We start from the raw sequence: 57,671 nt of genomic DNA, 5'->3' as shown, positions 1-57,671 counted from the left end.
TACTATTAAATACCCATGTAATGCTAACTTTATACATTAATTCAGTAAATAAAAACTATACTAAATCTTATCATGGGGTAATAATAAAACAACCTGTTGGATCTCTTAATAAAATATCTGCGATTATTAAAATTCCATTTGATGATATTGTTAGTGTGAACGAATACGAAAATGGTTCAGCAGGAAATATTACTTTTGATTATACATTTTTTGATGGGGATAATCAATATGGTAATATTTGGTCAGCAGCTATTGAAACTATGCCCGCTGATGGAGACTAAACCTTTTATAATGATTATTTAATTTATAAAATTTGGTGATCACATTAGTGTTCACCAAATAGACAATAAATATCCGACATAATTATAAAATAGTAGGTAAACATGTCTTTATCAATGAAGTTTTCTTTACCTAATAATACTGATTTAATAATAGGTCAGCATTTGTTGTTTACTGTAACCTTAATATCAGATGAAATAATAAAACCAAACTCTACCATTTTATTTACAAAAAACATTAATATTAATGTACCCTCAGATCCTGTTCCTGTAAAACCTTTATCTGATGGAAACAAAAAAATTGCAACAGCAACTGTTGAACTTGTTGTTTCTGATTCGATATCTGAATACTCTTCAATTTCCTTCAATGTTGAAGAATCTATCAGTGGATTCCAAACAAGATCTTTAAAATACACAGCGAGAACAATAGATCCTCAATCATTGAAATTAAGTGTTAACCCCAAGATTTTAGACATGCCCACATCATCAAATGATCCCCCTAAAGGCACTATATTTTCTAAAGTAGAAACTATCATACAAGATAAAAATGGAAAACCTTTATCAAGTGTACCTGTTTTTATAACATCAAGTATACAAAGTAGCTTGGAAGAAGTGCATATTTTCTATGCTGATGATAAAAAGGCTAGAATTAATACTCAACATATAGGTAATAATGAGGGAGTATTTATAATTTCAGATAAATATGGGAATTTAGTATTTTATATATATCCACAAGAATCATTATCACTAGTTATTAATTTATTTTCTTTAATTCCTAATAGCACCCAAGCAATATCAGCACAAAGCCCTATTTTTGTTATCTATGATAAATACACCAATCAGAACTCTCCTTTACAGAGACCAGAAATTATGAATTTCTGGACAGGAAATTTAAGTTCTAACGGTTCTCAAAATTTTTATGTTTCAATAATGAATTATGATAACGCTATACCTGATGATAACGTTTTATTTTTTGTCAACGGAAATTATATTGATTATTTCTTTACCATTGAAAATCCAAAGAAAGAATTAGGTTCTTATTTTATTAAATTACCCTATTATATATTTAATTACTATGAAAAATCTGAGTTATCTTACATTATTGTTAACAAAAAAGGAGATGCTTTAGTTTCAGAACCATTAATATTGACCTATATGGGAGGAGCCATATATCAACCAAGCCAAAATGTAGAAAGAGAGTATGATCCTTGTATAGTTTATACGAGTCTCGGTGTTAATCCAGATAACATTATACCAAATAATAACGATATTGATTATGATGCCATAAAATACTATGAAGGTAATAATAGCACTCAAAATACAGGATTGTTTGTTGAAATTTTAGGGGGAGATAAATCAAAAGGTAAAATTCCGTTAAATTCGCATGTAAAGTTGAATATATATATTTCTGGTGGGAATAAAGGATTTATTAAGTCATTTACAGGTAGAATGCCAGCAATTATTAACTCTAAGACACAATTAGCATCCTTAATGATTCATATTCCTTATGAAGAAATTGTTAACATACAGCCATATTATGATAATTCATCTGGGACCATTTATTTCGATTATGAATTTTCAATTAATGAAACTGTTTCCTATGGAAAAATATGGTTCGGTAGTATTGATACCTCTGAAAGTTAACATACAAATAAGTTATAACTATAAAACTAGGAATGTTTTTTATTTATATTTTACATACATTTGATTTTATTATCAGCTGATAACTATTTTTCATTATACATACAATGATACATTGTTTATGGTATAAGAAATTTATTTTCAATAAAAATAATGGTGTAATTGATTTACATCTATTTGAAATATTTCCAGTTATTTTTTCAAAAAGGAAGCTAAAATGAATAATTCTAATACAAATTCTGTTGATTCCAGGTCATTACAGTTAAAAATTGACACTCCTTTTTTATCAGTACCTCATTCATATGACAGTCAATCAGAAACAATATTTACTAAAGTAACAGCAATAGTAAAATCACTGGATGGTGCACCTTTAATTAATACCAATATATTTATTTCTGATGAGAACGCTTCCAACCTAAAAAAGGTAAAAATATTATCTTCAGATAAATCAAAAGTTGATATTAAGACAAAAAATGGTATTGATGGATTTTATATAACCACTGGACAAAAAGGAGAATTATTATTTTTCATTTATCCAACAAAATCAAAATCATTAATAATGAAATTGTTTTCACAATTACCTGAAAGCCTAAATAGAATTCCTGCCGATCATATTATATTTATTGTTAATGATACTATTTATAACATGAAAGAGGATTTTTCCGCACCAGAAATAATTAATTTATGGGGATCATATTTAAAATCAGATGGTAAGAGTGAATTCCCTGTTGAAATTGAAAAATCCTCTAATCTTACAGGTGAAAACTATATATTATTCTTTGTTAACACAATGTATACCAATCATTTCATCCAAATTACAAATGCGAGTGACATAGATACCACTTTTTATTTACCCTATTCTATTTTTGAAAAAGATATTGTTTCTAATTTTTTCTATGTTGTTGTCAAAAAACTCGGGGATATTTTAACATCTAAATCTAGCTCATACACATTAACTTACAAAGGAAGACCAAATAAACCCTGGACGGATGTTCATAGAATATACGAACCTTGTGTAATCTATGATAGTGTTGATGTTTCTTCTGATAATATCATACAACAAATGGATTATATCAATACTGATGAAATATCTAATTACAGAAAAAATCCAGATAATGCGGGATTATTCGTGCAAATAGTAGGAAGCAATAATCCAAATGATAACCAAAAAGTATCACTTGGCTCAACAATATATTTAAATTTATACATTAATTCCAGCTCTAAAATTGTCACCCATACTTTTTGTCACGATATGCCATATGTCCCTGATGATGATGATAACACCGCTACATTGATATTTAATATACCTCATCATTTTCTAATTAATTGTTTAGCATATTCGGATGGTGGAGGTGATATCTACTTCGATTATCAAATTGGTAAAGATGGGGACAATAATGTTACATATGGAAATATTTGGCATGGATTTATAAATACACCAGATATTGAATGAAAACACTACTTAAAAAATGAGGCAATATAATGAATAATGATATCGTTCCTTCTATTATTTCCGGTTCAAGTGTTATCATAGGGCAAAGATTAGTGCTCGATGTGACTTTAAAATCAGATGATCCAATTCCTCCTGGCACAGATATTTACCTGACAAAAAGAAAGTATATAAAATTATTAGAAAAATCATCTCATTATGACAACCCTAGGATGTTTACTCTTATTTTAGAGGTGGATTCAGATATAAGTAATAATGCATATGTCCAGTTTACGCTCGCTGTATCAAGTAGCATAACCTTTCCATCGAGAAATTTTATTTATAGTGCAAGAACTTTAAATACTGACACTTTAAAAGTTTATTATGACCAAAATTACTTAGAAGTACCTACCCAACCCAATAATCCACCAAATGGAAATGGAGGCAAATCACGAACTAGAGCTATGGCGATAATCAAAGATAAACAAGATGCCCCTATATCTCATCTATTTGCATTTATATCCGCAGCAGCACCAGAAAACTTAGAAAAAGTTAAGATATATGAATTTGATAATCTTACAAGAGTAACTATCAAAAAAAACCCTTTTGGAGAAGGTATTTTATTGTCTACAGATAATCAGGGGCGTTTGATTTTTTATATTTATGCAAAAGAAATGCAACCAGTAGATATTGATTTATACACGCAGGTATTTGATGTTGTTGATGAAATCCCTGCTGAAAGCACTTTGAACATTATTGATAATTCTCCTAAGAACCCAGATGATTACTTATCTGCACCTAAAATTGCTGGATTTGAGAATGGTGGAGAATTAACTACACATGCAGAATCCAGTTTCTTGGTCGATATTCAGCCTTATCCTGGTGCACAAAATGGTGACGTAATGATATTTTGCATTAATAATAAGAAGACACTATTTGATTCTATTGTTGGAGAAGTAGAGCTTGGTAAATACTCCATTTCATTACCTTATCACATGTTCGATGACACTGTAGGAACATCTTGTCAATTTAGCTACCTCGTTGTTCCCGTTAATGGAACAACATTGTATTCAAAACCATTGACACTAACATATACAGGAGAGTCATGGCCTAAACCAGTTTATTATGATAAATGTGTAGTTTACTCCAGCTTTGGATATAGTGATCAAAATAATATCATACAAGAAGCAGATCCTGATGATTGTAATAACATCACTCCACACAATATTATTAATTGTCATGCGATATCTAATTACAAAAATAATTCAGGTAGTGAAGCATTATTTGTTGCAATTAAAGTAACTAATGACATAACTGATAAAACAAAACCACAATTAGGCAGTGAAGTAACACTAAAACTACATATAAAATCAAATCCTAGAACTATAACGAAGTCTTTCCCTAAAAAACAACAAATACCCACTCAACCTGATCCTGGTGGTGATGGCAAAACGGCAACTCTTATTATAGGTATTTCTAAAGACGATGTTGCAGGCTGCCATCAATTTACAAATTGCGATGCAGGTCTGATTCAATTTAGTTATCAAACAGAAAACGGTCACTCGAAGGTATGGACAGGAGGAATAGATACAGCTCCTAACGGAGCAAATGACTGCCCAGATTATGATTAGATGTTTAACATTACAAGTAGTGCAAATATAGATGTGAGTAAATATTCAAACATACACATGTATCTATAATAGATTATTGAGAATTTTTATGTACAACAAAAGATTAAAACAACTTAGTTAAAACATTATCAATAAATTATAAATTTATTATAAGAGAGAAAATTATGCTTAATATAGATAATAAACTAACCCCACCAAGATTACCGCAAGCCAAGAAAGGTACTTTGGATCTGAAAAGTATTGGCGATGATATTATTGTTGAAATAGATAAATATCCAAATGCCTCTGTATATGATAAATTGACTGTTCTGTTCAATAATTATAAAAGTACTCCTTATCAATTAACTGAATCTGATTTGGGGTTATCTTATTTCACAATTAAGGTTCCCAAAAATAACGTTCAAGTTGGCGAAAATACTGTTAGTTATATCGAAGAAGATGTACATTTTAATGAACTAAAATCTCCCACAACTAGCATAAAAGTTATCAACGGTGCACCTCCTAAGCCAGCAGACAAAGAGCCCTTTATCGTTATGGGTGCTCGTTATGCTGATCTTGCTGTGGCTAATGGGCTTAAAGCACCCCAGCGCCTGACCGCTTGGGATAAAGAAGGTAATTCACTTTCAGTAACATGGGAATATGTTGGCGGCACATCACCTTTCTGCCTTCCTTTTCCAAATACTGCCCCATTTTTCTATGATACTGCTCCGTGGCTTCCCATTTCAGTTAAAGACAAACATGGTAACAAGCTCACAATAAACCCAATCAATGTGTTTGGTAATGGTGGTACGTTAGGTTTTCCAAAAGGAGCTTTTAACGATTCAATGGAGACTCAATATTCCTCTGCTTTTGCTGTATTACTCAATGACAACACCATGGTTGGTTGGGGAGGGAGCTTCGGTAATTCCTATACTCAATCTGGCATTAAGACCATTACCACAAATGGCCATTCTTATGCTGGACTTACTGTGCATTCAACATTATGGACTAACGGTAGTCCTGCCCCTACCGGTTCCTTTGATGATATAGGAGCCGGTGGAAATAGCTTTTTTGCTATCTCGAAAGATAATTCACAGATAGTGGCTTGGGGAGCCATTAATGGTACTTATCCTTCTCTTGGAAATGGGAAGAATATTTTTGTCGGAAATAGTTTTGCTTGTACTATATATAATTCCGGCACGCTACAAAGTTGGTGGGGTAAGTCAGGAGCAGGATGGAATCTCGAACCGCCTTATTCTTATATTCAATGCCCACGGAACATTACATCAATGCCAAGGGGTTTCACCGTTATAGACGAAGGCGGTAGTATTTCTAATTGGGGTGATCCGGACATGTTCAGCGATTTTAACCCCCCATATCAAGATTTTATACAAGCCGCAGGAAGTGGTTACCGTTCACCACCACCAAGTGACGTTGAGTTACCGTTGGGTCATATGGCAATTCACCATAATGGTACAGTGTATGGTTGGGGTGGTCTAATAACCGCCGGAAAGAATCCTGATGGCACTTACGACACTGACAAAATAAATCATGCAGTAGATATATCAAACACTAGAGAAAAATTCCTTGTATTAGAGTATAATAGCCCACATAGCTCAATATTTAACTATGGAACTGGCGCTATACTGAACAGCGAGTTTTCAGGCCTCACAGATGCAGTTCAAATAACATGCGCAGCTAATGCATGTGCGGCATTGAGAAAAAATGGTTCCGTAGTAACGTGGGAAAATACTGACTTTGGTAAACATTTTTCAATATCTCAACCTGACATGCATAATGTAAGAGCGATCTACGGGACAGGGACAGCATTTCTTGCTCTGACAGCAGATAACAAAGTTTATACCTGGGGTAGTTCTGACGGTGGTGGTGATAGCAGTAAAGTACAAGCTCTGTTCGATGGTAAGCTGACCTATTATATGGATTAAGATGATATCTGAGACCAGAATAATAATCAGTTCACTCTAAATCAGAAGGCGCAATCAATGTTGATGTTATGTGACAGATTGCGCCTTATTGCTTACATACATTGATTAAACTTACATATTGATTAAACACTCATTTGCATCATTATAGTGCAACTCTATTCGCACCATTCCCCAATATGGGGCAGGTATATTTAAAAACTATCCTCTTTCCCCATGATTTTTTAGTCGCTAAATATCAACATATTGTTATTAAATGATTTGTTAATGTTGGCACACTTTTCGCATTTCTCTTTGCAATACCGGTTTTATAAAAATTGATCGTCTAGAAATGCCCCCTTAAGATAAAACGACATCCTTCTTGCATCGTTCTATCAGGCTGACGTAACCCAGGAGAGTTCAGTATGTCCATTGAGCATGTTTTGTCCATGATTGAAGAACATCAGGTGAAGTTTATTGACTTACGTTTTACCGATACCAAAGGTAAAGAGCAACATATCACCATCCCAGCCCACCAGATTGATGAAGACTTCTTTGAAGATGGCAAAATGTTTGATGGATCCTCTATTGGTGGATGGAAAGGTATCAATGAGTCCGATATGGTGTTAATGCCTGATCCAAGCACTGCGATGCTTGATCCATTCTTTAATGATGCCACTCTGATTATACGTTGCGATATTTTAGAACCCGGCACCATGCAAGGCTATGGTCGTGATCCTCGCTCCATCGCCAAACGCGCAGAAGATTTCTTGCGTGCAAGTGACATCGCAGATACGGTGTTATTTGGGCCGGAACCTGAGTTTTTCCTATTTGATGATATTCGTTTCGGCAATTCTATCTCTGGCTCGTATTACCATATTGATGATCTTGAGGCAGCATGGAACAGTGGTACACGTTATGAAAATGGTAATAAAGGCCATCGTCCGGGCGTTAAAGGCGGTTATTTTCCTGTGCCTCCGGTGGACTCTTCTCAGGATCTACGTTCAGCCATTTGTTTGACAATGGAAAAAATGGGGCTGATCGTTGAAGCTCATCACCATGAAGTCGCCACTGCCGGGCAAAATGAAGTCGCTACCCGCTTCAATACAATGACCAAAAAGGCAGATGAAACCCAGATTTATAAATATGTGGTTCATAACGTTGCCCATAAATTCGGCAAGACCGCCACATTCATGCCAAAACCGCTGGTGGGCGATAACGGTTCAGGCATGCACTGCCATATGTCACTGTCTAAAAATGGCTCGAACCTATTCGCTGGTGATAAGTATGGTGGTCTGTCTGAACTGGCTCTGTACTATATCGGGGGCATCATCAAGCATGCTCGTGCACTGAATGCCTTTACCAACCCAACCACCAATTCATACAAACGGTTGGTGCCGGGTTTTGAAGCGCCGGTTATGTTGGCTTACTCTGCCCGCAATCGCTCCGCCTCTATCCGTATTCCGGTTGTAGCCAGTGCAAAAGCCCGCCGTATTGAAGTCCGTTTCCCTGATCCAGCAGCGAATCCTTATCTGGCTTTCTCTGCCCTGTTGATGGCGGGTTTGGATGGCATTATCAACAAGATCCATCCCGGTGATGCAATGGATAAGAATTTATATGACCTGCCGGCTGAGGAAGCACAGGAGATCCCAACCGTAGCTCCTTCTCTGGAAGAAGCAATGGCAGCCTTAGATGCAGATCGTGAGTTCCTGACTCGCGGTGGTGTTTTCACTGATGATGCGATTGATGCTTATATCAAATTACAGCAAGGTGATATTGAGCGTGTCAACATGACGCCACATCCTCTGGAATTTGAACTCTATTACAGTGTGTAATGCTGTTTATCACCAAATAGATCCCGAATTTATTTTTTGTTGCCGTGAAACTTTTTAGCCCATCTTTGGATGGGCTCTTTTCACGAATAGGTGCACTAATTCTATGCACCAATCTTATGCAAATAATCCCGCGATGATGGTGTATATTCCCAATAACCCAAAATGAGAAGAAGAACACGTATTTAGCAGAATAATTCATCAAGTTATAACTTAAATAGACTACTACGCACCAAAAAAGTGCAGGAATTGAATAGCAATGGCTGATTTTACCAACGCAGAACAGGTTCTCGATTCACTGATAAACAGCGTATTGGTGCTGGATAACAATTTAATTATCCGCTATGCCAATCATTCTGCGCTGCAACTTCTGGCGCAAAGTACCCATAAATTATTTGGTACTCCACTTCCGGTTTTATTTAGTTATATCTCGCTGGATACAGAGCTGATGCGCTCAAGTTTGATTGACGGCCATGGTTTTACTGATAACGAAGTCATTCTGGTCATCAATAATCACTCTCATGTGATGTCGCTCAGTGCCCAACCGATTTCCGAGCAGTCTATTCTGCTGGAACTGGCGCCTATGGACAGTCAACGCCGGTTAAGCCAGGAGCAGATACAACAAGCACAGCAGGCGGCTGCTCGGGAATTGGTTCGGGGGCTGGCACATGAAATCAAAAATCCCCTTGGTGGACTGCGCGGAGCGGCACAGCTACTTGCCAAAGCCCTGCCCGATCCATCCCTGCGGGAATATACCCAAGTCATCATTGAACAGGCGGACAGGCTACGCGCCCTTGTTGATCGATTACTGGGACCACAGCATCCGGGAACGCAAACCCGTCAGAGCATCCACCATGTGGTCGAGCGGGTCTATCAATTAGTCTCTCTGGAAATGCCCACAAATGTCACGCTGCTGAAAGATTATGATCCGAGCTTGCCTGAACTGTCCCATTACCCTGATCAAATCGAGCAGATCTTACTGAATATAACCCGAAACGCCTTACAGGCATTGGGGGGGAGAGGCGGTACTATCACTCTGCGAACGCGAACCGCGTTCCAGATTGCCTTACAGGGTGAACGCTACCGCTTAGCGGCCAGAATTGATATTGAGGATAATGGGCCGGGTATTCCTCCCAATATTCAGGATACGCTTTTTTATCCCATGGTCAGTGGGCATGAAGGTGGAACTGGACTCGGGCTATCCATAGCACGTAATCTTGTCGATCAACATGCTGGCAAGATCGAATTTACCAGTTGGCCCGGGCATACGGAGTTTTCCATTTACCTGCCTATTAAGAAATAACCGAGCAAGAAGTAGAGGATGACTATGCAACGAGGAAAAGTCTGGATCGTTGATGATGACAGTTCTATCCGCTGGGTACTTGAACGGGCGCTGAGTGGCGCAGGGATAGAGTGTACCAGTTTTGAAAATGCCGATGCCGTTCTGGTCGCGCTATCACAGGCTAATACAATACAGGGTAATACAATACAGGGTGATACAGTACAGAGTAGCCCAGAAGTTATTCTGTCAGATATCCGCATGCCCGGATTGGATGGGCTAAGCCTGCTCAACCAAATAAAACAGAGCCACCCACAGCTTCCGGTCATCATTATGACTGCTCATTCTGATCTCGATGCTGCTGTCAGTGCCTATCAACACGGCGCATTTGATTATCTGCCAAAGCCTTTCGATATTGATGAAACTGTGGCGCTGGTTGAGCGAGCATTGAATCACTATCGGGAACAACATCAATCAACCTCCAATCCGCAGTTGCCGGTATCCGTTTCAGATATGATCGGAGAAGCTCCCGCTATGCAGGAGTTATACCGGATTATCGGCCGACTCTCCCGCTCCTCTATCAGCGTGTTAATCAATGGCGAATCCGGCACGGGAAAAGAGTTGGTCGCCCATGCTCTTCACCGCCACAGTCCACGCGCTTCAACGCCATTTATTGCCCTGAATATGGCTGCAATCCCGAAAGATTTGATTGAATCCGAACTATTCGGTCACGAAAAAGGGGCTTTTACAGGGGCAAATCAAGTGCGTCACGGTCGCTTTGAACAAGCCAATGGCGGCTCGCTATTTTTGGATGAAATTGGTGATATGCCGCTGGATATCCAAACTCGCTTGCTGCGGGTTCTGGCTGAAGGGCAATTTTATCGGGTCGGGGGCTATGCACCAGTGAAAGTTGATGTCCGCATCATCGCCGCCACTCACCAGAATCTTGAGCAGCGCGTTGCGGAAGGTAAATTCAGGGAAGATCTCTACCATCGTCTGAATGTGATTCGTATTCAGTTACCGCCTTTGCGAGACAGAGTGGAAGATATCCCGCGTCTGGCATCCCATTTTCTGCAACAAACCGCCAAAGAGCTGGGTGTTGAAACCAAAGTACTGCATCCTGATACCGAACTTGCCTTGATGCGCTTACCGTGGTCAGGAAACGTTCGCCAATTGGAAAATGTCTGCCGTTGGCTGACCGTGATGGCAGCCAGCAAAGAAGTGCTGGTACAGGATTTGCCTGCTGATTTGCTTGAGAAGCAAGTAGCAGAGCAGAAAGACCATTCCCCTGTTTCTCATTCTGTACCGACAGAGCATTGGTCACAACAATTGGCTGTATGGGCCGAAAATGCCTTGAAAGAGGGAAAAACCGATCTCCTTTCTGACGCCCTGCCATTGCTGGAACGCACTCTGCTTAATTGCGCGCTGGAGCATACGAATGGGCATAAACAAGAGGCTGCCCGCTTACTGGGCTGGGGAAGGAATACAATAACGCGGAAATTGAAGGAATTGGGTTTGTAACGGTTATTCAGTGAATCATCATATTATCTATTACTGAATCTATTACTGAATAAATACTCAGAAAAATTAACAAGCTGGGTTAATACCGCGTCATCGTTTGCTACTAAGATCATGTTTTCATATACAGCTTGGGGTTCTTTGCTCCCCAAACCCCGAAGACGATTGGCTATTCCAAATCAGAAGAGATACACGACAAGGTGGTAGGGAGTTTCATCGAACGTAAATACTATTTTGTAGGGTGATCTAACTATTGGAGTCATGACCCATAACAGGGTAAGATCGCGAATATTATTTAACCCAATTAGGTTCATTTGATCTGTCGCCGAGATTATGATCTTATATACTTTTTTCATGAGTACCAGAATGAGTGTCGACGCCTTTGCCCTGTATTTCGGGGACTTATCCGATCCTCGCCAATCTGCCAGAAACACTTACACCTAATTAGCTCTCTCATTTCTCTTAAGCGAGCAGTATTACGTCTTAGTGTCGGATTTCGATGATTAAATTATCTTCAGCCAAGGAGGCCAGAAATTTATCGATAATTTGAGTGTTCGACTCATCCAGATTCGCATCCCATTCATCTAAGAAAATAATGCGATGTTTAATATTAGACAGTAATGCCATTTGATATAGTTGCTTTTGTCCGGTTGAGCCCGGAACGGTATCTTCACCTACCTGTATGTTAGGGCCAAAAAATAGCGCATCAGAGTACTTACTTTTCATATATTTTAGGAGTGAGGATTTACCCGCTCCGTTACTGCCAGAAATCAAGTACCTGCCATTAACCGGTGCTTTTTCTAAATCAAGCTCGATGAAAGTATGTACATCCAGTATCTGATCGTTAATTAGATCTATGACTGAAATTTTCTCATTGTCTATGCTTGCCAAATAGTCATAGCCTTTTAGGCTTGCTGAAAATAAATACAGCTTCTGGATTTTATTTTTCAGTAACATAATCTGACTTGTGCTCATGCTTGCTGCATGGATGTTTTGAAATAGTTGCAACGTTCTGGGTAAAACAGCCACCAAGGCACCAATAGCCACTGTGTTATTTAAAATTTGGTAATATGAAAATAAGACCAAGAGAGGGATAGAAATGAGTATTGGAGCACAAGAAATGATCTGTTCTAAAGTTTTATAAGACTCCGTCTTTTTAAAGTAAATATCAACTTTTTGTTTTGATGATACTAATGCAGAGGCCAATGATTTCTTATCACCATAAAACATATTATCCCATATTTTACTTATAGCATGTAATGCGGCTATCTTTTCATTTTGCATACTACTTGCAATAATGCCTATTTTACTTTTTGATAAATACAAAAACATCACAGATAAAAACATACAAAATACGATCACACTAGTTAATACAGTGCCAAGGATGGCAAACAGAGCAATAGTGGTAAAAAGGACATTAAAATATATAGCCAGTATTTCTATGAAGGCGAATCCAGCTTCATCAAGCGTGCTCAAGGCCTCACCACTTAGCCATAATTGCGTTGTTCTTTTATTTTCCTCGGTTGAGATTGAATGATTTTTTGAAATTTCAGTTAAAGTATTTGAATAATATCTCTCCCACAAATTGTTAGAAAGTTTAACCCGATAAAACAATGAAACTGAGCCGAAAAGGTAGGCAATAAAGATAGATAGAAAAAACATGGCTGTATAGTAAAATGCTTCCATGGGGAGCGTGGCGACTTTCTCACCAGCCAACCCGATGAAATAAGTGGACAGCCCTACTAAAACTTGCTGCAAACATATCAATACAAGACATATTAAGAAAAACTTATTTGAAAAAATCTTTTTCATTTTGATTCAACATTTAATCCAAGTGTTTTTAATACATGTATCATCATCTTTGGCTTAACTGTAACAGGTAAATTTTCAATCAGTGTGGTGAGTTTATCCTCAAAGTTTTCAATGCCCATTTCAGGGAAGATCATCGCTCTATCTTTCTGGTTATACGATGAGGCCAGACAGGATAAGAACAGGCGGTCATCAAATTTAGTGAAAAGGGGTTTGACTTTATTGATAATAAATTGCGATGACCTTCTCAGGGTGACTGAAGAAACAAGCTTTAATTTTAAGCTTTTTTCATCCTCATTTTTAGATGCGTCAATATAACCTTGAAGCAAGTCAATATTGTCAGGGTGATATAAGAATTCTGACATTTTCATCATAAGCCAAAATTGCTCGGTTGCAGAAGAATCCTTCAACTCCTGTAATAACTGATTTTTGCACTCTTTGGCGTCAATCATAGATAACAGATTGAAATATTTTATTTTTTTATTAAAAGCAATATTTGTTGCAGAATGATTAATCCGTATGTATGGAGGGAAGTAATTGAGCTGTGGGGATAGTTCGGTGATCGGATGCGTTCTTACTATCAGGCTGATCGTCGGCTTCTCTAAATGCCAAACAGCATGTTTCTCTGTTCTGCCAAATGGAATAATTCGGCAATCCCCTTTTTTACTGATGTAAGCTTCGGTTAACTTTATGTTTCCCATGCTCAGGTTGTGACTGACTTCATTCTCTTCATCAAAAGAATAAATGGTATTCAGGGCGCTACCTTCGAGTTGCAATAAGACGCCAGAGAAGCCGTGATCATGAATAGATGTATCTTTATCCCACCAGTTCAGAAGCTCAATGTAAAACTTACCATTATCAAAAAGCTTTATATGCAACTCTGAAAATTCGGAAGCTATCTGAATTTTTTTCAAAGAATTAAGATTGATCAGTGAATTGATTTCTTTGAAGGAAAAGAGAGAGATTAAATCTACCTTTTGCATTTCAGACTTGGCTACATCTGCAAACGAGTAGCAGCTATAGTCATCCATACGCCATCTCGCCTCTATTTTACCCGCAAGATTTTCGATTGCTTTTAACATGTTTTATCCTTTAGTTAAGGTTTTCACGTGCTGTCATAATAAATTCTTTTGTTCTGTTCGTGATGAGGTTGTTTAAGTTTTTCATACCGAGTATTTCTGCTATGGACTGATTGGTGTTTTCTTTAAGGATACTCGTTTTTGGATGTATGGTGACGTTTCCAGCATTTAAGAATTTCTGTCGCGCATTTAAAATTTCATGTGAAACTAATATACTATGTACAACTTTATCCAAAGGTCTCTTTTTGCCCAGCAGTGCGGAAGTGGAATAGTTTTCCGGTTTTATTATTTCTGCATAATGAAATTGTTCATGACAACGCTCATCTATAAATAACAGATGGTGTGTCAATTCATGAAGCAAAAATTCCGCTACGTCATGCGATGTTAACGCGCCATGACCGCTAATCCAAATACTGCCAATAGCCGTCGAAGATGAACCACCAAAGGATGATACGTTTGAACTGCTTGTAGACTTTCTGAAAAAAATAGTATGGATCACTAAATCAAAAATCAACTTAACGTCTTTATCGCTGTCTGCTAAATGGGTATAGCCATTTTTCACTAACGTCGACAACTCTTGGTATTTATCAGCGCTGTGTTTTTCACCAATCATTTTAACCTGATTCAGGTCGTCAAGTGCACTCGGCTGATAGGCTAATATTAACGCGTTTATCTTTTCTTCATTAGAGACAATTATTTCATTGAAAAAATTAATGGGATGGTAAGGCTGATGATTTTTCAAAAAATCCAAGTAAAATGGCTTTAGATCTTCTACTTTTTTAATATTCTCAGAGCCAGGGCGACTCCTTGAAAGAAGGTACACATTTTTTATTATTTCATCTTTTCCTAGAATACTGAGCATATCATTTTCCTAAAGAATAAATAGCACCCAATAAATGGGTGCAAGGAGTTTAAGCATCAAATGCGAGCATGTTCATTGGGCCGAGAAGAGAGACTTCTTCGCTTTCCATTTTAGAAACTTGAGTTTCAGTCGCGTTAATTTCAGTTTCTTTAACGGAATTGATCAATTCTTGAATATTCATGATTAATCTACCTTTATGTAATGGATTTATAATCCCCAATATATATTTATTGGGTGCTAACATCCTAGTATCCGGCATACACTTCGACAAGCATTTATTGACAAAAATGTTACATATATCTAACTTTCCAATAACAATTGAGATTGTTTTGTGGTTGCCAGCTAATAGAGATATCCTTATAATATCATGATAAATAAGTATTTAATTCTTATTGACTCTCAAGGTTTTCCTATTTTACTTTTTCACTTTTCCTCTGATTTCATTAACATATAATTAACATTTCTATTTTCCTAAGACCGTCAAAGTCACAGTCACTTCGACCCGCTTTAACATTACGGAGATCATTCGTCGGGAATAAAAAGTGTCAACGTTGGTTATGGTATATTTGGGAGCCTCGCCTAAAACGTATCATTGCGCATACTTTTGGTAGACGAAAAAAGAAAATACTAAAAAAATTATTGAAAAGACTGTCTAAATTCAAGGTAGCCTTTTGGTATACTGATAACTACCACGACTATAATTTACTGCCTTCAGCCAAACATCTGGTTGGGAAATATTTTACCCAATATATCGAATGTGAAAACTTAACCTTACATAATCGGATTAAACGTCTGAACCGTAAGACTCTTAGTTATTCAAGATCACCTGAGATGTATGACAAAGTCATCGGTATTTTTATTGAGCGTGAATATTATGTTTGAGTATGATCAACACATTAAATACATGACCGTTCAATCATACATCCATCGAAAAGTTTCCGGCGATACTTTATCGTGAATATCAAATGGACAACTAGCTTACTGACACTGTTGTCATTTTCGGAAGACGATTGCACGGAATGTCAAAAGTCGCCTACACTCGATTGATGGAGCTATGTTACCAATTATCCAGTGTAGTTCTGCCTCTTGGTGCACATGAGTACCGAACATAATTGTGTTTAGTGCATATGACTTCTGAAATTATTTTATCAGGAGTCATATGCACACTGGGGTTCGCTTGAGCCATCAGCATAAGATCGAAAGGATCTCACTATCATATTTAGCAAACTCTTCTTCTGTTGGCATGGGCAACTTTCCAACCAGAACACCGATAGGTCTCAATGTTTTTTAGGCTTGGCTAACACACCAACTGGCCTAATGAGATCGTCACCCCCACCCTGTAGGCGTACGCTGACAGGGTATTTTTATTTCAGGAGAGGCCATCATGCAAAACGTTACGCTCATCGGTATCGATCTCGGCAAGCATTCTTTTCATGTCCATTATCAGGACAAGTCTGGCAAGGCACTGCTGTGTAAAAAGTTTACGCTTACCAAACTAATGCAGTTTTTGGCAGAGTGTCCATCTTCGGTGGTTGTCATGGAAGTCTGTGTTGGCGCACATTTTATGGCGCGGAGGATTACTGATTTAGGTCACGAGACAAAACTGCTCCTCCTCAGTTCGTCCGTCCTTTTGTCAAGAGCAACAAGAATGACTTTGTGGATGCTGAAGCCATATGTGAAGCTGCATCACGTCCTTCTATGCGATTTGTACACCCCAGAACTGAGGCTCAACAGGCAATGCGGGCGCTGCATCGTGTCAGGGAATCGTTGGTCAGAGATAAAGTCAAAACGACCAATCAGATGCATGCTTTTCTACTGGAGTTTGGCATCAATATGCCGACCGGGTCTACGGTTATAAAACGGCTTTCAACAGTTCTGGCAGAGCATGAACTTCCTCCGAATCTGACGCAGTTGCTGATGCGCTTACATGCTCACTATCTCTACCTTATCGAACAGATCGCAGGGCTTGAGACGGCACTGGAACAGGAGCTGAGTCGTGATGAAACAGGACAACGACTTCAGACAATACCGGGTATCCAGAAAACCGTGTTCGAAAAGTAACGATGACAGGAAAGTTTATTTTTTATTCAATAAGTTACCTATCTGGTTTTGCAAAGACTGATTACTGATGACATAAACGGCCTGACGGCCTGATACAAACCTAATACAAAAAATGGCTCACTGAAGCCGATGGCCTTTTTAGGATTATCAGGCGCGGAACTCATTGAGGCGCGGGCATCTTTGCCCATAGTGACGCCGGATAGATTTAAGCAAGCCTACTAGACGTCAAAATGAGTGTTGCAAAAACGGGGGTGACCATAGATTTTTTCCATTAATTTCTGTTTTTGGTTTATGCTCACCACGCCAGCGCCGATAAATCCTTACCTGTATATTGTCTTCATCGGCATCTTTAATAACAATGGCTTACCATTCCCTGATTAAGCTCTCAATCCCTCAGAAAGTTCTGTAATACGGAGCTTCATTTCAGCACTCATATACTCTCCCATATTTAAGAATGTCCTCATATCACCCGCGAAAATTGCCGCTGCCGCATCTGATTACGCAGATAACGATCAAAGCACATACAAACATTACGGATCAGAAGACGCCCTTTTGGAGATACCAGAATCTGCGATTCAGCCAATTCCACCAACCCGTCTTCTGCCAAGGGGGCCAACAATTGCAGATCTTCGGCAAAATAGTCAGCGAAGTTCAACCTATAACGCTGCTCAATATCCGCAAAGTTCAGCCGGAAATTACAGATAAGCTCTCTGATCACATCGCGGCGAATGCAATCATCCTGCGTCAGCGCCAAACCACGCCACAAAGCATGTCCTTGTTCTTCCACCGCAGCATAGTAAGTTTTCAGGTCTTTCTGGTTCTGGACATAACTATCCCCCAACATACTAATGGCGGAAACGCCCATACCCAGTAAATCGCATTCCCCCTGCGTGGTATATCCCTGAAAATTGCGGTGCAAGATGCCTTTTCGTTGGGCAATCGCCAATTCATCATCAGGACGGGCAAAGTGATCCATACCAATAAACTGATAGCCATTACTTGTCAGGGCCGAAATCGTTTCCTGCAAAATATCCAGCTTCTGCGTCGCACTCGGTAAATCCTGCTCCTTGATTTTGCGCTGTGCCGCAAATAAATTCGGTAAATGAGCATAGTTGAATACGCTCAGGCGATCCGGTGATAACGCCAACACGCGCTGTAATGTAAAAGCAAAACTCTCAGGTGTCTGTTTCGGCAGGCCATAAATCAAATCAATGCTGGTGGATGTAAAACCGGTTTCACGGGCGCGATTAATCAGTTCGAAAATAAACTCTTCATCCTGCTCACGATTAACCAAACGTTGTACGTCTTTGTTGAAATCCTGCACGCCCATACTCAGGCGGTTAAAACCTTCATGGCGTAAGTGATCAATGACATCAAGCTCAATTTCACGCGGATCAATTTCAATGGAAAGCTCAGCATCAGGCAAAAAGTGGAAATGGTGTCGCAGCATCGACATCAATCGACTGATCTGTGTTTTGTCCAGATAAGTCGGCGTACCGCCACCCCAGTGCATCTGGCTGATTTTTCGCTGGGAAAATAATTTAGCACGGGCAGCAATCTCTTTTTCCAACACATTCAGATATTCATCCGCTTTGTGTTTTTGGCGAGTGACCAGCTTATTGCAGCCACAGAAATAACAAAGTTTATGGCAGAATGGGATATGGATATAGAGGGAAAGCGGGCGATCAGGATAACGGGCGGTAGCCTGTGCAAAAACAGTAGCATCGTACTGCTGGCTAAACTCCAATGCTGTTGGATACGAAGTATAACGAGGCCCTGAATAATTGTATTTTTGGATCAAAGGCAGATCCCAAACAATGGCTTGCTCTGACATGCTTATTCCTTCCGTTGTTTTCGCCCATCAGAACACAACATTTTCGTGGAATTGAAATGTCGTGCCATGATGATACTCCGCAACCGACGTTTGCGTCGTGATAGCCGCCGTAGTTTACCCAATAACCACAATAAATAACATACTAATATTGTGGTTATTAATATTATTGTTAACACTGTGGTTATCAGAATAAACCCGCCTTTTACGATCACTATTCATTGATGAAGGAATTACTTACCTTTCAACAATTGCATGATGTCTTCCTTTGGTTCTTCTTTGTCGTCCTCTTCCTCCAGATTGATGCCCAACTCTTCCATCAGGGTATCAATGCGGTCGAGCGTATTGTCGACATAATCGTTGTCTTCCTGAGACAGTTTTTCATCCTGCTCAAGACGTGCCAACAAGTCATCCAATCGCTCATCATTTTCCAGCATTTCCAGCTCTTCCCGCGGTGACAGACGAGGTTTCTGTTCCTCTACAGCCGGTTTAATCGCTGATTTCACCTTCGCTGCTTTTTCACCTACGATCAGAGGAACCGGAACCTTACTGCCGATGCGTGGATCTTTTTCCTGCTTGCCGACTGAACGATTTTTATTGCTTCCATCACCGTTACTACGGCTACCTGTTGGATTACCGTTACCCCGGCGTTTTTTCTGGCGTTTACGCTCGCGCCCTTCTGCATCCAGCTCTGCGCGACTTTTTCTTTTTTGCTTACCAGCGGAAGGCTTCACTGGTGATTTTTTCTTTAACGGGTTCATAGCTTGTGACTCACTCGCTTTTATCAAGATATTTTTGGCGGAATCTAACAGAAACTACCTTTAACATCCAATGTCATTCACTTATCGTTTAAAGTTCGACTACTATTCTAAGTAAATTTAACTCAAATAATATGATCATTAGCTACTATGCGTTTTTTTGATACCTCTTCTTATCGCATACCACTGTATCTTTGGATCACTGGTTATGCAGCCTTATGGATAATAGCGAGCTATTTTCTCGATCCCACCGTTCCTTATGATGCTGTAGAAGCCTTGAACTGGGGCATCAACGGGGAGTGGGGATCGCCCAAAAATCCATGGCTGGTGGGCGCAATAATGCTGCCCGCTATCTCTATAAGCAATATCTCCCTCAGTTTTTATTGGTATTTCACCCACTTTGTTGCTATTGCCATCGGTATGCTCGGAGTTTGGCAACTGGCTTTCCGGCTGACAGGTAAAGTTGTACTCGCATGGCTTGCCATGCTGACACTGAATCTGTCCGGTATCATCAATTTCGATATCATTCCTTATAACGACAATTACCTTTTGGTCATGCTCTGGCCATGGTCATTGCTGTTTTTCCTGCGAGCCATTGACGACCATCCCAAATGGTGGCTGGCGTTCGCTCTCACCACAGGGCTGGCAACGATGGGAAAATATTCTTCGCTTGCCATAATCGGCTCCGTCTTTTTGCTTTCTCTGTTTGTGTCCAAAGTACGCCGCAATTATCGAGAACCACTGTTTTATCTTGCCATTATAATCTGGTTCGCATTGGTGTTACCGAACGTCTGGTGGCTGGTGCATAACGACTTCGCCGCGTTTAAGTGGGTAGATTCCCAAATTCAGAAAGGGTTCAACCTACATACCACACGGGCTGTACTTTCCGTGTTCTACCCGTTGATTATCGTCAGTGGCATTATTTATCTGCTGGGTGGTCGGATCGGCTGGCCCAAACAGCAATCCAACGCGCTGGTCAATATCGTGATCCTGCTGCCTCTACTGATTATTTATGGCTGGTTCTCCTTCAATCAGGGCGGACGCATGACCGAGTGGATACAACCTTTCATGACCGTTTCGCCGGCATTGTTAGTGGGATCGATAACGGTATTTCCCAACAAATCCCTGCGAAGCACATTACTGGGATTGACCATATTTGGTGTTTTGGTGTTGATCGGTTACATCAGTGTGATGCTGGCAAACGTCCGCGATGCAGGGCAAAAATTTGTGGGTATAAAAACTTTTGCCAGCCAACTTGATCAACGCTGGAACGAACTGTATCCAACACCATTGCGTTATGTTGGTGGAGAATATCTGCATCAATGGCTGACATTTTATAGCCATTATCGCCCAGAAACGATACAACCTTGGGAATTAGAGAATGGTGCACCACCCAATATCTATAACCGTCATATCAAAGAGGGCGATATCGTGGAGTATGGTGCTTTGCTTGTGGGAGATCGAGGAAAAAGCTGTGCAGAGGAAAATTTCCAATCTACTTTTGCGCAGTGGCCATCATTGATGCTCGATCACAAAGAAGAGTTCTCCTTCAAAGCCCAGCCAAGCGCTGAGTTGGAAACTGTCTGCATTGGCTTTGTGCCCCCCAAGACGATTCAACAATAGTGTCATCTTCCAACAAAAAAGCCTGACATGCATATATTGTCAGGCTTTCTTTTTTACCGCCTTATCACCATTTCAATCGTGCTCAGTGGGCATCCACAAACACCATTTTCAATACAAACAATAGCGTCACGACAATAACGCACGGGCCAACTTCGCGCCATTTTCCAGTGCCCAATTTCATGGCGCAGTAGGCGATAAAACCCAGTGCGATGCCTTCGGTAATGGAGAAACTGAATGGCATCATCACTGCGGTGATAAATGCGGGGACGGATTCAGTCAAATCATTCCATTTCACCCGTGTCAGGCTGGAAGTCATCAAGACGCCCACATAAACCAAAGCGCCCGCTGTAGCGTAAGCAGGTACTATGCTTGCCAGTGGAGAGATAAACATCACCAGCAAGAACAAAATACCGACGACAACCGCCGTCAAGCCAGTACGACCACCAACAGAAACGCCCGAAGAACTTTCAATATAGGCGGTAACCGAAGAAGTCCCAATGTAAGAGCCAGCCACTGAACTAATGCTATCCACATACAAGGCTTGTTTCATGCGAGGGAATTTACCGTTGCTGTCAGCAATACCCGCTTTATCCGTCACGCCAATCAATGTGCCGGAAGAATCAAACAAGTTCACCAGCATAAATGAGAAAATAACACCGGCCAAAGTGACATCCAGTGCACCTTTCACATCAACATTACCCACCACACTCATCACACTAGGCGGTAGATCAAAAATGCCGTGATATTCCACATATCCCATCATGAAACCAATGCCGGTTGTTACTACGATAGAAATCAACACCGCTGCATGGAAATTACGGGCCGCTAAAATGGCTATGATGAAAAAGCCCAATGTTCCCAACAAGACGTTATGTGAAGCAAAGTTGCCGATTGAGACAATCGTATCGGGATTAGGCACAATAATGCCCGCATTTTTCAGCCCCATCATGGCGATGAAAAGGCCAATACCGCTGGTGATGCCCACACGCAGGCTCAATGGAATATTGGCGATCATCCAATAACGAATACGAAAGAGAGTCAGAATCAACAATCCCACCGCCCCCCAGAAAATTGCCCCCATCGCAACCTGCCATGAAATGCCCATCGCACCGACCACAACAAAGGCAAAAAACGCATTCAATCCCATTGCAGGTGCAACGGCAACAGGCAAATTCGCTATCAATCCCATCAGAATGCTGCCAGCGGCGGCAATTAAACAAGTCGTGACAAATACTGCTTTAATATCCATGCCAGCAACCGCCAGAATTTGCGGGTTAACAAAGACGATATACACCATTGTCAGAAAGGTCGTCAGCCCGGCAATTATTTCAGTACGAACCGTCGTGCCATGTTCCTCTAATTTAAACACGCGCTGAAGCAAGCTCTGACGATTATTCGGGCCAGAAGTTATTTTGCTCATATAATATTGTTTCCCCAAAAAAAGAAGTTTTCGACTTATCCTACAGGAACCCCATATAAATCGTTACCCTGAAATAGCAAAAAAAGAAAACGTTTGCGGTTCGAGTAATCAAAGAGTTAACTAAGGTTATGATTCTTGAGGACATTCATTAAGTGTCGATATTTTATTCGTTATACTTTCGATTATTCCGCGGGTATGCCAACTTATTCAACCAAGAATATCGAATAAGTTGGCATAAAAATTAATCTCATATCAAGAAATACGATTTTATTCACTATTTTTTCTAATCATCTTATGCCATGCTAAAAAACAATGTAGCTCCTTAAGATAATTGCAATAATATCGAGTGTTTAACATAAAGAATGTCAATAAGAAGCTCACTGCAATAAAACATAAAGAAACGTTGCTATAATCTAATATTCCAGCAACAAATTTCAGCCCCACCAATATGATAAAAAGTACTATAAAGAGATAATGAGCAATAATTAATATTTTAAAGCCAAAGTTCACTCCCCGATGCGTCAATAAAATAGAAAAAGAAGAAAACATTAATACCAAAGCTATTACAAAAAATAAAATAGGAAGATCATTCTTGTTATCAAGATGAGATAACAATATAAATGTAGTCATTACATAATCCGTTACCAGTAAAACAGTAGACAATAATGTTATCAGCAATGCCTTTTTTTGCACGCCGAAATTCAATAAATTCCGATATTTATTTAATCTCTTTTCTGTCAGCAAACTAACATCATTCTTGTCTACTCTTTGGTTAAGATCATAGCTTATTTTAAGCACATTGTTTAAATTTTTATTTAGCACACAAAATTGCCAAAATTTTTTAAAAAAATTTATTTTTATGATTTTTTCATGACCTTCAACAGTATCCTCTCTTGCTATTCCATCTATCTTCTTTCTCAAAATATGATTAGTTGTTCTAAACCATAAAATTTCCGTCATTGCTTGGGAAAAAACCTTACTATTAATAATAATCCGGTTAGAGAAGAAATTAAAAAACACGACTGTTAATAAATACCATTCTTGATGCATATAATAGACAAAATAATCAATCAAGAGAATAGTGATCGCAAAGATAATACTTAATGTATTCAGCACATTCAGAGTTTTTAAAGCGAAAAAGCTTCCTCTGTAGGCATACAACGTGAATAAAGAGGTTATAGAAATGATGAATATACCAGCGGAACGTTGGAATCCAGCAATATCAGAGGAAAAGTAAAAACCATAAAATACAATAACCAACATGATATAGGAAATAGATATCAATATAGGAAATAATATCAGCAATAGATTTTCTTCTGAAGATCGGTTAACGACCACTTGATCTTTTAACCTGACAATATCTGGCTCGTCCAACAGTGAATAATCATTTTTTTTGATCCTACTATTTATATTTTCATACTGAATCAAAATATTTTTGAATTGGTTGTTAGTTAATACATATCTTATATTCATGTTTGCTTTTCCAAAAAATAATTTTTTTATATTTCCTTTCATTTTTTTACTTAAATCATCAACAGGTTGGATGCGCGACCGGATTTTTCATTCATCCTATTTTCCCTCCGAATGCCTTGCTCTTTTTTTATCTCTTATTTTTTTACGCTTTTCCAATTTCAGCACTCTGGAATATTCTCTTAATTGTTTTTTATTAAAAACTTTTATTTTATTCAGTTCATTTTCAAAAAGAACACGATTAATTCTGAGGCACATCCTAGTCCATATAAAATCAGAGTAATACTGACTATTCAATATGAGTTTAATCAACAAGCAACATAACATTATAGAAAAAAAGTAGACACCATCAGAAATAAAAGTCTCTTGTAAAATACATATAAACAAACTAAAAATAAACACAATTGAATTTACACTCTTGTGAATCACAGGCCCATAATAATATCCTCTTAGAGTAAAGCCAATGTGAAAAATTGAAATAACACCACTAATTAACAATGACAATACGAAAGAAAATGATTTTATTTCGTTACTTGGGCTATTATTTATTAACAAATCAGGTATAGCTACCGCAGCACCTGAAAAGAAAGCCATATAGACTATCGTAATAAAAAATATAATAAGAGTTATCTTAAGCCTACCAGGGTAATCGAGGAATTTTTTATAACTACGTTCATCCACCGTGATGTTCTCGAGAGCTGGATCAGCCGTCTTTATTTTAGATTCCAGATCTATAGACTTATCCAATAATTTTTTGAATCCTTCATTTAAAACAAAACTTTTTATATTCATACAATAATTATCACAAACAATGTGCCCATAGAGTCAATACAGTTATTAAAAATGCTCAGATAAATAACTAGCGGGGTTTTCGTAAACAATAGAGTGAATCGTGCCAATAATATAGTTACCGGAAGTAAATAGATTTTCTGGACTCTTAATTGATCCTGTCATTCCACTACCTACAAATCCACTACTTGCGACAAGCGAATCTTTCAAATGATTCCGCAATGCCTTTTGTATCTCTTCATTAGGATAACGCTTAATATACCTTCCCTGATCTATCGCTTTTTTAATTACTTGATTGGATATTCCAGGATTATTATGTCGCATAATTTCTTCAGTTAACCGTTTTCTCTCATGTCTTGGCATGTTTTTTAGCCATTCTGATGCCCTACGAGGAGAAGTTGCTTTCATTATTTTATAAGTTTTATATGCATCCTTCAGAGCAGCGGCTCCAGAAGTAAGGGACATTACATCTAATATAGTTGTGGTTGTAACATACCAATCTTGCGAATCTAACCAAGCAACATGTTCTACTCCTTCCTTCCCTGCACCTGTAAGTTGATAAACTCGATATCCTCCATTTACACATTGAAGACCAGATGCTGTTAAACCACCATAGGCTAAAATAGCTACGGGTGTGCTCATTCCCCCTGTAAACGGTGCCGCTACTCCCGAACCAAATAATCCGACTGCCGATACCAGTGCTCCACCACAAGAAAGCGCTGTCGATCCAATCTCCAGCATCAAACTCGGTTCTGATACCGTTTTTTTCAATTCTACTTTCGGAGTAACTCCCGCCTCAAGATTGAAAATAATAATATGTGTTAACTCAGACGCCGCTTGGTTTCCACGTCTCTTTGATGGTCTAACTAAATAGCGTCTATAGAAACCATCGGAATAAATAATTCCAGCACCATAAAAATCACGGTGGCAATCCAATGCATCCGCAATCGCCTGAAAATCTATATTGGAAGCACCGTGATGTATGGAACCAAAAATTTTGGCATGCTGTAAGCTCGGTAACTTACTTTCATCAAACTCGTTTCTTAGTTGTGATGTCAGGCTTTCAAATTGCATATTATTTACCACCGGTTATTATTATTTTATGTATTGTTCTAAGGTAACTTATATAATCAATAAACCGTCTCTTCCCAAGCACAATACCCTGATGTACCTGCCACATGATGCTGACAAACAATATCTTTATATCTTACTGCAACAACCTCTTCTGGTTGCCGATCATTATGGTTCACAGAATGTGGATATTGAACATTAACATTTATTAACTTGGCATTTCTTAAATTGACAGAGTAATAACGTTCTTGCCCACCAACTTGCGAAGTTCGGTAAAAATCAAACATGAGATCAAGCTCTTCATTGTTTGAAATTGCCATCAATAGTAATGGTGATGATTTATCCAGAGGTTTGACAAACTTAACCGGTTGATGAGCAACGTTTTGCGAACGAGAAACTCCATGATTAAATTGTAATACAAAAACTTGATCTTCATGTCCAAACTGAAATTTATTACCAATAGAATCCAGCGTGGAACATCCTTGGGAGATCAACCCTTGAAGCTTCCCTTTTATTGTCACGTAAATAGAATTAGCCATATTATCTTAATCCTTCATCATTATTGTTTTACTTTACCTCTTGTTGTTATAGCATAAAAATAAATCAACAAATACCGATTAAATCCTAAAAAACAAACCAACCATATAGATAAAAACATTTTGCTTTAATAAGAAAAATATCAAACGAGTAAATTAAATAACTTTAAAATTATCAGACTAATATAAAAAAATCCCCACCTCACGGCAGGGAATGAATACAACAAAAAATATCTGCCAGGTGTCAGATATTAAATTTGAGAAAGTGTGTTAAATGTTTTTTTGCGCCAGAATCCGAAGATTGCAGTTTTTTTACGTCTCATGGAAAAGCGACGGGCAACAGAATTGGCCATCAACTCCAGTGATAAACACATCACAAAATAAACCAACGCGACAAATAAAAAGACTTCCATCGGATAGACCATACTGCGGTTATTCACTTGGGTCGCCAAAAATGACAATTCCGCTACACCAACGATATAAGCCAATGAGGTATCTTTAATTAATGCAATCCATTGGTTGATGAATGAGGGCACCATCATGCGCAGTGCCTGTGGTAAGACGATATGCCACAGTACTTCCCAACGGTTGAAACCCAGCGATAACCCGGCCCGCCATTGACCATCACCTATCGCCAGAATCCCCGCTTTGACGCCATGTGCCAAATAAGCCGAAGTAATTAATGCCAACGCGCAGACAACCGTAGTAATTTCCGGGATTTCCATCCCCAATACCACCGGTAGCAAGAAATATGTCCAGAAAATCAACATAATAACCGGAATGGCGCGGAAGAAACCCAGAACTGCCGCCAATAGGTTGACCCAAAAGCCACGCAGCATTGCCAGTGCAATTCCACCTAAAATGCCCAATACGATGGAGATCGCCCCCGCCATGATGCTGATTGCCAGCGTCAATGCCGCTCCTTCCAATGGCCCGTCAGGGAAGGTTCCCAATAGCAAATAGCGCCAGTTTTCTGCAATAACAGTAAAGTCCATATCAATACCCTCTCGCCAAGGTTCTCTGCTGGCGCCACTGTCCCCAGCCTTCCATCACAGCAATAATGGCGATGTAGAGTACAGTCGCTACACCAAATGCTTCAAAGGTTTGTAAGGTTTGGGTTTCCACCTGACGGGAAGCGTAGGACAGCTCTGCCACACCAATCGCCATGGTTAATGATGAATTCTTGACGATGTTCATGTATTGCCCCAACAAAGGTGGCATAGATATTTTCAGTGCCTGTGGCAATACAACATGGCACATGGCCTGCCAACCCGTTAAACCTAATGCATGAGCCGCATATTTCTGTCCGCGTCCGACACCTTGAATGCCTGCACGTAATTCTTCCGCAACAAATGGAGCTGAATAGAGGGTCAATCCGATAAATCCAGCCAAAAATTCAAAGGATGGCCATTCCAATGTCAGACCGAAAATCATTGTGTCGTGGGGCGTATTCAGCCAGATCATCGCCTCTTGTGGCAGAATTTGCCCAGATGCGAAGTACCAGAAAAACAGTTGTACCAACAGAGGTGTGTTACGAAATACAGTCGTATAAACTGTGACCAGCCAGCGCAGCGGCTTGATTTGGCTATCTCGTGCCGCAGTAATCAAGAAGCCCAGTAACGTGGAAGAGGCAATGGCGCACGCAGAAAACCACAGGGTGATCAGAAACCCCTGCCAAAGCCATTTTAGATATTCAGGAGCCAGTAAGTGCTCGGTAATAAATTGCTCAAACATATCATTCACCACATCAACACACCGCATAAAAAAGCGGCAAAGCCCCGAGATCACGGGGCTAATTTCAGTCTTTGTTTTTCAATCAATCTGTGTTTTTTAAAAAAACAGCACTAAGCAGAAACCGCTAAATTAAAGTTACTATTTTGCCTGACTCTCTAACGGTGCAAATTTAAAATCACCACGCGGCTGGGCAGATTTAGTTTCCGGGCCAAACCAACGGTTATAGATTTTCTCTGCTTCACCCTCTTTTTCCAATTTCAGTAAGGTCTGATTAACCGTATTAACCAGACGCCCTTCTCCTTTGGAAGCCGCTACCGCCTGATATTCGCGGGTAATACTGAACGGTGAAATTTCAAAATCTGCTTTCTGAGCTTCTGGGACGTTTGCCAGCAAGCCAACCAATTTCGCGTCATCCTGCGTGATCGCCTGAACATTACCATTTCTCAGGGCTGCAAATGCCAGCGGTGTATCGTCATAAGAGATAACTTTTGCTGTTGGATAGCGCTCACGCAGAGTAATTTCCTGCACAGTTCCTTTATCTGCACCAATACGCAGTTTGGCAATATCATCCGGATTAGTCAGAATACCTTTACGGGCAATGAATTTCTGACCAGTCGCAAAATAAGGAATGGAGAAATCAACTTGTTTTGCACGTTCGTCAGTGACAGTGAAGTTAGCGGCAATTAAGTCAATTTTCTTGGAAGAAAGCAGAGGAATTCGGTTTGCTGGATTCGTTGGTCGCAGTTCCAACTTTACGCCCAAATCATTGGCAATTGCATTGGCGATATCCACATCATAGCCTGCCAATTTTTTCGTCTGAGGATCAATAAAACCAAACGGTGGGTTACTGTCAAATACCGCAATGCGTACTGTGCCAGCTTTTTTAATGTCATCAAGTTTATCAGCCTTTGCCACACCTGAAACCAGTGCCAAGCTGGTCAGCAAAGCCGTCACCGCTACGCGAGATTTATTGCGAATCTTCATTGTACACCCCTGTTGGTTATTAATTTTTATATGACCAACAAAAGCTATCAATTTCGATATAGCACATGAAATAATATAAAATGCTATATTTATAATTATATAGAATATAAAAAAGAAAGCGCTGGAGAAAAAACACCAGCGTTTCAGGTAATTAAAAATTTATTCTTTTTGGGTAAGCAATTTTTCCAGCTTATCACCACCAACATGGCGGAAATCCTGTCCCTTGACGTAATAGAAAATAAATTCACAAATATTCTGGCAACGATCACCAATGCGCTCAATAGAGCGGGCACAAAAAAGAGCCGTCATAATATTCGGAATCGTTCTGGGATCTTCCATCATATAAGTCATTAGCTGACGAACAATGCTTTCATATTCCTGATCAACTTTTTTGTCTTCACGATAGATACGGATAGCCTCTTCCAGATCCATGCGGGCAAAAGCATCCAGCACATCATGCAACATTTGGATAGTATGGCGCCCCAGTGCTTCCAAACTGACCAGCAAGAATTGGTGTTGATGTGAAAACTTTTCAAGCGCGGTCTGACAAATCTTATTGGCAACATCACCAATGCGCTCCAGTTCAGCAATGGTTTTTGAAATAACCATGATCAGACGCAGGTCACTGGCTGTCGGCTGGCGCTTTGCGATGATGCGGACACAAGCCTCATCAATCGCCACTTCCATCATATTGACCTTTTGATCATCTTCAATCACTTGCTGTGCCAACACTTCATCTTGGTTGTGCATCGCCAGAATTGCTTTACTGAGCTGTTCTTCCACCAGCCCACCCATTGTCATCAATTCTGTACGAATATGCTCCAGTTCAGCGGTGAACTGACCAGAGATGTGTTTGCTGAGATTCAGATTGTCCATCTTATGCTATCCCCATATCAACCGTAGCGGCCAGTAATGTAATCTTCGGTCTGTTTCATCTTCGGTGTGGTGAACAATCTATCGGTATCGCTGAATTCAATCAATTCACCAAGGTACATAAATGCCGTGTAATCAGAACAACGGGCCGCCTGCTGCATGTTGTGAGTAACGATCACTACGGTATATTCCGATTTCAACTCGCTGATCAACTCCTCAATGCGCCCTGTAGAGATTGGATCAAGTGCTGAACAAGGTTCATCCAGCAACAAAACCTCCGGGCGAATGGCAATACCACGGGCTATGCACAGACGTTGTTGCTGACCACCGGAAAGGCTATATCCGCTCTGGTGCAATTTATCTTTGGTTTCATTCCATAGTGCCGCTTTTGTCAACGCCCATTGGACACGTTCGTCCATCTCTGCCCGGGGCAGTTTTTCAAACAGGCGCACCCCGAAAGCAATATTGTCGTAAATGGACATCGGGAATGGTGTCGGCTTCTGGAAGACCATCCCAACTTTAGCACGCAGCAAGGCAATATCTTGTTTGTCCGTCAGAATATTAGTGCCATCCAGAATAATTTCACCTTCAGCTTGCTGTTCACCGTACAATTCATACATTTTGTTGAAAGTACGCAGCAATGTGGACTTACCGCAACCCGATGGCCCGATGAATGCTGTTACCTTATTTTGTGCGATATCCAGCGTAATATTTTTCAGCGCGTGAAATTTGCCATAATAGAAATTAAGATCACGTACCTGAATTTTACTTCCTGCTATTTTGTCCACTGCTGCCTTATCTACTGTTATTTTGTTTACTGAAACTTTATTGACTGCAATGTCATCAGACTTGTTCATCAGTATTTATCTCTTTAATACCTTTCATGCTTTTATTCCATCGAATATTTCATCGAGTATCGAGGAATGGCATGTTAAAAATGCAGGTTTGAATAAATATTAGTGCTTTTTCTTCGCAAACAGCGCACGCGCCACAATGTTAATCAACAGTACACACAGAGTGATCAGCAATACGCCCGCCCATGCCAGCTGTTGCCAGTCAGCAAAGGGACTCATGGCAAACTTGAAAATAGTAACAGGTAAATTTGCAATCGGCTGGCTGAGATCGGTGCTCCAGAACTGGTTGGAAAGCGAAGTGAACAGCAGTGGAGCCGTTTCACCCGCAATACGGGCAATGGCCAGCAATACTCCGGTAATAATGCCTGATATCGACGCCTTCAACGTAATGGCTGAGATCATTTTCCATTTTGGTGTTCCCAATGCATAAGCAGCTTCGCGCAGGTTATCCGGCACCAGTTTCAGCATGTTCTCCGTCGTACGAATAACAATAGGGATCTGCAACAACGCCAGAGCAATTACTCCTGCCCAACCGGAAAAGTGTTGCACTTTCGCGACTACAACTGTGTAGACAAACAACCCGACAACAATCGAAGGTGCTGAAAGCAGGATGTCATTAATAAAGCGAATGGTTTCTGCCAGCCATGAGCGGCGACCATATTCCGCCAGATAAATCCCCGCCATAATCCCCAACGGCGTACCAAATACCGTCGCCCAGAAGATCAGCAAGCCACTACCAACAATGGCGTTTGCCAGCCCTCCGCCCTCTGTATTGGGTGGTGGCGTCATTTCAGTAAACAACGCCAAAGACATACCATCGATGCCTTTAGTCACGGTGGAGATTAAAATCCAACTCAGCCAGAATAAACCGAATGCCATCGTCGCCATGGATAACATCAGGGCCAACCGATTTTTCTGACGACGCCATGACTGCATACGGCGGCGACTTTTTATGTCCGCTTCGCTAACTGCACCAACTAAACCTGATGGTTGCTTATTGATGGTTGTCATCTCAGCGCCCCTCATTTTTTGCCAGACGCATAATCATCAATTTCGACAATGCCAACACAATAAAGGTGATTACAAACAAAATCAGCCCCAGTTCCATCAATGCGGCGGTATGCAGGCCAGATTCAGCCTCAGCAAATTCATTCGCCAATGCGGAGGTGATACTGTTCCCCGGCATGTACAGAGACAAACTATCCAATTGGTAGGTATTACCAATAATAAAGGTAACAGCCATTGTTTCTCCCAATGCCCGACCAAGCCCCAACATTACGCCACCAATTACACCATTCCTGGTATAAGGCAAGACGATATGCCAAATCACTTCCCATGTTGTACAACCGATGCCATAGGCAGACTCTTTCATCATCACGGGGGTTTGTTCAAACACATCACGCATTACAGAGGCGATATAGGGAATAATCATGATGGCAAGAATGACACCTGCTGCCAGAATGCCAATGCCAAAGGCTGGGCCAGAGAACAACTCGCCCACGATGGGAAGGCTCGAAAGCACATTACCGACGGGTTGCTGGAAATACGTGGCAAATAATGGAGCAAAAACAAACAGCCCCCACATGCCATAAACAATACTGGGGATCGCTGCCAATAGCTCAATAGCCACACCCAACGGACGTTTCAACCAATTAGGAGACAATTCCGTCAGAAACAGGGCGATGCCAAAACTCACCGGAACTGCAATAATCAAGGCAATTAATGATGTCATCAATGTGCCATAAATCGGCACCAATGCACCAAACACGTCCGCAGGCGCATCCCAATCTTTGTTCCACAAGAAAGCAAAACCAAATGTTTGTATACTCGGCCAAGAAGCAATGATCAGCGAAATGATAATGCCTCCCAGCAGGAACAACGTCAGCAACGCCGCCAATCTCACCAGAGCGCTGAAAATAATGTCGCCATTTTTACTCGGTGCTTTCAGTGCCGTTTTACGTTCGGCCATACGTTTAATTCTCATTTTGGGTTATTTCCCCCTTGATAAAGGGGGAGATTTTATAACTGCCAATTCACGGCGGTGATAGGAAAATTTAATATAGCGGTTTGCCACTGCTGTCTTTGATGTTGCTCTTCCATGCTGCACGTACCTGGCTGATCACTTCTTTCGGCAGAGCCGCATAATCCAGATCTTGCGCCTGTTTTTTGCCTTTGTCATAAGCCCAATCGAAGAATTTCAGAACTTCAGTACCATTCGCGGCATTTGCCTGTTGTTTATGGATGAGAATGAATGTAGTGGAAGTTATTGGCCATGCATTATCGCCTTTTTGGTTTGTCAGATCCTGAGCAAAGCTACTGCTCCAATCTGCACCTTTGGCCGCTGCACTGAAATTTTCTGCGGTAGGCGCGACTATTGCGCCATCCGTTGAAACTAATTTGGTATAAGCAAGGTTATTCTGCTTTGCATAGGCATATTCGACATAACCAATTGAGCCGGGCAGACGCTGAACAAACGCCGCAATCCCATCATTGCCTTTTCCGCCTAATCCGGTTGGCCATTTGACGGTCGTGCCTGCCCCGACTTTTTGTTTCCAATCGCTGTTAACTTTAGATAGATAACTCGTGAAAACGTAGGAAGTCCCTGATCCATCTGCTCGACGAACCACGGCAATGTTTTGATCCGGCAGTTTGATATTTGGGTTCAGTTTTACAATCGCGGGGTCATTCCATTTCTTGATATTCCCCAGATAGATGTCACCAAGGGTTTTACCATCCAGAACCAACTGACCAAATTTAATACCAGAAATGTTCACCACCAGCACAATACCACCGATTACCGTCGGGAACTGGAATAGCCCATCAGCCGCCAATTTTTCATCAGCAAGAGGGGCATCAGATGCGCCAAAATCAACAGTATTGGCAATAATCTGTTTTACACCACCAGAAGAACCGATGCCTTGATAATTGATTTTATTGCCCGTTTCTTTCTGATAAGAATCTGCCCACTTGGTATATATCGGTGCTGGAAATGTCGCGCCTGCCCCCGTCAAGCTGGTGGCAGCAAATGAAGACAGGGATGTCATGGCAAATACAGCGGCCATGATGCTCGCCACGGTGGTATGCATTGATTTCATATTCCCTCCTACTGGGATACGCATCATTAATTAAAAATAAATGCCAAGCATGGCTGACAATTTGATTTTAGGTTAAAAAATGAATCATGAAGGAAAGTAAATGAATTCAATGACAATACAATGTATAAATTATGACATTTTTATGACAGGACGTTTTGGCAGAACCTTATTCTGCATTTTCAATTTTTCCACTTTCAATGATTTGTTCAATGCTGCACTCAATGGAATATATACGCGAATGGATAGCCCCTCTTTTTCACTGCTCCCCACCTGAATACTCCCACCGTGGATGCAAATGATCCGGTGGATGATCGCAAGCCCCAATCCTGCTCCACCATTACTCACTCCACCACTACTCACGTCACCACTACTACAGATGCCGCTAGCCCGAACGCCTTGCTTAAAGGGCTGGAACAAAATCGTGGCTTCTTCTTTCGTTATTCCAGCGCCGTTATCCTCAACCTGAAACCAGCCAAATTTTTCTGTTGAGCCGCTACTGATTCGAATCCATCCATTGCCATAACGTCGGGCGTTAGTGAACATATTGACTAATACACGCTTGATGGAAAGGGGATGAGCTAAAATAAAAATCGGATCTTGAGATAAGCGATTCTCGATATCTCTATCTGTCATATTGTCTACATTTGACATACAACGTTGTTCTGCCCCGATCACGTCTTCAAGCAGCTCATTCAATTCACAGCATGTGAATGGCATATCCTGTCCCGTCCGCTGATAATCAATGAACTGATCAATCATGATATTGCACTCTTCAATATCCCGATGGATAGAATCTGTCAGAAAATCATCTTTTCCCTCCATCATTTCCATCGCCAGACGAATACGAGTAAGCGGAGTGCGCAAATCATGACTCACTCCAGCCATCAATACCGCCCGATCACTTTCCTGTGATTTCAGCGCTACCGACAATTGGTTAAGTGCTCTAATAACAGAACGGATGGCGGGTGTTCCCTTTTCAGGCAACGGTGACACTTTTCTTCCTTTTTCCATGTCAATGACTGCTTTCTGCATGGCTTTCAATGTGCATTTCGGGATAGCGAAATACCGCCGGAACACCGCGAATAGTGATAGTCCCACCACAAAGACACTGATAAAGAGATAAGGAAATATCGCGCTGAAAGAGAGTTTTTCGAACGTCACCAGCAATAAAGTGATCAGAGAGCTGAACAGCAGGCTGCCCAGCATCAGGTATAGAACATAGGAAAACCAAGGCCTTTTCATACCTTGCTTCCATCAGGGACAAAAACGTATCCCAATCCCCAAACCGTCTGGATATAACGCGGATGGGCAGGATCTTCTTCAATCAGGCGACGCAGGCGGGAAACCTGTACATCAATGGAGCGTTCCATTGCGCCATATTCTCGTCCCCGAGCCAAGCTCATCAACTTATCCCGTGATAATGGCTCCCGCGGATGAGAAACCAACACTTTCAGCACGGAAAACTCCCCACTGGTCAAAGGCAACAACTCATCTTGGTGAAACATTTCACGTGTTCCGAGATCAAGTTTAAATTTCCCGAAACTAATCACCGCATCATCTGATGCCGGCGCTCCCGGCAATTCATGCGTCTGTCGCCGCAAGACAGCACGCATGCGTGCCAACAATTCACGCGGGTTAAAAGGCTTGGCAAGATAATCATCAGCGCCAATTTCAAGACCAACAATCCGATCAACCTCTTCTCCTTTCGCGGACACCATGATGATCGGAATCGAGTTATGCTGACTTCTCAACCTTCGACAAATAGACAACCCATCTTCGCCCGGCAACATTAAATCCAGAACAATCAATTGAATGGACTCTCTGGTCAATAAACGATCCATCTGTTCTGCATTTGCTGCGCTACGCACTTGAAATCCCTGTTCGGACAAATAGCGTTCCAACAACGCCCGCAAGCGCATATCATCATCAACAACAAGGATCTTATAACTCTCTTGCATGTTTCAGCTCCCAGGATGCTCCATGCCCGTAACATCCATTACCTTCACAGAAAACCCATACTTCAATAGAGACTAGCCGCGTGTATTTTAAGGCCACTCACGGCATTGGCAACTATTGCTTATGTTTAGGTTTTCTATTCTTGTTCTCCCAATTATTGTTTTCTCTATTGCGTTCTTCCTATTTCCACTGAGCAATCACTGTAACTTATGTCAAAGGCTGGTAAGCAATTTCCAATATCCAGTAAGTCGCCATACCATTAGGTGTCATCACCGTAACTTCATCATCAATCTGCTTACCAAGCAGCGCTCTTGCCACCGGAGAATCAATGGAAATCCACTTCTTGGCAGGATCGAACTCATCCGGCCCTACCAAACGAAAAATGTGTTCTTCTTCTTTCTCGTTTTCAACTTTTACCCATGCCCCAAAAAAGACTTTCCCTTCTTGTCGCGGATCAGGATCGACAATTTGCAATACATCCAGCCGCTTGGACAAAAAACGCACACGACGGTCAATTTCTCTTAATCTTTTTTTACCATAAATATACTCTGCATTCTCTGAACGGTCCCCTAACAAAGCAGCATCTGAAACAGCCTGAGTGACTTTAGGACGTTCAATTTTCCAGAGATACTTCAGTTCCTGATCAAGCGAATGCCAACCTTCTCGGGTAATATAGTTACTCTTGGTCATAAAAAAACTCACTTGAGAAAAGATGATTAATGGCGAAGTACTATATCTCAATCCAGAAGACATTATCTCAATCCAGAAGACATTCGATCTTAATCCAAAAGATATTCGATCTTAATCCAGAAGATATTTGATGAATTCTGTCGCAATATGACCGAAATATTGCGCTAAACTGGAAATTATCGCGCTCAGCACGTATAAATGGAGCCAGTTTGAACCATGCCGATATTGTTTCAGGTGAAATTTGATTTTATCCGGCTCTGTCTGATGATGTCTCAGGATGTCTACAGACGCCAAGAAAGTTGAAGAAAAACAGACCATGAATGAATCTTTAAGTCGAATCATTGCCGGTGAGCTACAGGCTCAACCACAGCAAGTCCTAGCCGCCATTACTCTGCTCGATGAGGGAAATACGGTTCCCTTTATCGCCCGTTACCGTAAAGAGGCCACCGGTGGTCTAGATGACACGCAGCTCCGCCAGCTCGAAAACCGCCTCGGTTATCTGCGCGAACTGTCCAACCGCCGTCAGACTATTCTGAAATCGATTGAGGAGCAGGGAAAGTTAACCGTCGAGCTTGCAGAAGCGATTAACGCTACGCAGAGCAAAACCGAACTGGAAGACCTGTACTTACCTTATAAGCCTAAACGCCGTACCCGCGGACAAACAGCCATTGAAGCCGGATTGGAGCCTCTGGCCGATCTGCTGTGGCAAGATCCGCAACAAGAGCCAGAACTGGCGGCGGCTGCCTATATTGATACAGATAAAGGTGTTGCTGATACCAAAGCGGCATTGGACGGCGCACGTTATATCCTGATGGAGCGTTTCGCCGAAGATGCAACTTTGCTGGCGAAAGTGCGTGAATATCTATGGAAAAATGCCCATCTGGTCGCCAAAGTTGTCGAAGGCAAAGAGGAAGAAGGTGCCAAATTCAGCGATTATTTCGATCACCACGAAGCTATCGCGATTGTTCCCTCTCACCGTGCTCTTGCCATGTTCCGTGGACGCAATGAAGGTATCCTGCAACTGTCTTTGAATGCCGATCCTCAGTTTGAGGAAGCCCCAAAAGAGAGCTATTGCGAGCAAATTATTACCGATCACCTTAACCTGCGCCTGAACAATGCACCTGCTGACAACTGGCGCAAGGCCGTGGTGAACTGGACATGGCGCATCAAGGTACTGCTGCATCTGGAAACCGAACTGATGGGCACACTGCGCGAGAAAGCCGAAGATGAAGCCATCAACGTATTCGCCCGTAACCTGCATGACCTGCTGATGGCTGCACCTGCGGGCATGCGCGCAACAATGGGATTGGACCCGGGCTTGCGTACCGGGGTAAAAGTCGCCGTTGTTGATGCAACGGGCAAACTGATTGCCACCGATACCATTTATCCGCACACCGGACAGGAAAATAAAGCCGCTGCAACCGTCGCAGCCCTGTGCACCAAACATCAGGTGGAATTAGTCGCCATTGGTAATGGTACGGCATCCCGTGAAACAGAACGTTTCTTCGCTAATATCCAGAAACAGTATCCTGACGTCACGGCACAGAAAGTCATCGTCAGCGAGGCAGGTGCCTCCGTTTACTCCGCTTCTGAATTGGCTGCACAAGAATTCCCTGATCTGGATGTATCCCTGCGTGGGGCTGTTTCCATCGCTCGCCGCCTGCAAGATCCGCTGGCTGAGCTGGTGAAAATCGAACCAAAATCTATCGGTGTTGGTCAATACCAGCATGATGTCAGCCAGATCCAACTTGCCAAAAAACTGGACAACGTGGTTGAAGACTGTGTAAACGGCGTCGGCGTTGACCTGAACACCGCTTCTGTCGCCTTGCTGACCCGCGTTGCAGGCCTGAGCCGTGCCGTTGCCCAAAATGTTGTCAACTGGCGTGATGAAAATGGCCGTTTCAATAACCGTGACGAGCTGCTGAAAGTCCATCGTCTGGGGCCGAAAGCCTTCCTGCAATGTGCTGGCTTCCTGCGCATTAATCAGGGTGATAACCCGCTGGATGCTTCAACGGTTCACCCGGAAACCTATCCGGTGGTTGAGAAAATCCTGACAGCAATCGAGCAGACCCTGCCTGACTTGATGGGCAATCCTGCTACTCTGCGTAATTTGAATGCTCAGGATTTCACAACAGAAAAATTCGGTATCCCGACCGTTACCGATATTCTGAAAGAGCTGGAAAAACCGGGCCGCGATCCACGCCCTGAATTCAAAACAGCCACATTTGCCGATGGTGTTGAAACCATGAAAGACCTGCAAGCGGGTATGATTCTGGAAGGCACTGTGACTAACGTGACTAATTTCGGTGCATTCGTGGATATCGGCGTCCATCAAGATGGTTTGGTTCATATCTCCTCACTGTCCGATCGTTTTGTAGAGAATCCACACACTGTGGTCAAAACAGGCGACATCGTGAAAGTGAAAGTGATGGATGTTGACCTCAACCGCAAGCGTATTGCACTGACCATGCGTCTTGATGAGCAACCGGGTGAAACTCAGGCACGCCGGCCTCAAGGTGACAACCGTCAGGATCGCAATGATCAAGGCCGCAATAATCGCAACGGTAATGGCAGAAACCGCCATACTTCGCGTTCAGGTTCTGCATCTTTAGCCAACAGCGCCATGAGTGATGCACTGGCTGCTGCTTTTAATAAAAAACGTTAATTAGCAAAAACGTTTGTTTACCTAAATGATTTCCTGAACTGGCGCAATTGCGTCAGCTCAGGATCTTTTCTATATTCTTTCAAAATACATGACATTATTATTACTATCTACTAGTATTACTACTTGTTATTGTTATAATTATTTATTATTACTATTAATTTTTGTTACCATTAATTGTTGTAACTACTGCCTTATGAGAAGCATAAAATTCATTACAGTTTTAATTATTTAATATCACTAAATATATTTTTAATTTAAATAAACTATTACATGAAAAGAAATAAAACATGGATAGAAATAAAACTTCTTTAACCTCCACCATAAAAAACCCATTGCTTTCATAGTAATAATTCTATTTATTGCTGACGTTATAAATTTGAATAAGTGATAACACCTGCATCTTTTCATAAATACTTCGTATACTTCGTTTCGCAATAAATCTCATAATAATCGGAATTTATTGAGTAATATAAAAATATAAACTATTTATAAAATCCAAAAGTTCTTATGCCAATGGCTTCAATTTGCAGATGTCGGTATAAAGAACGCATTCACACTGTTGAGGAATAATCCATGAACAAGTATGTCCAAAGCAGTTTTGATCTACTCAGCAATATCCGTTTTTTCAGTCTTTCCACTCATGATCCAGATGCAGACTCAGTCTGGTCATCAACGATGTTTTATATTCCGAAATACAATCCACTGACACTGATCTGGTACTCAAAACAAGATACCCGACATTCGCAAGAGTTGTGTCTCAATCCCAGTGTCAGCGGCACAATCTACAGTAGTCGGGTTATGCCTGATTCATCGCTGGATCTGGCTGGTGCTCAATTTGTTGGTTGTGCCCGCCAAGTCCCCGATGATCAAATAAAAGAAACCTATGACTACTTTTTCTTAAAAACTTATCCTGATCCCGCTATCAGAAAGAAAAAATCTCGTCCTATCAGTGACTATCAAGGCCATGCCATACGCCGTTTCTATGAGTTGGAAATTGAGAAATGGTGGGTATACGACTCAAACGCCTGGAGCCAACATCAAGATGATGAGCGAGTACAAGTACCATTGAGTGAACTACGTTATCCCCCTAAAGGTCAATGAAAACCAACAAGCCCTGTTTATTCACAGGGCTTATCAATTCAAGAAAATCTTCCAAACATTAAACAATTCTGATAGCGATTTATTTCCAATAAAGCCACCATTAATTTGATTAATATCAATTTGTTCCTGCGTTATTCAGTATAAATAATCTGTATCGCAGTTGCGTATTATTATCATTAACAATCAGAACTCAGCGTAATTACCAAATTTTTTTCTTGTGAATTTCCCTTTATTGAGGATAATAATTCTCATAATCACTTATTTTTTCAATTCAAATGGAGAGTTATATGGTTCTTATTCCAGAACGCAGATATAAAATTCTGGGATTTTCTCCAGAGATTAACCCCGCTTATCGGCAAAAATTATTGTCACTCGGTATGTTACCCGGCTCAACATTTCAGGTTATTCGCTTTGCTCCATTAGGCGATCCAATACAAATCGAAACACGCAGAGTTAACCTTACCCTTCGTAAGCAAGACCTGGCATTTCTCATGTTAAATGAAGATCAGAACTTGTAAAACCCGAAGTCAATGTGGTTCAGAATCACCATCACCCATGCATTTTTATAACCAAAGTACGAACGTATAAACAAAGTACCAAGGAAAGTACCAAGGTATAATTAGAGTACGGAAGTCGCTTCCTGATTGGCAGAAAGTATAATGAAACAATTAACTATAGGCCTGATTGGCAATCCCAATGCCGGCAAAACGACGCTTTTTAACCAGCTTACTGGCTCCCGACAACGAGTAGGAAACTGGGCTGGCGTTACGGTAGAACGCAAAACAGGCCACTTTACCACCCATGACCATCAAGTCGAGCTTGTCGACCTTCCTGGTACTTATTCGCTCACCACTATTTCTGAGCAAACCTCCATTGATGAACAGATTGCCTGCCACTACATTCTGGGTGGTGAAGCCGATATGTTGATCAATGTTGTTGATGCATCGAATCTGGAGCGTAATCTTTATCTCTCACTGCAATTGATTGAACTGGGCATTCCCTGCATCATTGCACTGAACATGCTGGATATTGCCCAAAGTCAACGCATCAATATTGATATTCCAGCACTGGAGAAGCGTCTCGGCTGTCCGGTCATCCCGCTGGTTTCAACCCGCGCCACAGGAATAGATGCACTAAAAAATACCATTGATAATTACCCACAAAATACCTCACAGTACTCCCGCCCTGTTCAGGTTGATTATCCTGATGCGTTATTGCAGGAGATTCTCCACCTTTCCAGCCAGATCACAGAGAAATTCACGCCACAACAACGCCGCTGGCTGACTTTGCAAGTGTTGGAAGGAGATATTTACAGCCGTGAAGTATCCGGCCTGACTCACGCACAACTGGCAGAAAGCAACGGGCGCTTGCAAAAACAACAGATTGAAGAACCCGACCTCATCATTGCAGGATCACGCTATCAGACAATCAGTGAAATTTGTCTGTCTGTCATTGATACCCGTGCGGCCACACCAAATAAACTGACCCAAGCGTTAGATACCGTTATCCTGAACCGCTGGTTAGGTGTGCCTATCTTCCTGTTTGCCATGTACCTGATGTTTGTGCTGGCCATCAATATTGGGGGAGCCTTACAGCCAATCTTCGACGGCGCTTCCACCGCCATTTTCATTGATGGAATGCAATGGCTTGGTCATACTCTTCATTTCCCGAATTGGTTGACGGTATTTCTTGCTCAGGGAATTGGTGGAGGCATCAATACAGTGCTGCCGCTGGTTCCCCAAATTGGCATGATGTACCTGTTTCTCTCCTTTCTGGAGGACTCCGGCTATATGGCACGAGCGGCATTTGTCATGGACAGGCTGATGCAATCAATGGGATTGCCGGGTAAATCCTTTGTGCCCTTGATTGTTGGCTTTGGTTGTAACGTGCCTGCCGTGATGGGAGCAAGAACACTGGATGCCCCTCGTGAACGTTTGATTACCATCATGATGGCACCATTTATGTCCTGCGGGGCAAGATTGGCGATCTTTGCCGTCTTTGCTGCGGCTTTCTTCGGAAAAAGTGGGGCAAGCCTTGTTTTCTCCCTGTATATACTGGGGATTGTCGTCGCTATCCTGACAGGGCTGCTGCTCAAATACACGCTCATGCGTGGTGAAGCATCGCCATTTGTAATGGAGCTGCCGGTCTATCACGTTCCTCATGCCAAAACGCTACTGCTCCAGACATGGCAAAGGCTGAAAGGTTTTGTGATACGCGCGGGTAAAGTGATTGTCGCGGCGAGTATGCTGATTGGTGCCCTGAACAGTTTCTCCTTCTCCGGTAAGACCGTGGACAACATCAACGAATCAGCATTAGCTTCCGTCAGTAGAGTGCTTACACCTGTATTGCAACCCATTGGTGTGCATTCTGATAACTGGCAAGCCACTGTCGGGCTTATCACCGGAGCGATGGCAAAAGAAGTGGTTGTAGGAACCCTGAATACCCTATATACCGCAGAAAATATTACTAAAGAGCCATTCAATCCAGATAAATTTAATTTATTGGATGAACTAAAAGGCTCTGTAGCGGAAACTTGGGATAGCCTGAAAGAAACCTTCACGCTGAGCGCACTTTCTAACCCGATTGAAGCCAGCAAAGGTGACGGCGATATGGATCGCGGTTCAATGGGAACCATGAGCGCCAAATTCGGCTCAGCTATTTCCGCTTACAGTTACCTGATTTTCGTGCTGCTGTATGTGCCTTGCGTATCCGTCATGGGAGCCATTGCCCGCGAAACCAGCCGAGGCTGGATGACATTCTCTATTCTGTGGGGATTGAACGTCGCTTATTCTCTGTCAGCACTGTTTTATCAAATCACAACGTTTTCGGCTCATCCACAAAGTAGCTTAATAACAATTTCAGCCGTGATTCTGTTTAACATATTGGTCTTTATTGGCTTACGCCGCGCACGCAGTAAAGTTACCGTCACGTTCAATAACACTACTGACCGCAGTTGCGAATGTTCAAAGGGCAGTTGCCACTAGTCAGCCGGAGCCATAAATGATTAATTTGCTGAAAATCAGAGATGCTGTTGCCCTCAATGGGCGTACCGATGCAAGGTCATTGAGCCATCAATTTTCAGCACCGCTGCCAATGGTAGAAGCCATGCTTAAGCAACTTGTCATTATGGGTAAACTGGAGGAGGTGGACGCTTCCTCCTGCCTCAGCGGAGGCTGCAAACAGTGCCCGGAAACGCAAAAATGTGATACTAAGGCGTATCAATTAGTAGTGAAAAATTAAGAAATAGCTCCGTTGTAGAGATTGAACACCAACAACGGAGCTATCCAGTACCTCTTACCTGATTTCATCCCTGCTTAGGCCACCCTTAATGTAACAAAGATGACTGTTTCCCAATAACGCGACAACCAGTTCAATAAAGGCAATTGCAGCCAGAACCAGGATAAACAGGTTTTTTCCCGCATCGACTAATATCCATCCACCTATCAACGGAAATCCAAATATACCCGCAAAATAGGAGACAACAAACCAGGTAAGGACTGCATGACGATCTTCAAGAGGAGAATCATTTACTGCCCATGTTTGAATAACAGGATACACTAATCCATATCCTATCCCCGTCAACATGGCCGCAACAATCTGGAACACAGGATGAATCGGTATACCTAACAAAGACAAAAGGCCAATGATTAAGCACGACATCAACGTAATGACGAGTGGGATACGAGATACCGTAGATAAATATCGTGCCAAAAAAAGACGCGATACAACTACAGTCACTGCATGTACAGCGAAGAATGTACTTGCATTCGCACTAGTTCCTTCGACAAGTGACCCCTGAAATGACATCATTCCAGAGAATACACAGCCCCCCAGCCCAACCATTACAATCGGGCGGATAATACTAGTTGCAGAGATCTTCGTTATTTTCTTCACCCAAGGCCGCAGTAATGATTTCCGTTGTTCAAGCGGCTCCCTGACCCCGAAAATAGCCAGAAGTAGTGAAGCGAGAATACCAACAATCCCAACCAAGAGAAACGTTGTCTGGATTGAAAAACCTCCCTGTTCAACCGCTACAGTGAGGAGAATGGGACTACCACAAATTCCAGCCATTTGAAATGCACTGAAACGAGTAAACCATTGCCCCCTGTCTGCGTCAGTAACCCGTTCCGACAAGGCCATGGGACCACTTATATAAAACATTCCCCAACCGAGCCCAATCAAAAGCGCTGCGATATTTTGTATGCAGCTCAGTTCACCACCAAAGCCACCGAAAAGAAAATAACCACAAGACATCGACAACGCTGCGAAAGCTGCAAGGCGTGATGCTTCCAATTGCCCGGAAAACCATCCAACCAAAGGAACACCAATCAAAGTACCGATCAATGCCACGCTAAGGGTCGTTCCTGTATCAACATCACTTCCCCCTTGTGACCGAAAATACTCAGAAATAAGAAAGGTAGCACCATAACCACCCGCAGTGAACAGGGTTCCGAACAACAGAAACAAAGCCGGCATTGTTCGCATGATTAAAATTCCATCTTCATTATTAGTGAGCAAATGACCTTGGCACCATCGCTCTCAGTTTATTCACTGCTTCTTTCAAGCGGAAGCAAACATACCGAATTTCATCCTCGTTATTAAACCTACCTAACCCAAAGCGCAGGCTGGCTTGAGACAGCGCATCACTCACTCCTATTGCTTTCAGAACATGTGATGGTGCTCTATTGGCAGATGTACACGCAGATCCGGAGGACAAAGCAACCTCAGAAAGCTCCAACAAAAGTGAATCTGCATCTATCCCATCAAAGGATACATTTAACAAACCGGGAAGACATTCAGTGAAATGACCATTTATTCGAACATCAGGCACATTCTCGATAATATATTGTCGAAGCAAATTCCGTAAATAACGCAACCTCGTCGATTCAGTGGTCAAATTTTTCAAAGATAATTCAACAGCATGCCCAAACCCTACGATTCCCGGAACATTAAGAGTTCCGGAACGTAAACCTCGTTCATGTCCACCTCCAACGATCAAAGGTGAGAGTGCGACATGCTTATTGCGTGAGTTGATATAAAGTGCGCCGACCCCCTTTGGCCCATATATTTTGTGTGCAGAAAATGAGGCAAGACTAATATTCATCCGCTGTACATCAAACTTTATTTTTCCGAGCGCTTGAGTAGCATCTGTATGAAAAGGAATATCATGCTCTTTACAGATCGCGCCTATCTCCTCAATTTTTTGTATTGAGCCAATTTCGTTATTCGCCGTCATAATTGAAACAAGATAGGTATCATCTCTCAATGCAAGAGATATTGAGTCTGGGGATACAATACCATCGCTTTGCGGGGGTAAATAGGTCACTTCAGTTCCCATTGCCTCAAGCCTGACGCAGCAATCAAGAACCGCCTTATGTTCAATCATTGATGTGATGATATGACCCTTTTTGCCCCGATGTTGAAGGCCAGCAATTGCAAGATTAATCGACTCAGTTGAACCAGATGTGAATATAATATCGGAATAACTTTCCGCATTTATTGATGTTGAGATCACTTTTCTTGCATCATCAACAGCTTCCATCGCTTTCCACCCAAAAGCGTGTCCATAGCTGGAAGCATTTCCGTAATCGTTTATAAAATAAGGCATCATAGATTGAAGAACATCAGGGTCTAATGCCGTTGTAGCGTTGTTATCCAGATAAATAGGCCGGGACAGGTTATACATAATTTTTTACCTTATAAATAAAAATAAAGGTTATTTTCTTATTATCTTGGCTATCCTATGCTTTAACTATATTGCCCTGACTCACCTCTCCAGCTTCATTAACAAGATTGAGGCGAATGGAAGTTGAAACACCGAGCATGTGACTGAGCTGGATTCCGCGCACATATGCAAGAGATCTCGACCATTCGCAGTCCTCAAAGAACACTTCTAGAATAGCATCCGTGTCTTGGGAATCGCCTGCGGCTCTTTCAAAATACTCTTTTGTAATTGCAGCACAGGTGAGTTTCTGAGTAGGTTCTTCGTACAAATCATCTGATGTCTGTGGCTTACTATCAGCAAGGGTTTTAGACACCATCCGTTGTTTGACGGTTTCAGGTATTTCTCTAAGAGAGAGTGTGTGAACCATGTGCTGCCTGGCTGAATCTTCATGAATAACACGTATTTCACTAAGCGGAATTTGATGCTTTTCAGATATGGACTGGAAAACATTCACAATTGAGGTATGAAGCTGACTTAGGCGAGGATTCCGTTTTTGAGAATTCGTGAGATTTTCACTTAGAAACTGAAGTCGGAATATTCCACGATGATCAAATGCCACGGATATTTTCGGTAATTGACCACTTTTTTCTTGCCTTCTCTTAGCAAACAACAACGCAGCCTCAAAGGCTTTCAACTGAGCTTCAACAACTATCTCACCATCGTCATTATAATAAGCCCTTGAATTACCGGCTAATATGCTTACGTTATCTTCTCGTTGATTCATTTTCATCAATATCCTCTTTCAAGATGGATCATATGTAATCCTTTTATCTTTCAAGTTATTTTTTGTTAGCAATGCAGACTCCCCCAGTCACTTCACTATCGTGGTGAACATCGTGTTATCCGTGTTCTTGAAAATCATCAATGAGTTATTTTTAGGGCAGATAGCAGATTTACTCGTTATGTAATGGAATTACAATTATTACTTGAAAGTGCGTACTATTTCGCAAACTTATGTATATTGAACATGGCTAAGCCCTCAGCTTTTGTTCTACCCACTGTGCAACCCGTTGTGCATCTCTGGCAGCCCCCAATAATAGTTCAGAGCTGCGACTACTGAGCCATTTTCTGCCCACGATAAACAGCCCCGGATAGGCTGTTTTTCCTCCGTTTATATTGCCACTCTCGCAGACAAAACCTTGTGAATCACTAACATCAGGTAAGGTCAACCAATCAGTTGCGTCCTTGTATCCCACACACCAAACCAGTCCATCAATCTGGTATTTTTTTCCTTGTTGGTCATATAGTGTTTCACGTTCAGCTTTTACTAATTTCTGTGCTATCTTCACATTAAGCTCAGATAGACATTGGTTAGTAAGTTCACCACACGGAAGAGGATTACGTCGTTGCACTATTTTACCGACCAAGCTCGAAGTATCCGCATATAGTATCTTTGATTTATGCAACCACCAGAACAGATCCTTCCCTAGAACTCTATTTGGCACAAGAGGGCGAGGAGAACCGCAAAATAGAATAACTTGCATAGAGGAAGATAGTTCTTGTGCTATCTGCCGACCACTAGCACCATCACCGATGACAGCAATCCGAGATCCTGCCTGAAATTGCCCAGAGTTCTGATAACGGTCAGCCGTCAATTGCTGTATTGCAGGAGACAGATCACTTACCATCTCAGGAATGATGGGGACTTGATTAGCACCAGTGGCGTTAATTAAACAAGGAGCAGAAAACTGCTCCCCTTTTTCCGTGGTCAGAGTAAACAATCCATCTTGATGCTTAACACTGATAACTTGCGTTCCCGTTAATACATTGAGATTGTGATGATGTGCATAACGCTCTAGATAATCTGCTATCTCATCCTTAGTCGGATAACCATCTGGAGTACCCGGTAAGGGAAAATCTGGCAGTTGACTCATCATACGGGAAGTAAATAACAACATATTATCAGGGCGCCTACGCCAGACATCTCCAATACGCGGGTCTCGTTCTAAGATCAATGTATTGATTTTTTTTTTATTAAGAGTAACAGCCAACATTAGCCCCGCTTGCCCGGCACCGACGATCAAGCAGTTGATTTTCATAGCCCCTGCTCCAATTCCAATTGCAGTATATGCTCAGACAAAGCATGAACAGTGGGATACTCATAGCCAAGAATAGGATCTAGTTTTCGCTGTAATACTTTTTCTAACTGGCTAATCAGTGTTACTCTGCTCGCAGAATCTAAGCCAAGATTATCGAAAGAAACGTGTTCACCGATGGGAATTTCATGGCGTTGGAAATAGGGTGTCAAATACTCGATCAGCCAACCTCTTAGTTCCAGCTCAGTCATATTATGCTCCTTGAATTTCGGTGGTAGGCAGTACATTAGCTAGATGTAATTTGCCTTGTAAATAGAGTGCACGACAGAGTCTTCGTTGTACTTTTCCACTGCTAGTTGTAGGTAATTTATTGGCCTGAATAAATATTAAGTCAGCGATATTAATATCGAATGTTGCATTGAGTGCCTGGATTACATTTCGCCTCAATTCTCTGAAATTATTTTCCTGCCCCATATTTTTTCGTAGCTCTATGGCGACAACGACCTGTTGTTCCAGTTCAAAAGCAATTGCTTTGCCTGAACGGAACGCGGCGGACTGCATAGTAGCTACGTATTCAATGTCTTGTGGATAGATATTCCGCCCACGGATAATAATCAGATCTTTCAAACGCCCCGTGATCAACACATGATGTTCATACAGACATCCGAGGTCACCAGTACGGAGAAAAGGCCCTTCACCAGTGGTAGTATAGGCTTTGAAATTCTGCTCGGTTTGTTCCGGATTATTCCAATACCCCACAGCAATGCTTGGACCTTGAACCCAAATCTCACCAATTTCATCGGGTTGACACAATGCCTTTGTGTCCGGGTTAACAATCATGACGCGGTGACTCGGCGCAACTTGACCACAGGCTTGCATTACAACCCCATCAGGTTGTAAGACAAGTTTTCCTTTCTCTAGATTGCTGTTACAAAGCGTTAAACTAAAAGGAGGATCTTCACTGGTGGATGAACTGATTACCAGTGTTGCTTCAGCCATACCATAACAGGGGATTTGGCTTTGATAAACAAATCCATATTCTTTAACTGCCTGATAAAAACGCATCAGAGTCTCATTCCTGACTGGTTCTGCGCCATTACCCGCCCAACGCCAGCGAGACAGATCCAGATTGAGCCCAGCACAGTCTTGGTCGGCACAGAGGTCGTAAGCAAAATTAGGGGCACAACAGAATTCAGCACCATAATCATGCATCAACTGTAACCAACGTAATGGATGCTGGATAAATGAGAGAGGTGGCATGAAATTATATTGTCCACCTAGCGCCATGGTCAGAAGAATATGGCCTACCAACCCCATATCATGAAACTGAGGTATCCAGCCTCCAATGATTAACTCTTCATGCAAGCCAAAAGTATTATTCATCGCCCGCAAGCTATAAATTAAGTTATTGTGAGTAATCATTACCCCTTTAGGAGTATCAGTGGAACCAGAGGTATACTGTAGGAAAGCTAATTGTTTTGGAGATATTGAAGGAAGCTGTGTTATCCCATCTACCACCTGATTTTCCGAGTAATACATAACATGCTGATTAGGAAATTCATGCGATAAGGTTTTGCTTAACTCTAAAGTGGTAAGTATCACTTTAGCTTCTGAGTCATTCAAGATCTGCGTTAATCTTTGCAGATGACGGCTCCCTCGAACCACATTAGATGGAACAGCAATGGCTCCTGCCTTAAAACAAGCAACTAACCCTATAATAAACTCCAGACCAGGTGGGTACATTAGGATAACCGCTTTTCCCTGTTGCCCTGCGTTCACGAGTGTGCAGGCAAGTTGGTGAGAACGTTGATCCAGTTCTTGCCAAGTTAGAGTAACAGTATCTGAATCCCCCGAGGGTAAGAAGCGGTAAACAATGTGATTTGGCTGCTGTGAAACATAATGTTTAAAACAAGATAACAGTGTTTGTGCATGTTCCAGCATCATATTTTTTGTTCTCCTGAAATAGACAATAAATGCTGAGTTTCCTGTTGTAGAGCGTTAGCCAGAACATTAATTGCCTTCCACTCAGTAACATGTCCAAAACTGATTCTCAACGCACTATCGATATAGGAATGAGGAGATTGCATCGCAAGTAAAACGTGTGAACGTTGAGGTGTCTGTGAGTTATTGCTACAAGCCGACCCCAACGAAACAGAAATACCGTGACATAAGTCCAATCTACTTGCTAACGCTTCCGCCCTAATGCCAGGGAAACTAATATTTAATGTCCATGGGGCCTGATACTCAGGATTTGTTTCACCATTTAAATGATAATTTACGCCTAATTTGTCTAATTGAGTGAGCAGGTAAACTCTCATTTCACGGCAATAGTCAAAACGTTGTATCAGTTTCTCATTAGCTTCTTCTGCGGCGGCAGCTAATCCAGCTATACCTAATGTATTTTCTGTCCCACTACGTAAACCTTGTTCTTGTCCACCACCATGCAGTAAAGGATAGATTTTCACTTGCTGGCTGTAATACAACCCACCCACCCCTTTAGGGGCATAAAATTTATGCCCTGAAAAAGAGATGGTTAATGGGATATCATCAAAGCAGCGGATAGGCCATTTTCCTACCGCTTGTATTGCATCGCAATGAAGATGGATGCCTTTTCCTTTCAGCCTGTAAGCAAGCTCATCATAAGGTTGAATGACACCAGTTTCATTGTTAATCGCCATCAATGCGATGAAGCAAGTTTGGGGTGTGATGGCATTACACAATGTGTCCAGATCTATTCTTCCTGTTTTACTTGGCTCGATGATCGTCAGTTTCAGGCCCTGCTTTTGATACCAACGCAGAGGTTCTAGAATGGAAGAGTGCTCAATTGCAGAACAGATAGCATGGTAACGAGATAATTGACCCGCAGGGAGCTGGCCAAATACACTGTGCAAGGCTAGATTATTACTCTCTGTGCCACCAGAAGTAAAAATGATCCTTTCAGGCAAACCTCCCACTAACTGAGATACAGACTCTTTTGCCTGATGAATTAACGTAATTAAATGATTACTCAAACGATATCTGCTGGAAGGATTAGCAAATTGATCCAACACGTCCTGAATTGCCATCTTTGATTTATGACTCATTGGTGTTGTCGCATTGAAATCAAAGTACAACATAGTCATATATGCATCCTTACCTGCTGAAAAAGAGCATGTAACATCTCTAGGCAATGCTGCTGTGACGGTTGCAGCTTACCTAGCATCTGGTCGATCTCCTGTGTATTTAATTGGGCGAGTTCTGTCAGTGTTTTTCCTTGAATCTGGCGACAAAACTGGTTGGACATCGCTAAAGAAGCCGTGCATCCCCAAGCTTGAAATAGAGCGTTACTGATACGTTTTTCTTCGTTCAGTGACAAATCAATATTCACTTTATCTCCACACACAGGATTACCCAATTTAAGCTGAATATCCGGATTTTCTAAGCTTCCCTGACAATCGGGATGACAAAAGTTATCAGTGATAATTTCATTAAACATGATCTGACCTCACTGAGTAACAGGGCATTCATCCCTTTGTTCATCAGCTGACATTTTACTTTCCAGATTAACGGCGCAGCAGCCGAATTCTGTTGCAGAAGGTGCCCGCATAACATATTGCATACGTTGAGAGTTACGACCTGAAAAATCATTGTCAGTACGTAAGTAGATCATATCTTCGGTCAGCAACATACCAGGGGTAGAACGTGCTATGGGATCGAATATAACAAGTTGCCCGGTCTCACCATCAGCAACTTCTCGAGATAGGTTTTCCGGATCACGAACAGAGAAGTGAATATAAGGTGGAATATGTTTTTGATTGAATTCATCCTCTATAGCCAGGAAGTTAGCTTCAACAAGCCCATACATATCACGAATCCGGCTAGCGGGGATTCCTAACCAAGTTTCCAGCTCTTGATTAAACTCGGTACGGGAAATCATGGCACCAGTGAAACGCTTCCAGCCACCGAGCGTAATGACCATACTCCCACTGTCCAGTTCCAATTTAGTGTTCGTGGCTTTCAAGAAACTGATAAAGCGATGAATAAGAAACGGAGGTCCTATCAAATGACGAGTAAATTTTCCTTGCCATTCTTTTAATTGACTGACTGCTTCTTCCGGAATAAAACGTTCTTCTCTAACCATAAAACGATTGGTATCCAGCAACCCAGCCAACCAATTGAATGCTTTTATCATTCCCATTTCAGGAATTTCCTCCGTAGAAGGACATAAACACAGTCCTGCACCACTGGAGAGCTTAAGCATATCGCGATATGAGTTATAGAGACCTATAGTAGTATAGTCCATTGTTTCATCACATCGACGAGCAACACTAGGGATACCACTAGTACCAGTCGAACGCATCTCATGCTCAATGCTGGAAAGGGGTTTACTTAACAAACGATAGCTATTTTCAGATTTAAAAGTGGATACTGGAATGACAGGGATATTCACCAAGTCCGCATAACATTGAATATCACTGGGTTTTACACCTTTCTTTTCACATTGTTCACGGTAGTAAACATTATTTTCAAAATGATATTCAAAGGCATCTCTAATAACATATGTTTTTAATTCTTGTTGTTCTTCACTTGAAAGGTTATAGAGAAAACAGCTATTTGTAATTAACCATTTTATGGCATCACCATTTACTTCCTTTATTTTTTCATACAACTCAGTTGATTTGAACATGTAATCTATCCTAGTAGTTATTATATTTTTTTAACCATCGTTTAATGGATGCTTATATCAGACAGATATAGCAAATAAGTAATTCGAATAAGCAACGCCAATCTAACAATGGTGTTTTTATTTTGCTTGAATAAACTGGCTAATTTTATCCTTCTGTAAATAATTGGTATGTTTTCCATGCCTATTCTTTTATAAAAACATAAATTTTATTTAATATTTAATTCCGACCACCTCAGCCAGATTATTCAATCCAATCACGTTATTAAGTTATAAAGTTGATATGCCGAGTACCTTTGATATGTTGGCAGGTAGAGTTCCTAAGTATGGAGTTCACTCTATGAACGGTGTTTTCATTTTAATCATATGAAACGGCGAAACTAAGAAGGTGATAACAGTTGAGTTACTTTCTCATTTGAGAAGAGTGGTAACTCTGTAACAGGACAAATACGGCTGTCTGGCGGTAGCATATCAGTATAAATGTTTGGATATGCTTATTAGTTCAATTAATCGGAGTCAAACATGGGAAACAATCAAATTGAAACAATGCCTGAACAACCACAAGAAGAAAATAATAAGAAAAAACGTAAAATAATACTTTCTTTTGTTATATTACTTTTTTTGTTTGCTGGTTTAACTTATCTATTTTACTGGTACACAGTATTACGTTTCTACCAATCAACAGATAACGCCTATGTTGTCGGTAATCAGATCCAAGTCATGTCCCAAACCCATGGTAGTGTGAAAAATATTTATGTTGATAATACCGATTTTGTTCAGCAAGGTGACCTTTTACTAACGTTGGATAGTGCTGACGCTAAGAATACCTTCGAGAAAAATAAACATGCATTAGCCCAAGCAGTGCGTGAAACACGGGAAACCATTCTCAGTAATCCCAAGCTCCTGGCCAATATGGAATTAAAACAGCTTACTTTAGACAAGTTAAAAAGTAATCTGGCACGACGGGAAAAATTGGGTAAAGTCAATGTCATCGCTGTTGAAGAGCTGGATCACTCTCGTAAAGCTGTTGACATTGCTAAGGCAGATTTAAAAGTCGCCATGCAGCAATATAAAATCAATCAGGCTTTGGTAATGGGTACACCACTAAACAAACTGCCAAATATAGAAAAGGCGGCATCCAATTTACGTGAAGCTTGGTTGTCTTTGCAACGAACCAGAATCTACGCTCCAGTAAGTGGGTATGTATCACGCCGCAGTATTCAAGTTGGATCTCAAATCAATCAATCTACACCATTAATGATTATCGTCCCTCCTGACCAGATATGGGTTGAGGCAAATTTTAAAGAAGTGCAGTTCACTGATATGCGTCTGGGGCAACCCGTCAAGTTAATCAGCGATTTTTATGGCGATAGTGTTACTTATCAGGGGCGCATTACGGGTATGGATATGGGAACCGGCAGCGCTTTTTCTATCCTCCCCGCTCAGAATGCAACAGGTAATTGGATTAAAGTTGTTCAGCGCCTCCCTGTACGTATTGAATTAGATCCGAAACAAGTCGCTCTCAATCCATTGCGGATCGGTTTATCCATGCACGTAACGGTTGATACCAGAGAAACAGCAGGCACAACTCTGGCTGACAAAACTCCACAACGGGTTATTTATCAGACTGATGTTCTTTCATTCAATAATAATGAGATAGATGAAATCATTGAGCAAATCATAAAAAGCAACGCAAGTGATGAAAATTGAGGATCACACAGCTATGGAACCTTTATCAGCCAGCCAACGCTGGTGGCTAATCCTGTCTCTGGCGATTATCGCTTTTCTGCAAATATTGGATCTGACGATTGCTAACGTAGCATTGTCAACTATTGCAGGTGATCTTGGATCATCCGTGTCACAAGGAACTTGGGTTATCACGTCATTTGGTGTTGCTAATGCAATATCTATTCCTTTGACTGGCTGGTTGGCAAAACGGGTAGGGGAAGTACGGCTGTTTATCATTTCGACTCTGCTTTTTATCATTTCTTCCTGGCTATGTGGCATATCCAATAGTCTTGAAATGCTAATTATTACAAGGGTTATACAAGGTGCTGTTGCAGGCCCTATCATACCTTTATCACAAAGCTTGCTTTTAGCAAATTTTCCTAAGAAACAACACAGTATGGCTTTAGCCATCTGGTCTATGACCGTCATTATTGCCCCGGTTTGTGGTCCAATCCTCGGTGGATGGATTAGCGATAACTATCACTGGGGATGGATTTTCTTGATCAATGTTCCCATCGGTCTGGCCGCTATTTTTATTACTTACTTGTTATTGAAGAAGCGTGAAACAAAAACTGAGGTTATCCCAGTTGATAAGGTGGGGTTGGTTCTACTCATTGTCGGTGTTGGTTGCCTACAACTCATGTTAGACAGAGGAAAAGAACTCGACTGGTTTAACTCCAATGAAATCATCTTGCTGGCTATTATTGCAACGATAGGGATTATCCTATTTATCATTTGGGAACTGACTGATGATAACCCAATTGTTGATTTATCGTTGTTTAAATCACGCAATTTTACGGTTGGTACGATTTGTATTAGTTTGGCATTTTTATTGCATATCGGTGTCCTAGTCTTACAACCTCAGTTGTTACAGACAGTTTTTGGTTATACCGCCACTTGGGCGGGGCTAGCGTTAGCTCCTCTCGGCATTCTTCCTATTTTTCTAGCCCCAGTCATTGGCCGATTTGGTGCTAAAATTGATATGCGCTATTTGGTTACCCTTAGCTTTATTGTCTTCTCTTTCTGTTTTTTTTGGCGAGCATATACTTTTGAGCCTGGAATGGATTTTTCCAGCGCAGCATGGCCACAGTTTGTGCAGGGGATAGCGATTGCCTGTTTTATCATGCCACTCAATGTGATTATTTTATCTAATATTCCTCAGGAGAAAGTTGCCTCAGCTGGAAGTTTGTTTAACTTCTTTAGAACATTAGCCATATCGATAGGTACATCGTTAACCAATACGTTATGGGTTCAACGTGAAGCGGTTCATCATTCTCAGCTCACTGAGCACATCACACAAAATAATGTTCTTGTCGATTTAGCTTATCAGGATATCAAACTATTGGGATTATCTGACTTACAAGCAACCGTTTTTCTGGCGAAGAGGATCACCAACCAGAGTTTAATTCTGGCCGCTAACGAAATTTTCTGGCTCTTCGGTTTTATTTTTCTGGCACTAATCTTGATTCTTTGGTTTTCCAGATCGAATTTGTCATCTACGTAATTTGGAGATTAGCTTCTTCTTCATGATGAATACTATTTATTACCTGTTTATTGATGCTATAGAGGCATCGAGTTGTATGACAATTGAACTGTAAATTCTGCTGAATTATATGCTTAAGATCGGAAGGGCGCATCCCATAAGCCATTTTACATGTCCGGCTAAAATGAGCAGTGTCAGAAAAACCACAGTTATTAGCAATCAAGGTTAAGGAATCAGTCATATGAATCTCCTCAATAGCATCACTTAAGCGTAACCATAGTAAGTAAGCCCGAAAGTTAATTCCCACTTGATCACGGAAAAGATGTAAAAAACGGCTTTCAGAAAGGTAAATTTTATCAGCCACTTGACGGGATGAAATCCGCTTTACTGATAGCGATTCGATAAACGAAACAGCTTTTAAAATACGTTTATCAAATTGACAGTGGCATGACAGATATGGGCTAAGTAACAAGTAAACAGTGAATGTGTCTGGTTTTTCTCCACAAAGAAGCGACTTAACCAGATAATCTGTTACTGCCACAATATCATCATGCTCTAGCAAAATTACTTCTACATTCTCTGTGAGATGGCTAAATAAATGGTAATGTTCATCAATAGGTTCAATAAGCAATGTAATGCTACAGGTATTGGAGGAATCCATCTTATGCATTACGTTTGAACGAATCAGAAAACCACAAGTGGAGTGAGTCTTATCCTGTATTGATAAGGCTAACGATTCATGTGTATGTAAAGATAGGCTGAGTTGAATACAAGGATGTTGATGCCACTCAGTTGATACATTGTAAAGAAAGTTTAATTCACTAGTAGCATGTTTATATTGCTGGATAAACCTAGGGGCAGCCGGAATATTTGATAGCATAGCCTCAATCCTTATCAACAAAGCAGAGAATGAATGTAGTCGACCTTAATTTGCAATCATCTCTACATTAATCTTGTAGCCGATATGCAGTCAACCATATGCAGTCAACTAATAATAACAAGGCTAATAGCTCCATTCACATAGGGTTATTATGTCTGTTTAGAAATCGCAATATTATCACACTAATAACCTGTTAAGGAGAATGTGTAAAGCAAGGTTTACATGAAAAATGAGGATAAAAATTTCATTTTTTAACCCTGATAATGTTTTTACCAGAACAAGTTTACTCACTATTTTAATGTAAGTTAATCAGATAAATTATCTGCATTACTGTTATAATCGATAACCCGATAATCCGACTTTCTGCTTGTTCTTATGAAATCGAA

The 57,671-nt window shown here is 41.1% G+C and carries 48 protein-coding genes and 3 pseudogenes (1 of these 51 running past the window's edge); 19 read left to right on the top strand and 32 right to left on the bottom strand.

From position 1 onward, the window contains the following. From PSI14_RS12155 to PSI14_RS20220, 9 genes and pseudogenes are all read left to right on the top strand, one after another. A protein-coding gene (locus tag PSI14_RS12155) for a hypothetical protein (protein ID WP_273576141.1) crosses the window boundary here: on the top strand, nt 1-281 show its final stretch. The gene continues 1,315 nt to the left of window position 1, outside the view; 281 of the gene's 1,596 nt are visible here — the last part of the coding sequence; the start codon falls outside the window, past its left edge; its stop codon occupies nt 279-281. Nucleotides 282-383: 102 nt separating this feature from the next. Further along, nucleotides 384-1,922: a hypothetical protein gene (locus PSI14_RS12150; protein ID WP_273576140.1), complete on the top strand. Its 1,539-nt coding sequence runs from the start codon at nt 384-386 to the stop codon at nt 1,920-1,922. Between the two features lie 214 nt (nt 1,923-2,136). Continuing rightward, entirely contained in the window at nt 2,137-3,372 is a 1,236-nt protein-coding gene (locus PSI14_RS12145) for a hypothetical protein (protein WP_273576139.1), read from the top strand. A 29-nt stretch (nt 3,373-3,401) separates the two neighbouring features. Beyond that, the gene (locus tag PSI14_RS12140; RefSeq protein ID WP_273576138.1) at nt 3,402-4,979 is read left to right on the top strand and encodes a hypothetical protein; all 1,578 of its coding nucleotides are present in this window, start codon (nt 3,402-3,404) and stop codon (nt 4,977-4,979) included. Nucleotides 4,980-5,143: 164 nt separating this feature from the next. Beyond that, nucleotides 5,144-6,904: an RCC1 domain-containing protein gene (locus tag PSI14_RS12135; protein WP_273576137.1), complete on the top strand. Its 1,761-nt coding sequence runs from the start codon at nt 5,144-5,146 to the stop codon at nt 6,902-6,904. Between the two features lie 401 nt (nt 6,905-7,305). Next, nucleotides 7,306-8,715 carry a glutamate--ammonia ligase gene (gene glnA / locus PSI14_RS12130; RefSeq protein ID WP_273576136.1) on the top strand — a complete coding sequence of 470 codons (1,410 nt, stop codon included), beginning with the start codon at nt 7,306-7,308 and terminating at the stop codon, nt 8,713-8,715. Between the two features lie 256 nt (nt 8,716-8,971). Then, nucleotides 8,972-10,015, top strand: coding sequence for a nitrogen regulation protein NR(II) (glnL, locus tag PSI14_RS12125; protein ID WP_273576135.1), 1,044 nt, complete (start codon nt 8,972-8,974; stop codon nt 10,013-10,015). A gap of 24 nt (nt 10,016-10,039) precedes the next feature. Next, on the top strand, nt 10,040-11,512 hold the full coding sequence (gene glnG, locus PSI14_RS12120; RefSeq protein ID WP_273576168.1) for a nitrogen regulation protein NR(I): 1,473 nt from the start codon (nt 10,040-10,042) through the stop codon (nt 11,510-11,512). A gap of 155 nt (nt 11,513-11,667) precedes the next feature. After that, nucleotides 11,668-11,754, top strand: a pseudogene (locus PSI14_RS20220) (IS1 family transposase); the annotation flags it as partial. A gap of 238 nt (nt 11,755-11,992) precedes the next feature. Here PSI14_RS20220 and PSI14_RS12115 read toward each other — a convergent pair. From PSI14_RS12115 to PSI14_RS12100, 4 genes are read right to left on the bottom strand one after another with little or no spacing between them, the layout of a single operon-like run. Beyond that, nucleotides 11,993-13,321 (bottom strand): ATP-binding cassette domain-containing protein, encoded by a 1,329-nt coding sequence (locus PSI14_RS12115; RefSeq protein WP_273576134.1) that lies wholly within the window; start codon nt 13,319-13,321, stop codon nt 11,993-11,995. Further along, nucleotides 13,318-14,400: a cupin domain-containing protein gene (locus PSI14_RS12110; protein WP_273576133.1), complete on the bottom strand. Its 1,083-nt coding sequence runs from the start codon at nt 14,398-14,400 to the stop codon at nt 13,318-13,320. The genes PSI14_RS12115 and PSI14_RS12110 overlap by 4 nt, the downstream gene beginning before the upstream one ends. 10 nt (nt 14,401-14,410) lie before the next feature. After that, on the bottom strand, nt 14,411-15,259 hold the full coding sequence (locus PSI14_RS12105) for an aKG-HExxH-type peptide beta-hydroxylase (RefSeq protein ID WP_273576132.1): 849 nt from the start codon (nt 15,257-15,259) through the stop codon (nt 14,411-14,413). A 49-nt stretch (nt 15,260-15,308) separates the two neighbouring features. Beyond that, the gene (locus PSI14_RS12100; RefSeq protein ID WP_273576131.1) at nt 15,309-15,440 is read right to left on the bottom strand and encodes a hypothetical protein; all 132 of its coding nucleotides are present in this window, start codon (nt 15,438-15,440) and stop codon (nt 15,309-15,311) included. A 341-nt stretch (nt 15,441-15,781) separates the two neighbouring features. Here PSI14_RS12100 and PSI14_RS12095 point away from each other — a divergent pair. After that, nucleotides 15,782-16,141, top strand: a pseudogene (locus PSI14_RS12095) (IS1 family transposase); the annotation flags it as partial. Between the two features lie 502 nt (nt 16,142-16,643). Next, nucleotides 16,644-17,296: pseudogene (locus PSI14_RS12085) on the top strand (IS110 family RNA-guided transposase); the annotation flags it as partial. A 484-nt stretch (nt 17,297-17,780) separates the two neighbouring features. Here the strand turns inward: PSI14_RS12085 and hemN are convergent. Together hemN and yihI are read right to left on the bottom strand one after the other, a co-directional pair. Continuing rightward, a complete protein-coding gene (gene hemN, locus PSI14_RS12080; protein WP_273576130.1) occupies nt 17,781-19,154 on the bottom strand; it encodes an oxygen-independent coproporphyrinogen III oxidase in 1,374 nt (457 codons plus the stop codon). Between the two features lie 230 nt (nt 19,155-19,384). Next, a complete protein-coding gene (gene yihI, locus PSI14_RS12075; RefSeq protein ID WP_273576129.1) occupies nt 19,385-19,912 on the bottom strand; it encodes a Der GTPase-activating protein YihI in 528 nt (175 codons plus the stop codon). A 147-nt stretch (nt 19,913-20,059) separates the two neighbouring features. On the opposite strand from yihI, the gene PSI14_RS12070 reads away from it, so the two are divergent. Then, a complete protein-coding gene (locus PSI14_RS12070; RefSeq protein ID WP_273576128.1) occupies nt 20,060-21,532 on the top strand; it encodes a glycosyltransferase family 39 protein in 1,473 nt (490 codons plus the stop codon). A gap of 82 nt (nt 21,533-21,614) precedes the next feature. On the opposite strand, the gene PSI14_RS12065 is transcribed toward PSI14_RS12070, so the two are convergent. From PSI14_RS12065 to greB, 16 genes are all read right to left on the bottom strand, one after another. Continuing rightward, entirely contained in the window at nt 21,615-22,952 is a 1,338-nt protein-coding gene (locus PSI14_RS12065; protein ID WP_273576127.1) for an NCS2 family permease, read from the bottom strand. A gap of 267 nt (nt 22,953-23,219) precedes the next feature. Continuing rightward, nucleotides 23,220-24,467 (bottom strand): hypothetical protein, encoded by a 1,248-nt coding sequence (locus PSI14_RS12060; protein ID WP_273576126.1) that lies wholly within the window; start codon nt 24,465-24,467, stop codon nt 23,220-23,222. A 54-nt stretch (nt 24,468-24,521) separates the two neighbouring features. Further along, nucleotides 24,522-25,214, bottom strand: coding sequence for a hypothetical protein (locus tag PSI14_RS12055; RefSeq protein WP_273576125.1), 693 nt, complete (start codon nt 25,212-25,214; stop codon nt 24,522-24,524). A gap of 45 nt (nt 25,215-25,259) precedes the next feature. Then, nucleotides 25,260-26,285 carry an Ssp4 family T6SS effector gene (ssp4, locus tag PSI14_RS12050; RefSeq protein WP_273576124.1) on the bottom strand — a complete coding sequence of 342 codons (1,026 nt, stop codon included), beginning with the start codon at nt 26,283-26,285 and terminating at the stop codon, nt 25,260-25,262. Between the two features lie 56 nt (nt 26,286-26,341). Further along, a complete protein-coding gene (locus PSI14_RS12045) occupies nt 26,342-26,821 on the bottom strand; it encodes an Hcp family type VI secretion system effector (protein WP_273576123.1) in 480 nt (159 codons plus the stop codon). Nucleotides 26,822-27,069: 248 nt separating this feature from the next. After that, nucleotides 27,070-27,813, bottom strand: coding sequence for an amino acid ABC transporter permease (locus tag PSI14_RS12040; protein ID WP_273576122.1), 744 nt, complete (start codon nt 27,811-27,813; stop codon nt 27,070-27,072). A gap of 1 nt (nt 27,814) precedes the next feature. After that, nucleotides 27,815-28,552 (bottom strand): amino acid ABC transporter permease, encoded by a 738-nt coding sequence (locus PSI14_RS12035; protein WP_273576121.1) that lies wholly within the window; start codon nt 28,550-28,552, stop codon nt 27,815-27,817. A gap of 138 nt (nt 28,553-28,690) precedes the next feature. Next, complete coding sequence (locus PSI14_RS12030) at nt 28,691-29,536, bottom strand: ABC transporter substrate-binding protein (protein WP_273576120.1); 846 nt, start codon at nt 29,534-29,536, stop codon at nt 28,691-28,693. Nucleotides 29,537-29,695: 159 nt separating this feature from the next. Continuing rightward, the gene (phoU, locus tag PSI14_RS12025) at nt 29,696-30,412 is read right to left on the bottom strand and encodes a phosphate signaling complex protein PhoU (protein WP_273576119.1); all 717 of its coding nucleotides are present in this window, start codon (nt 30,410-30,412) and stop codon (nt 29,696-29,698) included. 17 nt (nt 30,413-30,429) lie between these two features. Further along, nucleotides 30,430-31,266: a phosphate ABC transporter ATP-binding protein PstB gene (gene pstB / locus PSI14_RS12020; protein ID WP_273576118.1), complete on the bottom strand. Its 837-nt coding sequence runs from the start codon at nt 31,264-31,266 to the stop codon at nt 30,430-30,432. Between the two features lie 99 nt (nt 31,267-31,365). Further along, the gene (gene pstA, locus PSI14_RS12015; protein WP_273576117.1) at nt 31,366-32,274 is read right to left on the bottom strand and encodes a phosphate ABC transporter permease PstA; all 909 of its coding nucleotides are present in this window, start codon (nt 32,272-32,274) and stop codon (nt 31,366-31,368) included. 1 nt (nt 32,275) lies between these two features. After that, entirely contained in the window at nt 32,276-33,232 is a 957-nt protein-coding gene (gene pstC, locus PSI14_RS12010; RefSeq protein WP_273576167.1) for a phosphate ABC transporter permease PstC, read from the bottom strand. A gap of 85 nt (nt 33,233-33,317) precedes the next feature. Then, on the bottom strand, nt 33,318-34,358 hold the full coding sequence (gene pstS, locus PSI14_RS12005; RefSeq protein WP_273576116.1) for a phosphate ABC transporter substrate-binding protein PstS: 1,041 nt from the start codon (nt 34,356-34,358) through the stop codon (nt 33,318-33,320). A gap of 129 nt (nt 34,359-34,487) precedes the next feature. After that, nucleotides 34,488-35,600 (bottom strand): ATP-binding protein, encoded by a 1,113-nt coding sequence (locus PSI14_RS12000; protein ID WP_273576115.1) that lies wholly within the window; start codon nt 35,598-35,600, stop codon nt 34,488-34,490. Further along, the gene (gene ompR, locus PSI14_RS11995; RefSeq protein ID WP_273576114.1) at nt 35,597-36,316 is read right to left on the bottom strand and encodes an osmolarity response regulator transcription factor OmpR; all 720 of its coding nucleotides are present in this window, start codon (nt 36,314-36,316) and stop codon (nt 35,597-35,599) included. The genes PSI14_RS12000 and ompR overlap by 4 nt, the downstream gene beginning before the upstream one ends. 205 nt (nt 36,317-36,521) lie before the next feature. After that, a complete protein-coding gene (greB, locus tag PSI14_RS11990) occupies nt 36,522-37,004 on the bottom strand; it encodes a transcription elongation factor GreB (RefSeq protein ID WP_273576113.1) in 483 nt (160 codons plus the stop codon). 316 nt (nt 37,005-37,320) lie between these two features. On the opposite strand from greB, the gene PSI14_RS11985 reads away from it, so the two are divergent. The 5 genes from PSI14_RS11985 (at nt 37,321) to PSI14_RS11965 (ending at nt 44,010) form a co-directional block, all read left to right on the top strand. Then, entirely contained in the window at nt 37,321-39,669 is a 2,349-nt protein-coding gene (locus tag PSI14_RS11985) for a Tex family protein (protein WP_273576166.1), read from the top strand. 573 nt (nt 39,670-40,242) lie between these two features. Beyond that, nucleotides 40,243-40,770 carry a pyridoxamine 5'-phosphate oxidase family protein gene (locus tag PSI14_RS11980; RefSeq protein ID WP_273576112.1) on the top strand — a complete coding sequence of 176 codons (528 nt, stop codon included), beginning with the start codon at nt 40,243-40,245 and terminating at the stop codon, nt 40,768-40,770. Between the two features lie 287 nt (nt 40,771-41,057). Next, a complete protein-coding gene (gene feoA, locus PSI14_RS11975; RefSeq protein ID WP_273576111.1) occupies nt 41,058-41,288 on the top strand; it encodes a ferrous iron transporter A in 231 nt (76 codons plus the stop codon). A gap of 141 nt (nt 41,289-41,429) precedes the next feature. Further along, complete coding sequence (feoB, locus tag PSI14_RS11970) at nt 41,430-43,754, top strand: Fe(2+) transporter permease subunit FeoB (RefSeq protein ID WP_273576110.1); 2,325 nt, start codon at nt 41,430-41,432, stop codon at nt 43,752-43,754. A gap of 16 nt (nt 43,755-43,770) precedes the next feature. Further along, the gene (locus tag PSI14_RS11965) at nt 43,771-44,010 is read left to right on the top strand and encodes a FeoC-like transcriptional regulator (RefSeq protein WP_273576109.1); all 240 of its coding nucleotides are present in this window, start codon (nt 43,771-43,773) and stop codon (nt 44,008-44,010) included. A gap of 54 nt (nt 44,011-44,064) precedes the next feature. Here the strand turns inward: PSI14_RS11965 and PSI14_RS11960 are convergent, their stop codons facing one another. From PSI14_RS11960 to PSI14_RS11920, 9 genes are all read right to left on the bottom strand, one after another. Beyond that, on the bottom strand, nt 44,065-45,255 hold the full coding sequence (locus PSI14_RS11960; protein ID WP_273576108.1) for an MFS transporter: 1,191 nt from the start codon (nt 45,253-45,255) through the stop codon (nt 44,065-44,067). Between the two features lie 22 nt (nt 45,256-45,277). Continuing rightward, nucleotides 45,278-46,456, bottom strand: coding sequence for a cysteine desulfurase family protein (locus tag PSI14_RS11955; RefSeq protein WP_273576107.1), 1,179 nt, complete (start codon nt 46,454-46,456; stop codon nt 45,278-45,280). A 55-nt stretch (nt 46,457-46,511) separates the two neighbouring features. Then, on the bottom strand, nt 46,512-47,219 hold the full coding sequence (locus PSI14_RS11950) for a hypothetical protein (protein WP_306309282.1): 708 nt from the start codon (nt 47,217-47,219) through the stop codon (nt 46,512-46,514). Nucleotides 47,220-47,466: 247 nt separating this feature from the next. Then, on the bottom strand, nt 47,467-48,534 hold the full coding sequence (locus tag PSI14_RS11945) for a flavin-containing monooxygenase (protein ID WP_273576105.1): 1,068 nt from the start codon (nt 48,532-48,534) through the stop codon (nt 47,467-47,469). After that, nucleotides 48,531-48,782, bottom strand: a complete 252-nt coding sequence (locus PSI14_RS11940; RefSeq protein WP_273576104.1) for an acyl carrier protein — start codon at nt 48,780-48,782, stop codon at nt 48,531-48,533. Before PSI14_RS11940 ends, PSI14_RS11945 begins: the two co-directional genes overlap by 4 nt. A gap of 1 nt (nt 48,783) precedes the next feature. Next, complete coding sequence (locus PSI14_RS11935; RefSeq protein WP_273576103.1) at nt 48,784-50,475, bottom strand: fatty acyl-AMP ligase; 1,692 nt, start codon at nt 50,473-50,475, stop codon at nt 48,784-48,786. Further along, nucleotides 50,472-51,653, bottom strand: coding sequence for a cysteine desulfurase family protein (locus PSI14_RS11930; RefSeq protein ID WP_273576102.1), 1,182 nt, complete (start codon nt 51,651-51,653; stop codon nt 50,472-50,474). The genes PSI14_RS11935 and PSI14_RS11930 overlap by 4 nt, the downstream gene beginning before the upstream one ends. Then, nucleotides 51,650-52,006 (bottom strand): iron-sulfur cluster assembly scaffold protein, encoded by a 357-nt coding sequence (locus PSI14_RS11925; RefSeq protein WP_273576101.1) that lies wholly within the window; start codon nt 52,004-52,006, stop codon nt 51,650-51,652. Before PSI14_RS11925 ends, PSI14_RS11930 begins: the two co-directional genes overlap by 4 nt. Before the next feature lie 9 nt (nt 52,007-52,015). Continuing rightward, nucleotides 52,016-53,197, bottom strand: a complete 1,182-nt coding sequence (locus PSI14_RS11920; RefSeq protein ID WP_273576100.1) for a LuxE/PaaK family acyltransferase — start codon at nt 53,195-53,197, stop codon at nt 52,016-52,018. Nucleotides 53,198-53,716: 519 nt separating this feature from the next. On the opposite strand from PSI14_RS11920, the gene emrA reads away from it, so the two are divergent. Together emrA and PSI14_RS11910 are read left to right on the top strand one after the other, a co-directional pair. Then, nucleotides 53,717-54,904 (top strand): multidrug efflux MFS transporter periplasmic adaptor subunit EmrA, encoded by a 1,188-nt coding sequence (gene emrA, locus PSI14_RS11915; RefSeq protein ID WP_273576099.1) that lies wholly within the window; start codon nt 53,717-53,719, stop codon nt 54,902-54,904. Further along, entirely contained in the window at nt 54,894-56,426 is a 1,533-nt protein-coding gene (locus PSI14_RS11910) for a DHA2 family efflux MFS transporter permease subunit (RefSeq protein WP_370688852.1), read from the top strand. Before emrA ends, PSI14_RS11910 begins: the two co-directional genes overlap by 11 nt. On the opposite strand, the gene PSI14_RS11905 is transcribed toward PSI14_RS11910, so the two are convergent. Further along, nucleotides 56,419-57,285, bottom strand: a complete 867-nt coding sequence (locus tag PSI14_RS11905; protein WP_273576097.1) for a helix-turn-helix transcriptional regulator — start codon at nt 57,283-57,285, stop codon at nt 56,419-56,421. The genes PSI14_RS11910 and PSI14_RS11905 overlap by 8 nt on opposite strands. Nucleotides 57,286-57,671: the final 386 nt, after the last annotated feature.

This window comes from Xenorhabdus anantnagensis, assembly GCF_028598555.1.
GTDB classification, from domain to species: Bacteria; Pseudomonadota; Gammaproteobacteria; order Enterobacterales; family Enterobacteriaceae; genus Xenorhabdus; species Xenorhabdus anantnagensis.
Note: the sequence above shows the minus strand (reverse complement) of the source record. Positions and strands in the feature narration are given on the sequence as shown.

Bases quoted from the DNA above. Each gene is read 5' to 3' on its own strand.
- PSI14_RS11920 (WP_273576100.1), bottom strand. From the start codon at position 53,197: ATGTTCAAATCAACTGAGTTGTATGAAAAAATAAAGGAAGTAAATGGT.
- PSI14_RS12105 (WP_273576132.1), bottom strand. From the start codon at position 15,259: ATGCTCAGTATTCTAGGAAAAGATGAAATAATAAAAAATGTGTACCTT.
- yihI (WP_273576129.1), bottom strand. From the start codon at position 19,912: ATGAACCCGTTAAAGAAAAAATCACCAGTGAAGCCTTCCGCTGGTAAG.
- PSI14_RS12115 (WP_273576134.1), bottom strand. From the start codon at position 13,321: ATGAAAAAGATTTTTTCAAATAAGTTTTTCTTAATATGTCTTGTATTG.
- glnL (WP_273576135.1), top strand. From the start codon at position 8,972: ATGGCTGATTTTACCAACGCAGAACAGGTTCTCGATTCACTGATAAAC.
- PSI14_RS12140 (WP_273576138.1), top strand. From the start codon at position 3,402: ATGAATAATGATATCGTTCCTTCTATTATTTCCGGTTCAAGTGTTATC.
- PSI14_RS12000 (WP_273576115.1), bottom strand. From the start codon at position 35,600: ATGAAAAGGCCTTGGTTTTCCTATGTTCTATACCTGATGCTGGGCAGC.
- PSI14_RS11935 (WP_273576103.1), bottom strand. From the start codon at position 50,475: ATGATGCTGGAACATGCACAAACACTGTTATCTTGTTTTAAACATTAT.
- emrA (WP_273576099.1), top strand. From the start codon at position 53,717: ATGGGAAACAATCAAATTGAAACAATGCCTGAACAACCACAAGAAGAA.
- PSI14_RS12060 (WP_273576126.1), bottom strand. From the start codon at position 24,467: ATGAAAGGAAATATAAAAAAATTATTTTTTGGAAAAGCAAACATGAAT.
- PSI14_RS12070 (WP_273576128.1), top strand. From the start codon at position 20,060: ATGCGTTTTTTTGATACCTCTTCTTATCGCATACCACTGTATCTTTGG.
- PSI14_RS12145 (WP_273576139.1), top strand. From the start codon at position 2,137: ATGAATAATTCTAATACAAATTCTGTTGATTCCAGGTCATTACAGTTA.
- PSI14_RS12035 (WP_273576121.1), bottom strand. From the start codon at position 28,552: ATGTTTGAGCAATTTATTACCGAGCACTTACTGGCTCCTGAATATCTA.
- ssp4 (WP_273576124.1), bottom strand. From the start codon at position 26,285: ATGCAATTTGAAAGCCTGACATCACAACTAAGAAACGAGTTTGATGAA.
- greB (WP_273576113.1), bottom strand. From the start codon at position 37,004: ATGACCAAGAGTAACTATATTACCCGAGAAGGTTGGCATTCGCTTGAT.
- hemN (WP_273576130.1), bottom strand. From the start codon at position 19,154: ATGTCAGAGCAAGCCATTGTTTGGGATCTGCCTTTGATCCAAAAATAC.
- PSI14_RS12055 (WP_273576125.1), bottom strand. From the start codon at position 25,214: ATGAATATAAAAAGTTTTGTTTTAAATGAAGGATTCAAAAAATTATTG.
- phoU (WP_273576119.1), bottom strand. From the start codon at position 30,412: ATGGACAATCTGAATCTCAGCAAACACATCTCTGGTCAGTTCACCGCT.
- pstB (WP_273576118.1), bottom strand. From the start codon at position 31,266: ATGAACAAGTCTGATGACATTGCAGTCAATAAAGTTTCAGTAAACAAA.
- PSI14_RS11905 (WP_273576097.1), bottom strand. From the start codon at position 57,285: ATGCTATCAAATATTCCGGCTGCCCCTAGGTTTATCCAGCAATATAAA.
- pstS (WP_273576116.1), bottom strand. From the start codon at position 34,358: ATGAAATCAATGCATACCACCGTGGCGAGCATCATGGCCGCTGTATTT.
- PSI14_RS12150 (WP_273576140.1), top strand. From the start codon at position 384: ATGTCTTTATCAATGAAGTTTTCTTTACCTAATAATACTGATTTAATA.
- PSI14_RS11965 (WP_273576109.1), top strand. From the start codon at position 43,771: ATGATTAATTTGCTGAAAATCAGAGATGCTGTTGCCCTCAATGGGCGT.
- PSI14_RS12030 (WP_273576120.1), bottom strand. From the start codon at position 29,536: ATGAAGATTCGCAATAAATCTCGCGTAGCGGTGACGGCTTTGCTGACC.
- PSI14_RS12110 (WP_273576133.1), bottom strand. From the start codon at position 14,400: ATGTTAAAAGCAATCGAAAATCTTGCGGGTAAAATAGAGGCGAGATGG.
- glnG (WP_273576168.1), top strand. From the start codon at position 10,040: ATGCAACGAGGAAAAGTCTGGATCGTTGATGATGACAGTTCTATCCGC.
- feoA (WP_273576111.1), top strand. From the start codon at position 41,058: ATGGTTCTTATTCCAGAACGCAGATATAAAATTCTGGGATTTTCTCCA.
- pstA (WP_273576117.1), bottom strand. From the start codon at position 32,274: ATGACAACCATCAATAAGCAACCATCAGGTTTAGTTGGTGCAGTTAGC.
- PSI14_RS12045 (WP_273576123.1), bottom strand. From the start codon at position 26,821: ATGGCTAATTCTATTTACGTGACAATAAAAGGGAAGCTTCAAGGGTTG.
- PSI14_RS11910 (WP_370688852.1), top strand. From the start codon at position 54,894: ATGAAAATTGAGGATCACACAGCTATGGAACCTTTATCAGCCAGCCAA.
- PSI14_RS11955 (WP_273576107.1), bottom strand. From the start codon at position 46,456: ATGTATAACCTGTCCCGGCCTATTTATCTGGATAACAACGCTACAACG.
- ompR (WP_273576114.1), bottom strand. From the start codon at position 36,316: ATGCAAGAGAGTTATAAGATCCTTGTTGTTGATGATGATATGCGCTTG.
- PSI14_RS11980 (WP_273576112.1), top strand. From the start codon at position 40,243: ATGAACAAGTATGTCCAAAGCAGTTTTGATCTACTCAGCAATATCCGT.
- PSI14_RS12135 (WP_273576137.1), top strand. From the start codon at position 5,144: ATGCTTAATATAGATAATAAACTAACCCCACCAAGATTACCGCAAGCC.
- PSI14_RS11945 (WP_273576105.1), bottom strand. From the start codon at position 48,534: ATGAAAATCAACTGCTTGATCGTCGGTGCCGGGCAAGCGGGGCTAATG.
- PSI14_RS11960 (WP_273576108.1), bottom strand. From the start codon at position 45,255: ATGCGAACAATGCCGGCTTTGTTTCTGTTGTTCGGAACCCTGTTCACT.
- glnA (WP_273576136.1), top strand. From the start codon at position 7,306: ATGTCCATTGAGCATGTTTTGTCCATGATTGAAGAACATCAGGTGAAG.
- PSI14_RS11940 (WP_273576104.1), bottom strand. From the start codon at position 48,782: ATGACTGAGCTGGAACTAAGAGGTTGGCTGATCGAGTATTTGACACCC.
- PSI14_RS12065 (WP_273576127.1), bottom strand. From the start codon at position 22,952: ATGAGCAAAATAACTTCTGGCCCGAATAATCGTCAGAGCTTGCTTCAG.
- feoB (WP_273576110.1), top strand. From the start codon at position 41,430: ATGAAACAATTAACTATAGGCCTGATTGGCAATCCCAATGCCGGCAAA.
- PSI14_RS11985 (WP_273576166.1), top strand. From the start codon at position 37,321: ATGAATGAATCTTTAAGTCGAATCATTGCCGGTGAGCTACAGGCTCAA.
- PSI14_RS11925 (WP_273576101.1), bottom strand. From the start codon at position 52,006: ATGTTTAATGAAATTATCACTGATAACTTTTGTCATCCCGATTGTCAG.
- PSI14_RS11930 (WP_273576102.1), bottom strand. From the start codon at position 51,653: ATGACTATGTTGTACTTTGATTTCAATGCGACAACACCAATGAGTCAT.
- PSI14_RS12100 (WP_273576131.1), bottom strand. From the start codon at position 15,440: ATGAATATTCAAGAATTGATCAATTCCGTTAAAGAAACTGAAATTAAC.
- pstC (WP_273576167.1), bottom strand. From the start codon at position 33,232: ATGGCCGAACGTAAAACGGCACTGAAAGCACCGAGTAAAAATGGCGAC.
- PSI14_RS12040 (WP_273576122.1), bottom strand. From the start codon at position 27,813: ATGGACTTTACTGTTATTGCAGAAAACTGGCGCTATTTGCTATTGGGA.
- PSI14_RS11950 (WP_306309282.1), bottom strand. From the start codon at position 47,219: ATGAATCAACGAGAAGATAACGTAAGCATATTAGCCGGTAATTCAAGG.